40 protein-coding genes are annotated in these 50,367 nt (G+C 34.8%); 8 read left to right on the forward strand and 32 right to left on the reverse strand.

Annotation, left to right across the window (positions count from 1 at the left end; translation table 11 throughout):
- A partial coding sequence (locus tag IJI93_RS07835; protein WP_394355678.1) for a phenylacetate--CoA ligase family protein occupies positions 1-699 on the forward strand: 699 nt, incomplete at its 5' end.
- Between the two features lie 8 nt (positions 700-707).
- Positions 708-1,139, forward strand: coding sequence for an acetolactate synthase (locus tag IJI93_RS07840; protein WP_292821903.1), 432 nt, complete (start codon positions 708-710; stop codon positions 1,137-1,139).
- Between the two features lie 173 nt (positions 1,140-1,312).
- Here the strand turns inward: IJI93_RS07840 and IJI93_RS07845 are convergent, their stop codons facing one another.
- The 3 genes from IJI93_RS07845 to IJI93_RS07855 form a co-directional block, all read right to left on the reverse strand.
- Positions 1,313-2,296 (reverse strand): beta-ribofuranosylaminobenzene 5'-phosphate synthase, encoded by a 984-nt coding sequence (locus IJI93_RS07845; protein ID WP_292821905.1) that lies wholly within the window; start codon positions 2,294-2,296, stop codon positions 1,313-1,315.
- A 292-nt stretch (positions 2,297-2,588) separates the two neighbouring features.
- Positions 2,589-3,239, reverse strand: coding sequence for an adhesin (locus IJI93_RS07850; RefSeq protein WP_292821907.1), 651 nt, complete (start codon positions 3,237-3,239; stop codon positions 2,589-2,591).
- 35 nt (positions 3,240-3,274) lie between these two features.
- Entirely contained in the window at positions 3,275-3,775 is a 501-nt protein-coding gene (locus IJI93_RS07855; protein WP_292821908.1) for a ferritin, read from the reverse strand.
- Positions 3,776-3,869: 94 nt separating this feature from the next.
- Between IJI93_RS07855 and nudC the strand changes: the two genes are divergently transcribed.
- Positions 3,870-4,661 (forward strand): NAD(+) diphosphatase, encoded by a 792-nt coding sequence (gene nudC / locus IJI93_RS07860; protein ID WP_292821910.1) that lies wholly within the window; start codon positions 3,870-3,872, stop codon positions 4,659-4,661.
- Positions 4,662-4,688: 27 nt separating this feature from the next.
- Here nudC and IJI93_RS07865 read toward each other — a convergent pair whose 3' ends face one another.
- From IJI93_RS07865 to IJI93_RS07875, 3 genes are read right to left on the reverse strand one after another with little or no spacing between them, the layout of a single operon-like run.
- Positions 4,689-5,816, reverse strand: a complete 1,128-nt coding sequence (locus IJI93_RS07865; protein WP_292821912.1) for a hypothetical protein — start codon at positions 5,814-5,816, stop codon at positions 4,689-4,691.
- A 14-nt stretch (positions 5,817-5,830) separates the two neighbouring features.
- A complete protein-coding gene (locus tag IJI93_RS07870; protein ID WP_292821914.1) occupies positions 5,831-6,991 on the reverse strand; it encodes a MalY/PatB family protein in 1,161 nt (386 codons plus the stop codon).
- Positions 6,978-7,496, reverse strand: a complete 519-nt coding sequence (locus IJI93_RS07875) for a nitroreductase family protein (RefSeq protein ID WP_292821915.1) — start codon at positions 7,494-7,496, stop codon at positions 6,978-6,980. The genes IJI93_RS07870 and IJI93_RS07875 overlap by 14 nt, the downstream gene beginning before the upstream one ends.
- Before the next feature lie 58 nt (positions 7,497-7,554).
- Between IJI93_RS07875 and IJI93_RS07880 the strand changes: the two genes are divergently transcribed.
- The gene (locus IJI93_RS07880) at positions 7,555-8,037 is read left to right on the forward strand and encodes a DUF308 domain-containing protein (protein ID WP_292821917.1); all 483 of its coding nucleotides are present in this window, start codon (positions 7,555-7,557) and stop codon (positions 8,035-8,037) included.
- A gap of 866 nt (positions 8,038-8,903) precedes the next feature.
- On the opposite strand, the gene IJI93_RS07885 is transcribed toward IJI93_RS07880, so the two are convergent.
- Together IJI93_RS07885 and IJI93_RS07890 are read right to left on the reverse strand one after the other, a co-directional pair.
- On the reverse strand, positions 8,904-9,689 hold the full coding sequence (locus IJI93_RS07885; protein WP_292821919.1) for a hypothetical protein: 786 nt from the start codon (positions 9,687-9,689) through the stop codon (positions 8,904-8,906).
- A 127-nt stretch (positions 9,690-9,816) separates the two neighbouring features.
- Positions 9,817-10,449: a flavodoxin family protein gene (locus IJI93_RS07890; RefSeq protein ID WP_292821921.1), complete on the reverse strand. Its 633-nt coding sequence runs from the start codon at positions 10,447-10,449 to the stop codon at positions 9,817-9,819.
- A gap of 154 nt (positions 10,450-10,603) precedes the next feature.
- On the opposite strand from IJI93_RS07890, the gene IJI93_RS07895 reads away from it, so the two are divergent.
- Positions 10,604-11,899, forward strand: coding sequence for a dicarboxylate/amino acid:cation symporter (locus IJI93_RS07895; RefSeq protein ID WP_292821923.1), 1,296 nt, complete (start codon positions 10,604-10,606; stop codon positions 11,897-11,899).
- A 69-nt stretch (positions 11,900-11,968) separates the two neighbouring features.
- On the opposite strand, the gene serS is transcribed toward IJI93_RS07895, so the two are convergent.
- Entirely contained in the window at positions 11,969-13,246 is a 1,278-nt protein-coding gene (gene serS, locus IJI93_RS07900) for a serine--tRNA ligase (protein ID WP_292821925.1), read from the reverse strand.
- Between the two features lie 162 nt (positions 13,247-13,408).
- On the opposite strand from serS, the gene IJI93_RS07905 reads away from it, so the two are divergent.
- Positions 13,409-13,738, forward strand: coding sequence for a hypothetical protein (locus tag IJI93_RS07905; RefSeq protein ID WP_292821928.1), 330 nt, complete (start codon positions 13,409-13,411; stop codon positions 13,736-13,738).
- 236 nt (positions 13,739-13,974) lie between these two features.
- Here the strand turns inward: IJI93_RS07905 and IJI93_RS07910 are convergent, their stop codons facing one another.
- The 14 genes from IJI93_RS07910 to IJI93_RS07975 form a co-directional block, all read right to left on the reverse strand.
- Positions 13,975-14,325: an arsenate reductase family protein gene (locus IJI93_RS07910; RefSeq protein WP_292821930.1), complete on the reverse strand. Its 351-nt coding sequence runs from the start codon at positions 14,323-14,325 to the stop codon at positions 13,975-13,977.
- Between the two features lie 135 nt (positions 14,326-14,460).
- Positions 14,461-15,105, reverse strand: a complete 645-nt coding sequence (locus IJI93_RS07915) for an HAD family hydrolase (protein ID WP_292821932.1) — start codon at positions 15,103-15,105, stop codon at positions 14,461-14,463.
- Positions 15,106-15,170: 65 nt separating this feature from the next.
- Positions 15,171-16,349: an MFS transporter gene (locus tag IJI93_RS07920; protein ID WP_292821934.1), complete on the reverse strand. Its 1,179-nt coding sequence runs from the start codon at positions 16,347-16,349 to the stop codon at positions 15,171-15,173.
- A 34-nt stretch (positions 16,350-16,383) separates the two neighbouring features.
- Positions 16,384-16,905 carry a YgjV family protein gene (locus IJI93_RS07925; protein ID WP_292821936.1) on the reverse strand — a complete coding sequence of 174 codons (522 nt, stop codon included), beginning with the start codon at positions 16,903-16,905 and terminating at the stop codon, positions 16,384-16,386.
- A gap of 5 nt (positions 16,906-16,910) precedes the next feature.
- The gene (locus IJI93_RS07930; RefSeq protein ID WP_292821938.1) at positions 16,911-17,399 is read right to left on the reverse strand and encodes a methylated-DNA--[protein]-cysteine S-methyltransferase; all 489 of its coding nucleotides are present in this window, start codon (positions 17,397-17,399) and stop codon (positions 16,911-16,913) included.
- A gap of 2 nt (positions 17,400-17,401) precedes the next feature.
- Entirely contained in the window at positions 17,402-18,196 is a 795-nt protein-coding gene (cfbC, locus tag IJI93_RS07935; RefSeq protein WP_292821940.1) for a Ni-sirohydrochlorin a,c-diamide reductive cyclase ATP-dependent reductase subunit, read from the reverse strand.
- The gene (locus IJI93_RS07940) at positions 18,189-19,436 is read right to left on the reverse strand and encodes a peptidase U32 family protein (RefSeq protein ID WP_292821942.1); all 1,248 of its coding nucleotides are present in this window, start codon (positions 19,434-19,436) and stop codon (positions 18,189-18,191) included. The genes cfbC and IJI93_RS07940 overlap by 8 nt, the downstream gene beginning before the upstream one ends.
- A 6-nt stretch (positions 19,437-19,442) precedes the next feature.
- Positions 19,443-20,864 (reverse strand): amidophosphoribosyltransferase, encoded by a 1,422-nt coding sequence (purF, locus tag IJI93_RS07945; protein ID WP_292821944.1) that lies wholly within the window; start codon positions 20,862-20,864, stop codon positions 19,443-19,445.
- Between the two features lie 74 nt (positions 20,865-20,938).
- Positions 20,939-21,832, reverse strand: a complete 894-nt coding sequence (locus tag IJI93_RS07950) for a hypothetical protein (RefSeq protein ID WP_292821946.1) — start codon at positions 21,830-21,832, stop codon at positions 20,939-20,941.
- Between the two features lie 9 nt (positions 21,833-21,841).
- Positions 21,842-22,810 carry a UDP-glucose 4-epimerase GalE gene (gene galE, locus IJI93_RS07955; RefSeq protein ID WP_292821948.1) on the reverse strand — a complete coding sequence of 323 codons (969 nt, stop codon included), beginning with the start codon at positions 22,808-22,810 and terminating at the stop codon, positions 21,842-21,844.
- Between the two features lie 9 nt (positions 22,811-22,819).
- Positions 22,820-23,998: an NAD(P)/FAD-dependent oxidoreductase gene (locus tag IJI93_RS07960; RefSeq protein ID WP_292821950.1), complete on the reverse strand. Its 1,179-nt coding sequence runs from the start codon at positions 23,996-23,998 to the stop codon at positions 22,820-22,822.
- A 4-nt stretch (positions 23,999-24,002) separates the two neighbouring features.
- Positions 24,003-24,170 carry a 4Fe-4S binding protein gene (locus tag IJI93_RS07965; protein WP_178785130.1) on the reverse strand — a complete coding sequence of 56 codons (168 nt, stop codon included), beginning with the start codon at positions 24,168-24,170 and terminating at the stop codon, positions 24,003-24,005.
- A gap of 112 nt (positions 24,171-24,282) precedes the next feature.
- On the reverse strand, positions 24,283-24,708 hold the full coding sequence (locus IJI93_RS07970) for a universal stress protein (protein WP_292821953.1): 426 nt from the start codon (positions 24,706-24,708) through the stop codon (positions 24,283-24,285).
- A complete protein-coding gene (locus IJI93_RS07975; protein WP_292821955.1) occupies positions 24,709-26,415 on the reverse strand; it encodes an ATP-binding cassette domain-containing protein in 1,707 nt (568 codons plus the stop codon).
- 83 nt (positions 26,416-26,498) lie between these two features.
- On the opposite strand from IJI93_RS07975, the gene IJI93_RS07980 reads away from it, so the two are divergent.
- Positions 26,499-26,795 carry a hypothetical protein gene (locus IJI93_RS07980; protein ID WP_292821957.1) on the forward strand — a complete coding sequence of 99 codons (297 nt, stop codon included), beginning with the start codon at positions 26,499-26,501 and terminating at the stop codon, positions 26,793-26,795.
- A gap of 5 nt (positions 26,796-26,800) precedes the next feature.
- Here IJI93_RS07980 and IJI93_RS07985 read toward each other — a convergent pair whose 3' ends face one another.
- From IJI93_RS07985 to IJI93_RS08010, 6 genes are all read right to left on the reverse strand, one after another.
- Entirely contained in the window at positions 26,801-27,337 is a 537-nt protein-coding gene (locus IJI93_RS07985) for a zinc ribbon domain-containing protein (RefSeq protein WP_292821959.1), read from the reverse strand.
- A gap of 98 nt (positions 27,338-27,435) precedes the next feature.
- Positions 27,436-29,187 carry an excinuclease ABC subunit UvrC gene (uvrC, locus tag IJI93_RS07990; protein ID WP_292821961.1) on the reverse strand — a complete coding sequence of 584 codons (1,752 nt, stop codon included), beginning with the start codon at positions 29,185-29,187 and terminating at the stop codon, positions 27,436-27,438.
- Between the two features lie 12 nt (positions 29,188-29,199).
- A complete protein-coding gene (locus tag IJI93_RS07995) occupies positions 29,200-36,390 on the reverse strand; it encodes a DUF3320 domain-containing protein (protein WP_292821963.1) in 7,191 nt (2,396 codons plus the stop codon).
- Positions 36,391-36,609: 219 nt separating this feature from the next.
- Complete coding sequence (locus IJI93_RS08000) at positions 36,610-36,753, reverse strand: hypothetical protein (RefSeq protein WP_292821965.1); 144 nt, start codon at positions 36,751-36,753, stop codon at positions 36,610-36,612.
- Positions 36,754-36,808: 55 nt separating this feature from the next.
- Positions 36,809-37,636, reverse strand: coding sequence for a class I SAM-dependent methyltransferase (locus tag IJI93_RS08005; RefSeq protein ID WP_292821967.1), 828 nt, complete (start codon positions 37,634-37,636; stop codon positions 36,809-36,811).
- Between the two features lie 80 nt (positions 37,637-37,716).
- A complete protein-coding gene (locus tag IJI93_RS08010) occupies positions 37,717-45,552 on the reverse strand; it encodes a condensation domain-containing protein (protein ID WP_292821968.1) in 7,836 nt (2,611 codons plus the stop codon).
- Between the two features lie 243 nt (positions 45,553-45,795).
- Here IJI93_RS08010 and IJI93_RS08015 point away from each other — a divergent pair, with 243 nt between their 5' ends.
- A complete protein-coding gene (locus tag IJI93_RS08015; protein WP_292821970.1) occupies positions 45,796-47,169 on the forward strand; it encodes an MFS transporter in 1,374 nt (457 codons plus the stop codon).
- A gap of 24 nt (positions 47,170-47,193) precedes the next feature.
- On the opposite strand, the gene IJI93_RS08020 is transcribed toward IJI93_RS08015, so the two are convergent.
- The 3 genes from IJI93_RS08020 to IJI93_RS08030 all read right to left on the reverse strand — a co-directional run bounded on the left by IJI93_RS08020 (position 47,194) and on the right by IJI93_RS08030 (position 50,269).
- On the reverse strand, positions 47,194-48,468 hold the full coding sequence (locus tag IJI93_RS08020; protein ID WP_292821972.1) for an ATP-grasp domain-containing protein: 1,275 nt from the start codon (positions 48,466-48,468) through the stop codon (positions 47,194-47,196).
- 103 nt (positions 48,469-48,571) lie between these two features.
- Positions 48,572-49,381: a PfkB family carbohydrate kinase gene (locus IJI93_RS08025; RefSeq protein WP_292821974.1), complete on the reverse strand. Its 810-nt coding sequence runs from the start codon at positions 49,379-49,381 to the stop codon at positions 48,572-48,574.
- Between the two features lie 18 nt (positions 49,382-49,399).
- A complete protein-coding gene (locus tag IJI93_RS08030) occupies positions 49,400-50,269 on the reverse strand; it encodes a cation diffusion facilitator family transporter (RefSeq protein WP_292821976.1) in 870 nt (289 codons plus the stop codon).
- Positions 50,270-50,367: the final 98 nt, after the last annotated feature.

Raw genomic sequence — 50,367 nt, forward strand, 5'->3', positions numbered from 1 at the left:
TTCGGCCTGAAGGCCATTGGCTTTGGAGCAGAAGGCTGGACTGAAGAGATAAGGCAAAGAGTAGAGGAAATCTTCGGTGCAAAGGCATACAACATTTACGGATTAACAGAACTGATGGGACCTGGTGTTGGAGTCGAATGCAGCGAGCAAAATGGACTGCACATTGCAGAAGATATCTACTATCCTGAGATAATTGACCCTAACACAAAACAAGTACTTGGAGAAAACCAGCCGGGAGAATTGGTTTTAACAAACATCCAAAGGGAAGGAATGCCGGTAATCAGATTCAGAACAAAGGATTTGACAAAAATCACTTATGAAAAATGCGGTTGCGGAAGGACCCACGCAAGAATCAGCAGAATTACAGGCAGGTCCGATGATATGATTAAAGTTAAAGGAGTAGCTATTTTCCCATCACAAATCGAAAAAGCATTGCTTAAAGTCGGTGAAGCAGAGCCTCATTATATGATAATAGTTACAAGACCGGGAACTTTAGATGAAATCGAAGTGAAAGTGGAAGCATCACCAAACATTTTCTTTGACGGAATAAAGGAAATGATGGCAATTCAAAATAAAATCGGAAAATCAATTGAAAATGAAACAGGAATCAGAGTGAAAGTAACTCTCGTTGAGCCAAAGACCTTACCAAGATTTGAAGGAAAAGCAAAAAGAGTAATAGATGAAAGGAATTTAAATTAGGTGGGAAAATGAAAATCAAACAGTTATCAATATTTTTACAAAACAGAATGGGAAGCTTATCAAAACCCCTTGAAGTGCTAAGCAGTGCAGATGTAAACATCAGGGCGATGTGTATGGCAGATACTTCAGAATTCGGCATTTTAAGATTGGTCGTCGATAATCCGGAAAAAGGAAAAGAAGCTTTAGAAGAGAATAATTTCCTTGTTAAAATCACAGAAATCATCGGTGTTGAAATGAACGATGCACCTGGTGGTCTTACAAGTGTTTTAAAAGTAATTAAAGACAATGAAATCGATTTGGAGTATCTTTACGCATTTACTCATGATAAAGTGGGAAAAGCTATCTTGCTACTGCATGCAGACGATATTGATGAGCTGATTTCTGCTTTACAAAAGGAAAATATTACTATTGTTCAATCTGAGGAAGTTTATAATTTATAAACTTCTTTATATTTCTTTTAATTTTTCATATATTATATTAAACAAGATTAAAAATAAAACTCCTTTTTAAATTATTACTTCTTTTAAAAAAAATTCATCATCAATCTGTATTACCAAGTAAAAAAAAACATTCTAAACATTAATGGTCAAAAAAAAGAAAAAAAGAGAAAATACTATTTTTCAATAGTATATCCATGATTTTGTGCTTTAGTTACAAAGACAGTTCCCTTTTCTCCAATAATTTCTTTGGTCTTTTCAACAATATCTGCATTTGATTCATCAAATACTGTATAGAGAACCGGTCCAAAGGAACTAATACCAACACCATACGCTCCAGCCTTTTCAATAGCTTGCATGGTTGGCAGGTAACTTGCATCCAAAGAGTGCTCCAATTTATTGAATCCAACTTTTTGAAGCTCGCTTACAGCCCATCCAAAGTTTTTAATATCCTTTTCAAGCATGAACGGCACTAAATTCATTAAAATTAAGTGGGATACTTGCTCCACTTCCTCTTTTGGAATTGGACAGTATGTCTGGAATACATCTACTTCATCATCCCCTTCCATATGCTTTTCGATTTCCGGAATTGCTATCAAAATATTCCATTCTTCCGGAAAATCATATCTTGCAATCAATGTAGCAGGTTTTGCTTTAGATGCTCCTGAAGGTAAAAACAATGGTTTTTCCTCCTTGCTGTGTCCACCATCCAATATAAATCCACCTAAATCGTGAGTGTATGTTCCAATTCCTGAAGTTCCCCCTCTTCCAACAATACTGCTTAATTCACGGCTTTCAACTTTGATTCCCATAGTTTCTGTAATTAAGTGAGCTGTTGAAACCGCAATTTGGGTTCCGCTTCCAAATCCTGAATGCGGAGGATAAGTTTGATGTACAATGAAATGGAATCCTGAATCAATGTCAAAATGTTCCATAGTCTTTTGAGCGGCGTCAGGTATTTTCTCTTTGCATTCCAATATTGCCTCTTCGTCAGTAACAGTATCTGCAAAATCAAGAGTTACGCCACTTTCAGTTTGTTCAACTTCCAATACAAATTGTGGATCAGCTAATGCTAGACCAATTCCACCATCGACTCTTCTATATGACCCATTTAAATCAATAAGGGACATATGAATTCTTGAAGGTGCTTTTATAATCATTTTTTCACTTCCAATTATGTTATATCTTTTAAAAGTATGTATTAAAATATATATAATACTTTTCATGATTTATCAAGTAAAATTTATAAAACAATTAAAATATTCATGACAAATAACTGTCATTACACTGAATATGAGTCTCTCAAAAATAGATGAAATTAATCCTAAAATTGCATCTGGCACATATATCACATTGATTATACCTTTAATCGAGCATTGATATATGGATTATGAAAAAAAATCTCTCCCTTGAAAAATAGCCAATAATTGAGAACTAGCCTTCTCAATTTTTTTAAAATGATAAATTATCAATACTTTCAATTAATTTTAAAGCCAGTTCATAAGTTAAATCCATTGGCTCATAAGAATAACACTCATAAACAATTGTTGGAATGCCTGCCTTGGCAGTTGGTTCTGTAATAAATGGCGGGCTTGTTCTATATTGGGGCGCATAATATTGAAGTTCATCAACACTTTCAAGAATTAAATTCATTAAATTAGTGGATTTTTCATCAAAACCTGGGGCGAAAATAAAATTGGTTATTTGATAGTCTCCAGGACCATTAGATCCCCTATTAGAATGAATATCCACGAATAAATCATATTTTCTATTAATTATATCATCTTTAATAAATTCCTTTGCAAGCAATTGTCCTTCAAGCCTTCCCTCAGTTTCAGTATTCGGATTATCGACATGAATGTTATAAATGCAATAAGAATAGTTCAAATCACTTTTAGAGGATAATTTATCAAACAACGCCCTGTGGGATTTGCTTTCAAGAGGATGCATCCCAATTACATAAGCTATCTTAACATCAGATGCACTATTCCCGAAAGGACCGTGAACGTGTACACTACCTAACTCATTTTCGCCAAGCAATTCACAATCAAATAGTGTAGAATCAACACTTGCTTCATCAGTAGGACCGTCAGGATAGCTCATGAACATCAAAAAAAATAAAAGTGACTAGATAAAATCTAGTCTTCGGATGGTGCACGTGCACCTAATTCTTTGTTTAATTCATAAATCAATCTGTTATCGCCATCAGCCAATTTAGCTTTAGCAACTAATTCCATTGCATTTTCTTCTTCTTCAACTTGTTCTTCAACAAACCATTGCAAGAAGTTGTTGGTTGCATGATCTTTTTCTTCAATAGCTAAGTTAACTAAATCATTGATAAGGCCAGATACCTTTTTTTCATGTTCTAAAACATGTTCAAATGCTTGAAGTGGGCCATCCCATTCGGTTTGTGGTCCTTCAATTGCAGTTAAAGTTACAGAAGCCCCTCTTCTGATAATGTAGTCATAGAATTTCATTCCATGTTCCAATTCTTCTTCTGCCTGAACTCTCATCCAGTTAGCAAATCCTGCTAAGTCTTCATCTTCAAAGTAAGCTGCCATGGATAAATATAAATATCCAGAGTAAACTTCAGCATTTAATTGAGCATTTAAAGCTTTTTCCATATTTTCAGATACCATTAAATATCACCATAATAGAATTTGTATTTGATTTCTTATATATTTAAGCAAAAAATTCAATCAATTTATTAAAAATAAAAATAAATCAATTAACATGATAGAAAAATCCATCTACAAAGATTATGAAATTGATTTTAGCGATGCTTATGAAAGCGATGATGCTTATTACTTTATTTTTAACAATGAAAGGGAACTGTTCCTAACAAGCAATAAAACATTGCCGACTTCCCTTGATAATGTCAATATTGACTTTAAGCTTTATATCGGAAAATATTTGGGCAAAGATACTTTTGTGGCCAATACCGACTCCAGCGAGTCATTTTACCCACTAATAGAAATTTATGATAGTGATAAAGACCTTTATCTGATGTCAACAAGAGCCGTTTTGGTGCGTGACTGGTATATCTCACACCAGTTTTGCGGCAAGTGTGGCCAAAAGACTGTGATAGATGAAAAGGACATGATGTTAAAATGCCCTTCATGCGGTCAGGTGCACTATCCAAGAATCGCTCCCGCAATTATTGTGGCCATCAGAAAAGGCGATGAACTGCTCATGGCAAAGCACAGCTACCATGAAAACATCAAATATGCTTTAATAGCAGGATTTGTCGAACCGGGAGAGTCAATCGAAGATGCAGTTCACAGAGAAGTTTCAGAAGAAATTGGGATTAAAATCAAAAATCTAAACTATCTCAATAGCCAATCATGGCCATTTCCAAACTCATTGATGCTTGGCTTTGAAGCAGAATACGATTCCGGTGAAATAAAAGTAGATGGTGATGAAATTCTAAAAGCCAAATGGTTTAAAAAAGATGAAATAATAAGATTTGACTCAGATATCAGCATATCCGACTGGCTAATCCAAAAGTTCATTGACACACACTAAGCCAATATCAGAAATCTGAAAAATGAATCAGCCATTATCCTCATAAACATCATCAGGCTTATTGTCTTTAAATGTGGAATCATTTGATTCATAATCTTTTATCTTATTTATCCATATAGCTCCGCCACAGATATTTGACTCATTTTCAGCAAGCTCAGATTCCTCAACAGTCAGCACGCTTTTGTTATTATACACTGCACCGCCATTTTCCGCTTTGTTTTGCCTAAGCATAGACCCGACAATAGTCATTTCACTGTCGCAATTATTTATGGCTCCGCCGTTACGCCCGGCAATGTTGGTATTGAATGCAGATTCTTTAATGGTCAAGTCACCCCTATAGTTGAGAATAACCCCTCCATCACGATTTGCGACGTTATCATTAAATGTGGATTTGGATATGATCATCTCTCCTGCATTTCGTATCGCTCCTCCATCATGAGACGCCGAATTGCCCTCAAATGTGGAATCTGCAATATCCATATCACAATTTTCATTAAAGATTGCACCACCGCTTTCTGCTGAATTTTCCTTCAGTATAGATTTGGCAATAGTTAACTCACCAACGTCATTATTGAACAATGCTCCACCATTGTTTGCTGAATTTTGTGAGAACATATTCTCAATAATCTCCAATTCACTACCATCATTGAATATTGCTCCACCGTGATTTGCCTTATTGTCCTTGAATGTGGATTGCCTAACATTTATCTTGCCCCAATTGTTTATTGCACCGCCATGATCTTGTGAATCGTTTTGTGTGAATGTAGAATTTTCAATAATCAATTCACCTTCATCATTGTGTATCGCCCCGCCGTCTTCTCCTGCAGAGTTCCCTATTATTGCGGATTCGATAATGGACAATTCGCCTTCTTCAATGTATATTGCTCCGCCGTTTTCCTCATTATATCCATTTTTTAATGTGATGTTTTTGAGAGTGATATTTGAACCTGTGCAGTTAAATATCCTTGCCTTTTTGCATGCATCAATAAAATGACCATTTCCATCGATAACCAAATCATCAACATCCAAATTGATGCCTTCAGAATACTCAAACTCTTCAAGACCGCTTAAGACAATATCTGAATCTAAAGCAATCTCATCTACGTCATCATGAATCAATTCATCCAAATATTTGAAATTCTGTGAAGAACTCATATTAAACACACCTATTAGTTTTTAATAATGTTGAGTGCAGTTATGCCTGCTTTAAGTCTTGCCAAACCTTCCATTAAAATCTCTTGAGGGCAAGCTATATTCATCCTTAAAAAACTGTCTCCGTTTAATCCAAAATCAATTCCAGCCGATAAGAATAATCCCTGATTGCTTCTTAAAAATCCGCTTAAAACTTTTGAAGGAACATTTAAAGCCGAACAGTCAAGCCATAAGAGATAGGTCGCATCACATTCAACCAGTTTAATGACAGGAAGTTCGCAAGCCAAATAATCCTTTACAATCTGTTTATTTTCATATAATACATCCTTTAGCTCCTCCAGCCATTCTTCAGACTCATCATATGCCGCAATTACAGCAGCTGTTGCAAACACATTGCAAGAATCGGAATTATCAACATGCATCTGGTTTTTAATTTTTTCTAGTAGCTCAGCGTTTTTTGTGTGAACGATTGAACTTTGAAAACCTGCAATGTTAAATGACTTTGAAGGCGACAGGCATGTAATGACATTATCCGATGATTCGAACGGATTGTATTTCACTCCTGGATTGGTCAAATCACAGTGGATTTCATCAGATATCAAAATGACATCATGTTTTTTGCACAGCTCGCCGATTCTGGCCAAATCGCTTTTGGACCATATCTTGCCGATTGGATTGTGGGGATTGCATAAAATCATTAATTTGGATTCGGACAGCTTTTCATCCAGATCATCAAAATCAATTTTATATTCACCGTTATCATAAATCAATGGATTTTCCAAAACATTGCGATTGTTTTCTTCTATGACATAGAAAAATACATGATAAACCGGTGTTTGGATTAATATATTGTCTCCAACATCTGTCAAACATCTTATCATTGAAGATATTGATGGCATCACGCCTATTGAATACAGCATGTCTTCACGGGACATCTTAAAGCCGTATCTTCTATCCCACCATCCAATATATGCCTGAAAAAGCTCATCCGGAACAATCGTATATCCATATACTGGATGATTTGCCCTTTTTAAAATGGCATTTTCAATGGCCGGAGCTACCTTAAAGTCCATGTCCGCCACCCACATAGGAACGTCATCATCAAACAAATCCCATTTTAGGGAATTTGTTCCTTTCCTATCTATTGCGCTTTCAAAATCGTATTTAGTATTTTTCATAGTGAATCCTGCTTTCATCAAATTTGTCCATGAATTTATTTTCCCAACCGTCAGCCGGATAGCCTACAGTTATTATGCAATACGGCTTTAAATCAGAAATGTCGTTGATTCCGACTATTTCTCCAATCTTTACCATTCTCTCCTCATCAGGTGCAACACCGTTCCAAAGACCTCCCAAACCTAAGTTGACTGCCTCAAGCAGCATGTTTTCTGCAGCTGCCCCCATGTCCTGCTGCCAAACAGTTTTGAAAAATGCCCTTTCGATATTTGCAACCAATACAATAGCTACAGGAGCATTAGCAACCCTAGGTTTAATTTCACCTAATCTGGCCAATGTTTGCTTATCTTTAACTACAATAAACTCCCAAGGCTCTGCACCAAGCCTTGATCCCGGAGCCTGCATTCCCGCTTTTAGGATTTTTAAAATATCCTCATCACTAACTTCCCTGTCAACATATTCGCGAATGCTTCTTCTAGTGTTTATAATCTCTTCAAATTCTACCATAATAATTAATAATATATTATAGATATATATAATTAGCTTAATTAACGGAGGTGACAAAATGATTAACAGAAGTGCTGGGATATTATCAATAATTTTAGGGATAATATTTATTCTATTTCCAATGTTCTCTTCAGGGTTAGTTTCAATAATTGTGGGCTTAAGTTTATTGTTCTTCGGTATTTCAACTGCATTTATGGGATTCAACCTAAGAAACCAGAATGGAATGTTTTCAACAGTATCCATAATAATTGGACTTATTGCCATAATTTTAGGATTCATGTTTATATTCTATATTGATGCCCTATCATTCCTTGTTGCATTCCAATTCTATATTGTTGGATTTATAATGATTGCATTTGGAATAATAGGATTGATATCAAAAGTTACTAAAGTATCCACTTTTGCTTCAATACTTGTTTTAATCATGGGTATTGTTGCTATAGCTCTTGCAGCATATGCAATTAACCAACCAGTATATATTGCAATAATTATTGGAATTGTTTTAATTATTGAAGGAGTAAACTTATTCTTGTTTGATTAAGATTACCCCTCTATTTTTCATTTTTTAAAAAAAAAAGACTTGGTTAACTATTTTTAAAAAAAATACCACCATCATAATTCATACACCATTGAAAAGAAATTAACCTAAATAATTAACCAAGCCGGATTCCGAAATCCAATTAATACTTGGTTTTAATATTTGATAAAAATAGTTGAAGTGTGAAAATGTGTCTTTGCACACTTCCTAAAAGTTTAAATCATTCTCAAAAATTAGTGAAAATAATTGATGTTAAAGTTTCTAATTTTGAAAAAAAAGTTTTAAAAATCAATATCTATATTGCAGGAAGTTCCTGCAATACTACCCGTAGATATTGATAACCAAATTAATCTAATAGATTTCATCTGAAATCCAAATTGAGTTTTAAACTCAAGTCAATATATGGTGATTAAACCTATTTAAATTTAATTGAATTTACAAATCATGGGTGTGTACCTTACGAGTAAAACTGAACCCAAAGATAATCGGGTAGATTATCGAAAACAACATCTCATTAATAATTGTTTTTCCCATAATTTGAAGGAGGAAAAAACTATAGTGCTACATTACATCAATTAACACTAATGCGAAAAATATAGCTAAATACCATATAAAAGTGATATTTAAAGCCAGAAAAATTCTAATTTTTATTAGAATTGTCACAATAGTTTCCCCCAAGATTAATTTGGCAGTTAAGAGATGAATAAACAAAAGATAATTTTGAATTAAACAAAATCGCAATATTACCTATCATGATATCACCTCCTTAACTTTAAGGGGTTACAGTTTAATTATTCTATCAAATTTTAACTAGAAAAAAATAGTTGAAGTGTGAAAATGTGTCTTTGCACACTTCCTAAAAGTTTAAATCATCCGTGAAAGCAAGATTCTTCAATCATATTAAACTCGATATCGTGCTCGTTGCAGTATTCCTCGATGTGACTTGAGATTTCTGCAATGTCCTCTCTAGAGTATTCATTTTTAAAGTAGTAAACAATCGGATATGCATTTGTACAAACTTCAATTGTCAAAAATTCCTTATTGAAGATACGTACTACCAAAGTATTGTATATTTGGATATCCCTTAAAATATCGTTTTGAGCCTTTCCGGGTGAAATTTCATTGCCAATTACCTTAATTTCAGAGTTTTTATAAACCCTTTTTAATTGCAATATCTTATCTTCATCAGTTAAAACATCCCTTTCAGGTTCTATTTCACTCAACTTTTCCTTAAATAATCTTGCATTGTGCAATTTCTCCTGAACCTCCTTAAGCTCTTTTTCAAGGTTTTTTTCATCTTCCAGCAGGGAATTGATGAACGCTTCAGAACCATTGTTGAAGTTTTCATATATCTCAAGCACTTCTCTCGGTGAGAGAATTGAATTGTTTTTGAAAAATTCTTTAGTATGAGGCTTTACGCGTATGCTCAACGGTTTGAGTTTCTCTTTTCTGGATTTATTGTCAAAGAATTCATCTGCAAAATCATTGCCCATTTTGTGAAGTGAATTCATTCTTCTTGCAAACATTCTTTCGAATTCTTCACGGGACATATCTTCAGGGAAATTAAATTCAAATTCCCCCGGAGTGTATGATCCTCCAAATCTTTCATTTCCGAATACAAATTTTCTTGGGTCTTTTTTATTTTCGTTTTCCATATTACCACCACAAACCGTATACAAATTTTATTTTTGTATACATTATAATATTGCATAGAGGTAGTATATAAATGTATTCATTTTTAAAAAATGTATACTTTAAAAAAATTTAAAAAAAATAGGCGAATCATTTGCTTAATTCAGCCCCAATTTCAAAAGCCTTTTCAATGTCTTTTGGATACTGGAGAACCAGTTGCTTTTCCTTAAGTTCCTGTGAAAAACCACCCATATTGTATTTGGAGTAGTCATGAACCTGCAAAGTATCGCAAACAGGATATGAAACAACTTCACCATTCAAATAAGAAAATAAGAACTCGACACTGGACAGGCTTTCCTTCATTGACTGCTCGTAAAAATCCCTAGGAGCATTCATGGTATAGAAAATCCCGACATTTACTTTGCCCCTGAAGTAGCTGGATCCGTCATCATATGACATGATGCAGAATATCAGCCTCTCAAGCAATGCCCTGAAATCACTGGTCGGCTCTCCAAAATAAATCGGCGAACCAATCAGGAGCGTATTCGCTTCAAATATCTTTTCAATCACCTCAGACAAGTCATCCCTCAAATAACACTTGCCTTTGGTCTTATCCTTTTGTTTGCATATAAGACAACTTCTGCATCCCTTAAAAACAAGGTCAGATAAATTAAAAAATTCTGTCTCTGCACCAACAGACTCGGCGCCCTTTTGGGCGGCCTGCATAACTTCAGCAGTATTCCATTTTTTCCTTGGACTAGCATTGATTACTATTGTTTTCATATGAACACCTGATTAAAAGATAATCTATTTAACAACATTAGTAAATTTTTTGATTAAACGATTTGGATTATTCCAAATCACATCATTCATTTCAGTTAAAAATTTATTACACATATTAAATATATAATAGTATATAAAAAGAAGGTGTGGGAAAATGATTGAAAGACTGAAAAAAATCAGCCTTGGAAACTGGATGTTAATCGGAATGATTCTGGGTTTCATTGTAGGGCTAATATTAAATTTTTTTGTTACAAATCCATTCATTAAAGACATTATCCTCGTAAATAATGTTTTCTATTTGGGAGGTAACGGATTTATTAAACTAATGAAGATGTTAGTTGTGCCTCTTGTTTTCTTTTCAATAGTTGTTGGAGTAGCATCCATTTCAGATATAAGAAAAATCGGTTCAATTGGTGGGCGAACAATAGGGATATACCTCATAACAACCGCATTGGCAGTTACCATTGCGCTTATAATAGCAAGCGTAATTCAGCCTGGTGACGGATTGAATATGGTCGGAATCGTAAAGGCCAATGTATCATCAAATGTTACAGCGACAGACACCATATTGAACATGATTCCGGACAATCCTTTCAGCTCTCTTGCTAACGGAGACATGCTGCCCGTTATTATATTCGGATTATTGGTGGGCATAATATTAGCAACCTTGAAAGAGGAAACAAACGTTATTAATGAATTCTTCAGCCAGGGAAATACCGTTATGATGGAAATGACCCGCATCGTGATGAAGTTTGCGCCGATTGGAATTTTCTGTTTAATGGCAAAAACTTTCGCATCATTGGGATTTGCCGGCTTAATACCTTTGGCAAAATATATTGGTTGTGTTCTTTTAGGTCTTGCAATACAGGCATTTATTGTATATCCATCACTTCTTGTTGTTTTTACAAGGCTGAATCCAATAAAGTTCTTTAAGAAGTTCATTTCCGTAATGTTTTTTGCATTTTCATCTTCAACATCAAATGCAACAATTCCATTGAACCTGGAAAAACTTTCAGAACTTGGCGTTTCACGTGAAATATCCTCATTCACCATTCCACTAGGTGCTACCATCAACATGGATGGAACAGCAATCATGCAAGGTTGTGCAGTTATGTTTGCGGCCCAGGCATATGGTATGGATTTGGGAATGGTTGGCCTTCTTACAGTAATCTTCACAGCAGTAATGGCTTCAATCGGAACTGCAGGTGTGCCTTCAGTAGGATTGATCACATTGAATATGGTATTCAATTCCGTTGGCCTGCCAGTAGATGCAATCGGCATAATCATGGGAATTGACCATATTTTAGACATGTTTAGAACTGCGGTAAATGTAACAGGTGATGCAATATGTACAATAATTGTTTCATTTAAAAACAAAGCCATAGACCTGGACATATTTAACGGTGCAAAGGCACCTTCAGAAACATGGGATGATATAACAGAATTTTAACATCCCTTTTTATTTTTTAAAATTAAAAATAGTTAAAGTGTGTAAAACACACTTAAAATTTAAAGATATTTATTCTTTAGCTTCAATGACTGTTTTTCCATTCATGTAAGGGACTAACACTTCAGGAACTTTAATGCTGCCATCTTCCTGCTGATAATTCTCCAAAATACAGCAAATGGTTCTCTCAGTAGCAATGGCTGTACTGTTTAGAGTGTGCAAAATTTGAGCATCTCCTGAGCCAGCCCTACCAACACGGGTCTTTGTCTTACGGGCCTGATAATCCTTACAGTTAGTACATGAAACCAATTCTCTGAAAGCTTTAGAGCCAGGGAACCACGCTTCCAAATCGTATTTGATAGCCGCATTATCATTTAAAGCGGATGATACGATAGCTATAATCTGATATGGAAGACCTAATTTCTGATATATTCTCTCGGTAACTTCCATCAAATGGTCATGTTGGTTTCTTGAGTCTTCAGGGGTTGAGTAAATAAACTGTTCGATTTTTTCAAATTGATGGACTCTGAATATTCCAAGAGTATCCTTACCGTGAGAACCCGCTTCCTTTCTAAAACAGGTTGAAAGCGCACAGTATCTTAAAGGCAACTCATCAGGTGAAATGATTTCATCCCTGTGAAGTGCAGCCAGGGTCTGCTCAGCAGTAGCAATCAGATACATGTCTTCATTTTCCACTTTGTATAAGGTTTCATAAAATTCGCCCAATTCAGAAGTTTCAGCCGCAACTTCCCCTTTTACAAAAAATGGGGTTTGCATCGGAATGTATCCTTCGCTTTCAAGTTCCTCTAATGCGAATTGGATTAATGCCAAATTCAAGTGTAGGATATCTCTTTTCAAGTAGTAAAAACGTGCCCCTGCTATGCTTGCTGCAGTTTCAAGGTCTGCTCCATCGATTTTTTTAATCAAATCCACATGATTTAAAAGTTCAAAATCATGTTCTGGAATCTCACCGTAGGTTCTTACCACTACATTGTCATCTTCAGTATCGGATATAGGCACATCCTCATCGATGATATTTCCAACCTTGTATCTGAAATCCTCTCTGAGTTTTAAGTAATAATCATTATTTGCTCTTAATTCTTTAATATCTTCAGCAACTTGTTTGGATTTGGCTATTACCTCTTCCAAATTACCTTCTTCTTTTGCTTTTTTAAATGATTTTGATAATTTGTTTTTTTCAGATCTAAGTGCATTTAATTTTTTTTCACCTTCTCTCCATAAGGTGTCATATTCTATTACTTTTTCAACATTTTCAGTATCTCTGAACCTTTTCTTTTCAGAGTCAATGATTATTTCCGGATTTTCTCTGAATAATTTTATATCTAACAATTTTTGTCCCCTAAAATATTTATACAATTTATAATTATTGATTTCCTGTTTTTTAAAGTTAATGTTTTAAAGTGCATTTTTAAGATAAGAAAATAGGAAAAATAATATGTCATATGAAACAAAAATTAAAATGTAAATCTGATTATTTTAGGAGAGATACATATGGAAATTAAATACAACCAGAGGTCATTTACATACCCAAGTCTTATAAAAGGTTTAATTCACGAAGTTACCAAAAAGGATTTTGACTACTTCCAGATAATATACGATGAAAACAATTATGGCGATTTCCACAAGGAAGAAGATACCTTAATCGAGTTTAGGGAAGACCACATTAAGGAAACTTGCGAAAACGGCGATGTCATCTACTGGAACTATTCTAACATCTGCAAGATTGCAGTATTTAAAAATGAAGAATCCAAAGAAAACAAAGCTACCTTGGATGAATTCGATGACGACGACTTGTGGACCGGCAATAGAATACAGTTCTAAAATGTCCGTTCATCTTATTTAAAAAGAGGAATGAAATCAAACCATTTTCTTAATGGCAACATGATTTCAGCTGAAACTAGATAAACCCACTGAAGATATCAATCCGATTTTTATTACATTGGGTTTAAAAAATGGAATTTAATGAGGTAACATTAAGTTGGCCTCATTCAACCTCAAATTCCAGATACCTCATAAAAAGTAAAAATTTTAAGGACTAATTTTTTAAAAAAGAAAGATTACAGCAATTTTTCTTCCCATTCCTTAACCTTAAAACCAACCAAAACCGTATCTTCATCTACTAAAATCGGCCTTTTTACAAGCATTCCGTCTGTGGCCAAAAGATCCAATTGCTCATCATCAGACATCTCCGGCAATTTATCTTTCAGCTTCAATTCCCTGTATTTCATGCCACTTGTGTTAAAAAACCTTTTAAGCGGAAGGCCAGATATTTCCCACCATTCACGCAATTCTTCAGAAGTAGGGTTATCATCAATGATATGTCTTGATTCATATTCAAAGTCGTGTTCGTCTAACCAGTTTTTAGCTTTTCTGCAAGTTGAGCATTTAGGATAATTTACAAATAACATAATAATAGATTGATTTTCAAATTAAATAATACTTACCAATTCATAAACTGAGTGTTATTTTCATGTCCTCCACGGTGATGCTTGCTAATGCTATTATTCACTGAACTGATGCAAGCAGGCATTTTATAGGGAAAATTAAAAATAGTCAAGTATCTGAGAAAAATCGTCAATGGCATCTAAAATATAATCGTTTTCCCAATCTGTTTTAACTCCATAACCCCATTTGACAATGACACAGTCGATTCCGATATTTTTGGCCGTTTCAATATCAGTTATGGAATCTCCAATATAGATTACATCATCTAAACTGACATTTGCATTTTTTATAATTTTATTTGCACCATAAGGATCCGGTTTTGAAGGAAAACCTAGATTATGGCCTTCAATCTGGAAAAAATCAATGTCGCTGAAAAACTTATCGACGAAATGATTGATGGAATAGGTAAATCTATTTGAATTGATAGCTATCAATACATTTTTTTCCTGCAATTCCCTTAAAAGATTATGGGATTTAGGAAATGGAACAGACAACGGTTTTTCTGATGAATCATAAAAATCCAAATAAGTTTTTTTAATAATTTCCATATTTTCAGGAGTATTTTTGTCCTTTAAAACTAGAGAAACTATATCATCAATGTTTCCACCCAAATAACCAATATATTCATCACGGGTCAATGTGGGAAGATTATAAATAGTAAGTGCCTTGTTAAAGCACACTACAACATCATCAACGGAATCGAATAATGTTCCGTCAAAGTCAAAAATGCAAAGCTTTTTCATGGTTTAATATTTATTTTTAAATATATAATAATATACCATCACAATAGGACGAAATTGTTATAAAATTATTTTTTCAAAGAGATTAGGCAAATCGGCAATGCTAGAAATGTAATAATGGATGAAATATAATAAACGGACGCGTATCCGAATGACATGGAAACAAAGCTTCCAAGCAATGCCGGTCCAAAGCCCATTGTAGCATCACAGAATATGAAAAATGTTGAAACAGCATAAGAACGGCGATGTTCTGGAGTATTTCTTGTAACGATTGTTGTACAGGCTGAATTTAGTGTTCCGAAACCTAATGCCGCACATATTGCACAAATAAAAACTGTCAAATAAGAAGGCATGTAAGCTATCAAGAATAAACCAATGCTTTGTGCAAGTATTCCAACAACGCAAATTATCCTATCCCCATGCTTATCCTGGATTTTTCCCGCAAGGGGCCTTGTTAAAATCAAAACTATCGAATATATCAAAAAGAACCATGAAAATGCCTGAACCAAATTGACTTCAACTGCATAAAGCCTGTAAAATGACAAGATTGAAACATAACCAAGACTTGTTAATGCTGTGAAAAAAGAAACTGGAATCGCACTGATTTCAAATACCTTTTCAATTCCGCTATAGCTTGCTTTCACATCTTTGACTCTTTGAGGATTGTTTGCAGGATCAAATTTACTTACATCAACAAAGTAAATGAATATTAATGCAAGTGCAGAAAAAATACTTGCAGCTGAAAAACAGCCTACAGGGCCGTAATTATCATATAAAAAGCCGCTTATATATGGACCAAGTCCAACGGCTATTGTTGTACCCATCATAAAGTATCCGAATGCTTCTCCAAAACGTTTTTTAGGAAGAACCGCAGAAGCTATTGTTACAATTGCATTGGCAGTTGCCCCAAAGCCTATTCCATGAACAAACCTAACAATCAGAAGCAGATTAACATCACTTACTATAAAATACAAAAGGCAAGCAAGAAAATGAATGCTCATGAATATTAAAGCCGTTTTTCTCCAGCCGATTCTTTCAAGCGCATTTCCCGAATAGATTCTGGAACATAAACCTCCGAAAATATAAATTCCGGAAACAAGCCCTGCAATGGTGGCGGTGGAACCAAGAGATGTAGCATATTCCGTTACTGTTGACATCAATGCATACATCACAAGTGCTGAAAACAGCAATGCTCCAAACACTAAAAAGAATGATTTTGTAAAAATTTTTTCATCCTGGTTATTCATTAAAATTAGATTTATAATTTATGGATTTTAAATTTTAAGATTTTTTCAAATCTGGAAAAACCAACATTGTTAAAGAAATCAATCCTATAATTGCAGTGATACTTTCGATTACTGCAGATGAAATATCAAATATTGCCAAGAAGTATACAACATAAATGGCACTATTAACGATGAAACCTGTTTTGATTGCTTTAATGGATTTCAGATAATAGTTGCATAAAGTAATCTGCACAATAGCAATTATCGGCAAGAGTCCAATGATTCCCATTGTATTTACCAAAACTCCCAGAACTACTGATATAATGATAAAAAATATAGTCCAATTAATGGTTAACTTGTCTTTATAAACCATTGCATTACGACTGGCTGCAATGGCCATAGTAGTAACGCCCGTCCATGAGAGGAAAAATACTGATGAAATCATCAGGATAAAGGCATTTAAAAATTGGTATTTATATGCCTTCTTTTCATCATTGACCCACATGCTTAAAATGATGAAAATGCCAGCAATTAGAGATATAACATTACCAACTACAATATTTAATGGCAAATCCATATCAGTCACCTAAAATCAATTTTTTCCAATTTCAGCAATTCAATTTTTTTATCCAAACCGCCGGCATATCCCGTTAGTCTGCCATCAGATCCAATTACTCTATGGCACGGAATCAAAATTGAAATGGGATTGTGGCCAACTGCCCCTCCGACTGCCTGAGCGGACATCGTAGAGGATAACCTGGAAGCGATTTCACCATAAGTAATCGTTTCACCATAGGGAATCTCAAACAATATTTTCCATACTCTGCATCTGAATTCGGAACCTTCAGGTTTAAGTTTAAAGTCAATATCCGGATTTGAACCCTCAAAGTAATCGTCAAACCATTTTTTAACTTTAACAAAAATGGCCAAATCGTCTTTTTGAACAAGTTCATCATCAATTGTTGATAGAAAATATTTCTGGCCGTAAAACCAAACACCGCAAATGGCCTCACCATCGCTAACTATCAAAATTCTTCCAATCGGTGAAATATAATCAGTTGAGAAAAACATTTTTACACATAAGATTTAAAAAATTCTTCAAATTCCTCATCATCCATAGGTTCAGGAGTTGATACGTTTTCATTATTCATAATACTTGAAGCTAGCCTTCTGTATTCTTGTGCTTCATCACTTTCAGGGTATTTTTCTACAACGGTTTTTGCATCTAATTCAGCATCCTGAATTAAATTACTCCTATGAATAACTCCAACTACATGAGTACCAATTTTTTCAGCAAAGTTTGCAACAATTTCTTCTTCCCTATCGACATTTCGGCAGTTGCAAACTATTCCGCTGAGGTTTCCATTAAGTTTTTTAACACCGCGAACAATATTGTTAGCAGCATAAAGTGACATGTACTCACCTGAAGTAACAATGACTACTTCATCAGCATATTTTTCACGCAAAGGCACGGAAAATCCTCCGCATACGACATCACCCAATACATCATATACGACAACGTCCAAATCCTCATCGAAAATGCCTAGATTTTCAAGGCGTTTCATAGCAACAATCACACCACGGCCGGCGCAACCGACACCAGGTTCAGGACCGCCACTTTCAACACATAAAATATCATTAAAACCCTTAAAAACCAAATCTTCCTTTTGGGGTTTCCTATTATCCTTTAAAGTATTGACGACAGTGGGAATTCTTTTTCCATATAATGTACGTGTGGTATCTGCTTTTGGGTCACAGCCTATTACCAAACAATTCAAATCATCACTTGCCCAAACAGCAGATAAATTAGCTACTGTAGTACTTTTTCCTATTCCGCCTTTTCCATAAATAGCTATTTTCTTAATCATCAGAATTCCTCTCAACGAGCTTATAGACAAAGTCATTTTGCCTTACTTTTTTGGGAATTGCAACTGCAACATTGCATCCTTTTTTAACTTCACTAACACTTTCGCCATCAATCTGCATGGAATCGATTGTATGGGTAATGGATCCTGTAGTTTGGCCCTGGATTAAAAGCCTGTCACCAATCTTTAAATCATCCCATATTCTCAACTCTGCAGCATTTACTTTATTGTAATAGTTGACGACCTGACCAATGTCTTTTTTGACATATTTTGATTGGTTATCCTCACTGGTTTCAAATGGGGTTGAAAAATAAAAGTTAGTATCAAAACCGCGATTGAATACGCTTTTAAGGTCATTCATCCATTCACCGCGAACACTATACTCCAACGGATTTTCACAATAAGAGTCTATGGCCTGCCTGTAAACGCCTGTGACAATTGCCCCATAATCCGGACTGCGGGCTCTTCCTTCAATCTTAAAAGATGCAACGCCACTTTTCATAAGTTCCGGAATGTATTCAATCATGCACATGTCCTTCGGTGAAAAGAAGTTAGTCCTATAACTTCCATCATTACTTCCGCTTACAATGAATGATTCATCTTCAACATCCGAAAAGTTAACGACATTATCATCGCCTTCCTCGTATGTTAAAGTCCAGTTTTTGCGGCAAGGCTGCAAGCAATCCCCGCAATTAGCACTTCTTCCATATAATCCGTAGCTTAAAAAACATCTGCCTGAAATTGCCATGCATATTGCTCCATGGATAAAAATTTCAGTTTCGATTGGAGATTTTTTTGTAATCTCAGTTATTTCACCTAATGACAATTCACGGGAAAGAATGGCCCTTTTGGCACCCAGCTTTTTAAGCGTCTTAAGGGTATAGGAATTGCAAACATTTTCCTGAACGCTGATATGAGCTTCAAGACCGTGAGATACAGTATTTTCAATTAAACCAATGTCTGATAAAATAAGCCCATCAATTTCAGATTCAGAAATCCTTTCCAACTTGGCATCCAGCTCACAGGCCAGCTTTTCATTTAAAATGATATTGGTACATAAATAAGTCTTAGCCCCATATTCTTTAGCTATTTTAGAAACATTACTCAAATCATCTAAAGAAAAATTTTTAGCGTTGGCCCTCATGTTATAATCATCAAGGCCGAAATAAACCGCATCAGCACCGTTTTCCAAAACAGCGCGCAAAGAAATAAAATTTCCAGCAGGAGCCAATAATTCAACCATATTAATCTAAGGTTTATAGTAAGTTTCAGCTTCAATGCCCTCAGGAAGTTCAGTAGGATACTCTCCATTTACACATCCTAAACATAAGTTCTCCTTAGGCATTCCAATCGCTTCAACCAGAGCATCTAAAGTAATATAACCTAATGAATCAATATCCAATTGCTCTTGAATTTCTTCAACACTGTAATTTGCAGCTATCAATTCTTTTTTGGTTGCCATTGCAACACCATAATAACACGGTGAAATTACAGGAGGACAACCCACTAAAAAGTGAATTTCAGCAGGTTCCGCTTCTTTGACAAGGTTAAGCAATTGTTTTGAGGTTGTTCCTCTAACAATACTGTCATCAATTAAAACAATCTTTTTACCCTTAATGGCTTCTTTAATAGGATTTAATTTAAGCCTTACTGCCAATTCCCTTTCTTCTTGAGTAGGCATGATAAATGTTCTTCCAACATATCTGTTTTTAATCAAACCTTCACCATAAGGAATTCCGGAAGCTCTTGAATATCCGATAGCTGCAGGAATTGATGAATCAGGAACAGGAACTACCAAATCTGCATCAATAGGGTATAATTTATGCAATTCTCGACCAATATTCATCCTTGTTTGATAAACATTAACTCCATCAATTGTACTGTCAGGTCTTGCAAAATAAACATATTCAAACATGCAATGGGACAATTTGCATTTGCCTGCACTTTCTAACATATAGGAGTTGATTTCATCATTTTCAAAATAAACAACTTCGCCTGGTTTGATGTCTCTGATGAATTCCGCACCGATTACATCAAAAGCGACAGTTTCAGAAGCAAGGATATAATCATCATCTCTTTTAGCAATAGCAAGAGGCTTGATTCCCATAGGGTCTCTTACAGCATATAATTCACCATCAATCAAAATGGTCAATGCATATGATCCTACAAGTTTCCTGCATACTGCTTCAATAGCCTCCAATGCATTTTTATCATTATCATAATGCTGTTTTTTAAGCAAATAACAAATTACTTCAGAATCACAGTCTGATTTGAAGTAAAATCCTTCATCCATAAGCTCTTTTTTTAGCTCTTCGGAGTTTACAATATCACCGTTATGGGCCATTGCAATAAAGCCATCACCAAAATCAACAACAAAAGGCTGTGAATTTTCCAATTTTGATTGACCGGTGGTTGAATATCTAACGTGACCGATAGCTTTGTTTCCTGTCAGATTATGGATTTCATAATCTCTAAACACATCAGTTATCAAACCCATTCCACAGTAATGATTCAACCCTTTTTCGGGATTAAAAGTAGCTATTCCGGCTGATTCCTGACCTCTATGTTGTAAAGCATATAGACTATAATAAACTAATGATGCAACATCTTTGGATTCGTCTTTTGAATGAAATCCTACAATGCCGCACTTATCTTCAATTTCTCCTTGCATTTGCTAACTCCTATAAAATAGTATAATTATAAGTATCTTTCAACTAGTATAAAATTATATTTGTTTTAATCTAATTAATCCCAAAAATTTTCAAAAGTATTTGGAATTTCATAGTCATCCCTCACTTCAGGAGGCTTTGATGGACGGATTTCTTCCAAATCCTGCTTTAATTCTTCCTCATTTTCTGCAATAAATATTAAAGCGGTTCTGATAATCTTCAACCAGTCAATTGCATCCTGTTTTGATTGGGCTGCAATAAAGCCTTGACCAACAATAATATTATCCGGCTTAAACTTATTTGTTGCAATTACAATCTGTTCTTCATCAGTTAACTCTTGGCTAAAAGTATCTCTCCACAAATCATCCAAATTAAAAATTTCTAGAATATCGCGAGAATAGATATCCTCATATCTTAACTTGAATGCTGAAAATTCAGATTTAATGTTGTCGATATCTTCAAGCAACTCCTTGTTTTCTCGTGAAAACACTTCATTTTCTTTTATAACCTGATTATAATCATCCAACAAATTGTTATAATTATGAGTTACTTTCATCAGTTTATTTTCTAGGGTATGGATATTGATTAGATTTAAAGAATAAGACAATGTTGATTTGATTATTGAATTTAAAATTTCCTTTTGAGCAAGATTAAAGTCAATAGATTCATCTTCGATGATTATATTATTATAATCAAACAAACCAATATTGTTAAAATCAGTCTTCAATGCATCATACAAGACATTATAAGTCTCATCCCGGCCATAACTTCCGATAAGTATTATGTCGGCGCCTTTTGATACTTTCTTCACAATGCTTAATTCATTGGTTGGAATTATGGAAGAAACAATAATATTATAATCCCTTTCAAGTTGAATATTGCTGACCGCTTTTGAAACCATTTGAGCAATATCCAAACCCTGTACAACTATACGAACATCAATTTTTGAGTCATTATTTTCATTTTCCATGGAAATTACCTAAAATCCATTTACTTTTTCATGCCATTTCCATGCTGAAGATACTATTTCCTCAAGGCCATATTTAGGATTCCAACCTAAATCTTTTTTGATTTTAGTAGAATCAGCAATTAAAACAGCAGGATCGCCTTCACGGCGTTCATCAATTTTAACTTCGAAATCTTTTTTAGTGACCTTTTTGCACATTTCAATAACTTCACGAACGGAATAACCTTTACCATTTCCCAAGTTAAAGACATCTGATTGTTTTTTATCACATAAATATTCATATGCCATAACATGTGCCTCGGCCAAGTCATTTACATGAATATAATCACGAATACAGGTTCCATCAGGAGTATCATAATCATCCCCAAATATGGAAATGCTATCCCTTTTGCCGATAGCTGCATCCAATACCAATGGAATCAAGTGAGTTTCAGGATCATGAAATTCCCCAATCTCACAATCAAAGTCACAACCTGCAGCATTGAAATATCTTAAAGATACATAGTTGAAATCACCTTTTTCAGCTTCCCTTTCAAGAGCTTTTTCAGTGATGAATTTGGAGTGTCCATAAGGATTGATCGGTTTTAAGTCTGTTTCTTCTGTAATCGGAATGTTTTCCGGACTTCCATATACTGCAGCTGTTGATGAAAATATAAATTTATCAACACCGAATTCCCTCATAGTCTGCAAGAGATTTAAGGTGTTTTTATAATTGTTCTTAAAGTACATTTGAGGCATTTCAACAGATTCTGCCACTGATGAAAAAGCAGCGAAGTGGATTACACCATCAATGTCATATTTTTCAAAAACCTCTCTTAAATCATGACTGCCAACATCACAATTTTCAAAGCTGCCCCACTTGACAAAGTTCTCATAACCTTTAGAAAGGTTATCCACAACAACAGTATCATAACCTGCCTGATTCAGAATTTTGTTAGTGTGGGCTCCAATATAACCTGCTCCACCAGTGATTAGAATCAAATTAAACACCTATACAAATTTACCTAACTTTAATAAAGCTTTAGGAGATATTTTTATTAGTTTCTTAACAATTTCAGTGGTTGAAATTTTATCAAAGCTTTCTCCTTGGAATGCATGACCTATACTGTCCAATTCATCGTCATCTAAGGTGAGCAAGTATTCCTGTACTTTTTTATACCTTTTGATTTCGTGGTCCAATTCTTCATGAGCCATCTCATCATATAGTTTCAGGTATTTTTTAGAGCAATCCTCTTTAAGGGCTTGTGCAGCCACCTTACCTGCACACATTCCACCGGTCATACCGGAGATGATTCCTCCACCGGTCAACGGATTAACTTGACCTGCAGCATCTCCAACAACCATAATATTATCATCATAAAGTTTTTTAGTCATTCCTCCGACAGGGTCTCCACCTACATTCATTTCAACAGCTTGCGCATTTTTTAAGTATGGTGAATTTGCAACAAAATCGTCAAGGTATTCTTTTGCGGTCTTTTCTGCCTTATGAGGCAAAATCGCCAAACCAACATTTGCAATGTCATCCCCTTTAGGGAAAATCCATACATATCCTCCAGGAGCGCATGAACCTAAATAGAATTCAATGACACCTGGCTTTTCAAATTCAACATTGCACATTTCATATTGAACACCAGATTCCATTTCTTTTGCTTTTGCAGCAGGTCTTAAACCTGCCCATCTTGCGACGTGACCTTCAGGACCGTCAGCAGCTATTAGGATTCTGCATTTATAGTCTATTTTTTCGCCCATGCATTCAGTATAAACAATATAACCGTCATCGATTTTGTCAATTCCTGTTACTAATGTTTTAATTCTAATTTCAGCACCAGCCCTTGCGGCATCCATTGCCATATGCTTATCAAATACTTTCCTTTCCAAAATGTAGCCTGCTTCAGGAATTTTTACTTGATCTTCTGTGAGCCATACATCAGTGCCGTCTGGAGTCTGTATTCTGACTCCTTCAATTTTTTGAGTCACCCAACGTGGGGACGGTTCGATTCCTAATTTTTCCAATCCTTGAATTGAAACACCTTCTGCACATCTTTTTGGTGCACCAATTTCAGATTTTTTATCCATTAAAATAACTTTTGCTCCACCTAATGCAGCGTGTTTTGCTGCAGATGAACCTGCAGGTCCAGAACCTACTACTATAACATCAGTTTCTATCATATAATCAATCCTCTTTTTCTAATGCATCAATTGGACATGCTTTAATGCATGTGTCACAATCCTTACAGTCATCATCGTTGAATACTAAAGAATATTCTCTAACTTGAATTAAATTTCTCGGACAAACTCCAGCACATTCTCCGCAGAATGAGCACCAATCTTTAACAATCATAAAATATCTCCTTAAACCTAAACAGTTTATATTAATATTAATTAGCTTATTATTATATTTAAAATTATAGTAAAAAATAAGGTTTTAATTTAAAAAAAAAGAAAAAAAGAAATTATTTAACCAATAATACCGGAACATCTGAAGTTCTTAAAAGCCTTTCGGAAACTGAACCTATTTGTGTATCTGAAACTTGATTTTCTTCAAATGAAACGAACCTGTTATTATTGGCTCCATGAGCATGAATAACAACTAAATCGGCACGTGTCTGGTTAACAATGAACTTCATATCCCTTAATGCATCAGCAGTAAGCAGGTGCTCAACTACTTCCACTCCCGCATCATTGGCCTTTTTCGTAACCTTTGCCAAAAGCGCATCGCCGGAGTCCTCTTCGGAATCATAGCTTTTAAACGAAAATTCTTCCAAAACATGGACTGCAGCAATTTTTGATGAAAATCTCTTAGCGATTTCAATTGCAATGTCTGCAGCTTCAAAGCTGTAATCGGATCCGTCGATAGGAACCATAATTACATCAAACATTTAATTGTCTCCTTTAAGATAATCTGCATGGCAGAAATCAATGAAATTACCTACAATCTTGTCAATATCCTCACTGTCATCAATGATTTTTCCATCATCCATAAATATTGCCCTATTACTTAACTCTTTAATAAAGTCAGTATTGTGGGAAATCATTACAACTGTAATTCCATAAGTTTTAGAAATCTTTTTAAGGGAATTGGTTACGGTTCTTAATGTGACCGGATCCAAATCTCCAAATGGTTCATCTAAAAGCAGGAATTTTGGTCTTGAAACTAAAATCAATGCAAGCATTACACGTACTTTTTGACCACCAGACAATTCATAAGACTTCCTAGGTAATATGTCTAAATCTAAATCAAGACTTTCAAAGATATCGGCCACCGCTTCACGTGTTGCAGTTTCAGGGAATTTAGGGAATAAATCATTCAAAATTTCAGCATCCAATCCAACTTGCCTTAAACGTTCTTTTGCTTCAACTTCAGGCAAATCTGTCAATAAGTAAAATGAATCCAATAATTCCTCACTAAGACCAATTTTTTTAGCCCTTTCTTGTGCATCATTAATTATATCCTGATTCTTATAACCTAAACGTACGGCCAATTGGTCCAATACAGTCGCATAATGACTTAAAGCAAATTCCTGATGCATAAATCCTAATTTGGACCTTATCTTCATACGCCCCATACCGGGAATATCAATATCGTTCCACTCATCATCAACTTTATACAGGACCTCTCCCTCGTCAGGATCATCAAGTCCGCCAAGCATTCTTAAAAGCACCGTTTTTCCAGCGCCGCTAGGGCCGATGATGCTTAAGATATTTTCCCTTTGGACTTTGAAGTTAATGTCTTCAATTTGCAATACTTCCCCACCGGTCAGCAAATAGAATCTTTTGAATACATCATTTACTTCGATAACGTCTTCGTCTGTTGAAATATTTTTAATATCAACTATAGGCTCCATATCTTCCATGAATTTATCGCAGATTTCATCAGGAAAACCTTCATCAACGATTTCACCGTCTTCAAGCAGAATTACCCTATCCGCCAAATATTTCTGAACATCAGGCAAGTGAGAGACAAGAATAACCGTAATATTTAACTCCTTATTGATTTTTTTAACTGCATCCAATATTTCTTGTTTTGTTTTAGGGCATGCCATTGTAGCAGGTTCATCAAGAAGTAAAGCTTTAGGCTGTTTTGCAAGTTGACGAGCCATGATGAGCCTTTGCTTTTCACCGCCGCTCAATACAGAAGCGTAATGGTCCTTTTTATGAGTCAATGAAACAAGCTCCAGAATTTCATCGGCTTCATGGCCAAATTCACTTTCAGCAACTTCAAAATTGGTATCTCCTTCATCAAAGTATTCTCGTGCATATAACTTTCTTAAAACATTTTCACGAACAGTATCCGGCCATAATCCAAAAGACCTTTGAAGGTGAATTGCAGTCACTTTTTTAAGATTGTTATAATAATATTGGGAAGAATTGGCATCTACGCTATCGCTTCCAACAGTAATGCTTCCTTCATCAATATGTTCAACACCCCTTAAGGCTCTCAAAAGTGTAGTTTTGCCGGAACCACTTTTACCCATGATTCCAAGTATTTCCCCTTCCTTAACTTCGAAGCTTACATCTTTTAAAGCTTTAACCTTTGTTCCGTCATCAAGTTCATAATCTTTACTTACATTTTCAACTTTTATCATTCTTAATGCCCCTATAATATACAAATTTTTATTCGTGAAACTATTTATATTTTAATTATTATACATTAAAATTAGTGATTTAAATGGCTAGTGAAAATAAAATTCAAGAATATATTGACAGCTTAGAACAAGAAAAAATTATGATTGAAACACATTTTGCTAATATTGAAAGAATCTTAAAGGACAATCCCAAATTGGACCAGCAAAAAGCATTCGGACTGCTGTCTAACTTCAACACATTGAATATTCAATATGACCAATTATGTAATGACCTTATCAAATTTATCAAAATATTCAAAGATAAGGAAGACCAAGAGATTCGTCTCTACAAAACTGATGAATTAGTCGAATTATTAGAAGAAAAAATCAATCAATTATAATCTTTTTAATAATTATAAGTAACTACAATTTTTCCGGAAGCGTTTGTGGTTGAATTTTCAGCTACAACCTTACCATTTCTCAAAAGTTGTACAGAAAGCTCACCTTCACCATAATCATCTTTTTGAGCTTGGATATACACTTTATCCCATGATGCGCAATCAAGGGTTATCTTATCGTCACCATCGCCAATTCTTTCGACAAGGTACTTCGGATCTCCCATTTTTGCATACCATCTGCCGTTGTATTTTACAACAGCCTCAAAAGGATAAGAAGATGTATGCTCCAAACTTCCATTATCTGTAATGACATTTAAAGAAGATTCGCTGTCTGGTTGAGTGCCATTATTGATAAAAGAAAACAACAACAAAGCAATAATAATAATTCCCAAAACTATAAATATTTTTTTAGCAATGCCCATAGTCCAACTATTTGGCTTTTTATCAAATCTGTTACCCTTGGGGTCAGTTAGAATATAGGCACAATTACCACAATACATAGATGTGGGTGAATTTTCATAACCACACCTTGGACATCTGACCATATTATATAACCTTTTATATTCTTATAAAAACATTATTAAAAAACTTATATTTAAACTTAATGTAAAATAGGTTATTTTTTCTAATACTAGATTAAAATTTAGTGATAATAATTATAGACATTTTCAGCCGTTTTTTGATTCATGCCTTTAATTTTAGCTAAATCGCTCACTGATGCTTTTTTTACATTATCTATTGTACCAAATTCTTTTAAAAGATTAATTTTACGTTTTTTTCCAATTCCAGGAATATTGTCAAGAGATGAGGCTTGAATATCCTTACTGCGGAGTTTTCTATGATACGTAATAGCAAATCTATGAGATTCATCACGCACTTGCTGAAGCAAATGCAATGCTTTATTGTTTTTAGGAATTATAATAGGGCGTTTAGAGTTTGGGAGATATATCTCTTCAAATTCCTTAGCAAGCCCAATAATAGGAATATGAGTAAGATTCAATTCTTCTAAAACCCCACAAGCCATACCTAACTGTCCTTTGCCCCCATCAATCACTATCAAGTCCGGTTCGGGATCTGAATCAATCATTTTCAATCTGCGAGTCAGCAATTCCTCCATCATTGCAAAATCGTTCGGTCCGGGAGTTTCCATTCTGAAATGTTTATACCTTTTTTTATAGGGTTTTCCTTCCTTAAAAGATACTTTTGAACCGACTGCAAACTTGCCTGAAATATTACTAATATCGTATCCCTCTATTACATGAGGTATCTTTTCCAATTTAAGGTATTTTTTAAGTTCAATCAGTGCATTTTCCATTGATTTTTTCTGATGTTTAATGATTTCGGCATTTTTTCTGGCCATTTTAACAAGACGTAATTTCACACCCTTTTGAGGCACCTTAATGTGGACCTTGTTTCCCCTCAAATCGCTTAGCCATTCCTCAAGCAATTCCTTATCATCAATATCCTCATCCAAAAGAATCTGCTTTGGAATATGCCTGTTATATCCATAATATTGCTGAATAAATGCAAACAGTATCTCTGAAGAGGAATCATACTGAGAACCGCTCATTAAAAAATCATCACGCCCAACAATCTTACCATTTCTAATAGGCATTATAATTACAACGACTTCATTTTCCCCTTGGGCAATAGCTATTACGTCCTGATCAAGGTCATCATCGACCAAATCCACGAATTGCTTTTCCATAATCTCCTCAATTGATGTAATCTGGTCTCTAATAACGGCCGCCTTTTCAAATTCCTCATTGTTTGCCGCTTCTGCCATTTCGCGCTTAAGGTCCTTGACGATTGCAGAATATTTGCCCTGGAAAAATAAATCAATCTTATTGATAATCTCAAGATATTCCTCTTTGGAAATATTGCCTGAACATGGGGCATAACACAAGTCGATTTGTGAATTAAGGCAAGGCCCGTCCATATTGCGGCAGGTTCTTATCTTAAACAATGACTTTAAAAATTTTACAGTTTGCTTAACAGATCCAACATCGGTAAACGGTCCATAAAAAACGCCATTTTTAGTAATGTTTCTTGTAATCACAAGCCGTGGGAATTCCTCATTGGTAATTTTTACATAAGGATATCTTTTGTCATCCTTCAATTGAACATTATACCTTGGGCGATGCTTCTTTATCAGGGTAGCTTCCAGAATTAAGGCTTCCTTTTCAGAATTGGTGACAATATACTCCAAGCTGTCAAAATGACTCATCAGGATTTGAGTCTTCGGCCTGTCCAGTTTTTCACGAAAATAAGATTTAACCCTTTTTATGAGGTTTTTTGCTTTGCCTATGTAGATAATGGTGTCTGTGCTGTCGCGCATTATATAAACGCCTGGTTTGCTTGGCAGATTATCGGGAGATTTAACTTTTGTTGACACTTGAAAACCCCCTTAATTAAGCTCTACGGTATCATCAGTTATTTTAACTTTGTTGTTTGCAATCATTAAATCCAAGACACTATTAATCCTATCGGAAGTCTTTTTAGATGTTGATTTGAAACCGAAATTACGTGAAGTTTCCTTTGCAACCTGCTTTGGAGTTAAGTTCGGTTTGTGAAGCAGGACTAATTCGATGTTTTTGGAGATTTCCTCATCGGAAATCAAATCAATGTTAGGTTTATCCCTTTTTCTGATAAGGATGTTGTTATTTGTTGCATCATATAAAAATTCTCCTATCCTAATGATGTCTCCTGAATTTTCCGCTTCATCAATAGCCGAATTAACAGCTTTCTTCAAATTGGAACCTGCCCTTTTGATGTTGCAGCTATCCTTGACTCTTTTGATTACTTCCTTTACATGAATCGGGCCTTCCACATCAACAATGCTTACAATGGATTTGGCCACTTCACTTGCCGGTTTTTTATACAAATCGTCTTGGGAATAAATACCTATGTCAGCTGCCTCAACATAATCCGTTATATTATCTTCAATCTTTCCTTTGCCTGGAAGCTTTTTATCGTCAAATGACTTTAGGGTATTGTTGCTTTGATATCTTTCTTTTTCAATTTCCCTGTAATCGTCATTTGCTGTTTTAATAATGTCCTCTAAAGCTTGGTCTTTTAACTCTTCCCTTCTGTGCTGTTCATGAACTGTAAGGATTACTCCTTCATCATCATCTATTTCTTTTTGAAGCGCGTCCATCATCAATTCTTTTTCTATTCTTTTCTCTTCCCTTTCGGCAAATGTCAATTCATTTTCTTTTTCAAGAATAATGTGGGAGTCATCATCGCTTGGCCTATTCAAATAATCATCAGGATTATATTCTTCTGTCCTATCAACTACAGAAACATAATCTATATGGGTTGGGTTTTCAATCTCTTTTAATGACTTGTTTATGTATTTCATGTCTTTTTTGATTCCCTTAATAGACTCTCTAACAGACCTTGGCTTTTCATCATCATAGTAGAAATTGTTCTTTCTTAATTTGCTTGTAACATCATTGGAACCTTTATAATATGTAACTCCATCGGCAGAAACTTCTTCAGGAGCTTCCTGCTCAGGAATATCATCAGTTTCCTCTTCCTTGATTTCAATGTCTTCTTTTATAACTTCATCTTCCAAATCATTATTTTTAAATACATCATCCATGAATTCACTAACGGCATCATCAACCACTCTTGTTGCCTCTTTTCTAATGTCCTCATCGAATTTGAGTGATTCATCAGTGAAAATGTTAAGCTCCTCATCATCATAGTCGAATTTTGGAGTTGGCCTTTCAAGATTTTCAAAATCATCCCCATATTCATCTTGAGACTCATCAAAGGAGACATCATTGTTTAAATCAGGCAATTCATCGTTGAATATATTGAGTTCCTCTTCACCGTTAACAATTTCGGCTTCAACCACAAATTCGTCCTTTGGAGCCGGTTTATGCAATTGCTCATCATCTTCCTCAATAACTTCACCGCGGAATGTTTCAATTTCTTCAGGTTCCAGTTGGGATTCTCCTGAAATGACATCGGAAATAAATGAATTGATTTTATCTTTCATTTTTGATTTTTGGGATGCATTGGTTTTTTCAGCAATTTCTTGTGACTCTTCATTTTGCTCAAATTCAACTTTTCTGTTTACATCCTCATCAAAGTCTTCTTTGGTTTCATCCTGTAAGTGGTCAACATAAATGTAATCATCATCAGAACCCAAATCAACCTCAGGCTCATCATCAACATTCAAATGAGTTTTATTTTTGCCAGCAGGTTTTTCAGCCTTGTCCTCTACATCAAAAATAATTGGCTCTTCCTCATCTTCCAGTACACGCTCATCATCATTGCTGTGATCAACATAAATGTAATCATCATCAGAACCCAAATCAACCTCAGGCTCACCAACAACATCCTCAGAACCCAAATCAACCTCAGGCTCATCAACAACTTCTTCATGAATGGTATTTTTTGAAGTAAATCTGATTTTATCGGAAAAACTTACTTTAGGCTTATCATCTGCATTTAAATCAGCTTTTTCTTTCTTAACAGATTTTTTAACTTCCTCATTATCATCAAAAATAATTGGCTCTTCCTCATCTTTTAAAACGCGTTCATCATCATTGCTGTGATCAACATAAATATAATCATCATCAGAACCCAAATCAACCTCAGGCTCATCAACAACATCTTTTTTAGATGACTTTTTAGAAGTTTTATCATCCGTATAATCTAAATCATCTTCCAAATCAGAATTTTCACCTAGATCATTATTAAATTTAAGGCCTGCAAATAGTGGATTTTTTTCCATCTTTTCTTCTGATTCCTCAGAACTGAAGAATGATTTTATCCTATCCCTTATTGGATTGGAAGATTTTTCATCGAAAGCCTCATCGGAGTAGTCCTTTTCATTCTTCCATACTTCAGCATTATCCTCTGGAGAGACACCTTCATCAGATTCCCATACTTCAGCATCATCATTTTGTGAAGTATTCTCATCACCAGTTTCCCATACTTCACCATAATCCGAATTTTCACTATCTTCACTAATATCAGAATCATTATCCTCAGATTGAGATTTTGCAGTTTTTGTAGCAGAATCATCAACTACAAATTCAGAATCATTTTCAACATAAACATCACTATAATCATTATTTTCTTCCTCAACGACCACAAACTCAGATTCATCTTTAGCATAATCTTTAGAATCCTCTTCAGTTTCCTCAACTACAACAAATTCTGATTCATCTTTTGAATAATCTTTAGAATCCTTTTTAGTTTCCTCAACTACAACAAACTCAGATTCACCGGCAGCAACATTATCTTCATTAGCAGTTTCCTTTGGAGTTTTTTCATCATCAAAGAATTCTGACGGGTCAATTTCACCAACATCAATAGGTTTTTCCAAAACGTCACCATCATCAACCTTTTCAACTTCAACAAAATCGCTTGGACCAATATCTTCTTGATTTATTTCCTGTGATTCCTCTTGAGCTTTCCTTTCGGCTTCTTCCCTTTCACGAGCTAGACGCAATTCCTCCGCTTTCTTTTCAGCTTCCAATCTGCGTTTTTCTGCTAATTTTTTAGCCTCTTCAGATTTGCGTTTCTCCTCTTCACGAGCCCTTCTGATTGATTTTTCAACATTTTCAAGCAATTTTTTACGGCCCAAATCCCTATTTCTATACCAATCTGTAGACCATAAGTGATAGAGTCTCCAGCCTAATCCTGTCAATACCTGTTCGCGAAGACGGTCCCTGTCACGGGCCACCTTACTTGATGAATACATCTTACCATCAGTAGTGATTCCCAAAATGTATTTTCCAGGGTTTTCATCATCAACAATAGCCAAATCCACTCTAAAACCGGCACAACCAATTTGCCTGTCAACAGTATAACCATTTTCCTCCAAAAAGCTAGCTATCGCATCTTCAAACGGTTCTTTTGTATAAGAGTTTGCACTTTGGGTTCCTAATGTCAAGTGCTCAGCATACTCCAAGAATTCTTTTAGGGATTTTACACCATAAGGAGGATTTGCTGTCAGATTCATGTCATAAGCCTTAAAGTTTGAAAATACTACACATTTTTCTCTTGCACGAGTAATCAATACATTTAGACGTCTTTCACCACCATCCTGATTTAAAGGACCAAAGTTAAGTGACATCTTTCCGTCGTTGTCAAAACCATAACCTACACTTATTAAAATGACATCCCTTTCATCCCCCTGAATTGTTTCAAGGTTTTTAACAAAGAACCTTTCTTCCTTGTTGTCTGAGAATAACGGTTCATATTGAGGGTACTGTTTACGCTTTACTTCCAAAGCTTCCAAGATTGCATTTTTCTGTGCAACTGAAAATGTTCCAACACCCAAACTCTTTGTATCACCATACTTTTCAAAGTGATTGAATATCTCTTCAACCACATCCTGTGCCTCGAGAGGGTTTGCAGATGACGAACCCCTATCGTATGCAGTATTCGGATTGTAATGGAATTTCAAACCGAGTTCAGGGTCTGAATGTGAAGGTGAAGGATAAACCAGCAGGTCATCGTCATAGAATTCCCTGTTGGAAACTGTAATCAATGATTCATGGCGTGATCTGTAGTGCCATTTAAGCATTTTAACCGGGAATGACAATTTACATAAATGCAAAATACTTTCCATATCCAGAGAAGTCGCTTCCTCCTCATCGCTGTCAGCATCTGACATCTGGTCGAAAAATGATGTTGGAGGCAATTGTTGGGTATCCCCCATAACAACAGCTGTTTTTCCTCTCATGAATGCACCAAGCGCATCTTCCGGTTTTACCTGACTTGCCTCGTCGAAAATAACAACGTCAAATTGCAGCTCCTCATTTGTTGGATCCAGGTATTGTGCAATTGACAATGGACTCATCATAAAACAAGGTTTAATCTGTTTTATCATTCCGCCAGCTTTTTCCAATAGTTTTCTAACTGGCATATGACCACTTTTTCTTGTAAATTCCCCTGCAAGGATTTTAGCTTGAGGATTTTCAGTTCCACCAAATATTTTAGGAATGTTGCTGTTTAATTTTTGGAAAATTCTTTTACGGTTCAAGACGAGGATTTTCTTATCCAAATCCTTAAATTCGCGAATCCTATTTTCATGCAATTCTCCTATGAATGTGGCCAATTCATGATTTTCAACAAATAATATATTTAAAAGTGAATCTGCAAAGTTTCCATCCACCAATGCTTCAATATCATCTTTTTTGATGTTTCTTTTTTCAATAGCTTCTACGAATTTTTTGGCATCACTGCTCTGGAGTGCATTTTTAGTATTCAAATATTGGGACCATAAATGGAGACTGGATAATTGTCCTCTCCAGCTGTATAGCTGTTCCTGCCAGGCTTCAAAGCTTACATCACCGGTTTCCCTTTTAAAGATCAATTTGCTTCTTGGATTCAATTTATCCTTAAGTCTGGAGAGTACGCGAACAAACTCCTCTCCGGAATCAATGTACTCTGCAAGGTCACGCTCAGGCTTGATGTCAAATAGGTCCTTACTCATCAAATCAATTGTATTTTGTGAAAATGTTCCTTCACGGACAAGTGCAGAAAATTCATGCATCCATTTAGCTATTGCTTTTAAATCATTAGGGTTTGCATTTAAATGCCAATATCCGCCATAGTATTTTTGGCCTAATGCCTCATTTGCCTCTAAATTCTTTCTAATCTTAATTACGACTTTTGCTTCCTGCAGATCTCTTATGATTTCATCAACACTTCCTGGTACAGGTACTGCATAATACCTTTCAACAAGTTCAATGTGTTGCTTGTTGTTGAAGAAACGGAACTTTTTATTTGAAATGTTTCTTAACTCATATATCAATCTGTCAATATCTGCCTGGAAAATGCTTTGATTGAATTTGGTTAAAATTCCAGCATATTTCTGATACCTTTCAAGCTCTTGAATTAATCTGAATGCATCGTCATTGTTGTTGTTCCATGCCCCTGATTTGATGATGTTTCCATCTATCAGCTCGGCATTTTGAGACTTGATTATCTCAAAGGCGGAAAGTGAATTTTGAAACTCGTTTAATGTATCAGGCTTTTTAATTCCATAAATGTCATAGACTCTTCCACGTTCCACCAGGAAATTATCCAAAGCATGTAAAGAATCGTTGATCAGCATTTCAATTTCTCTTAAATCAGCCGGAAGCAAACTTTTTGGAGCGCATTTGCTCCAAGGATTTTCCTTTGAAATGGTCTGGTATAATTCAGCCAGGTTTTCAAGGGACACTTTCATGTCATCCAAATCCTTTAATGTAATATCTTCTGGATTTTGGAATCTTACCAATGGCATCAAAGCATTTTTCCTTGAAAAGTAATCATCCGCTGATTCCTTCATTCCATACAATTGGAATGGAGATAGCTTAACGGCAAATGCAGGTCTGTGAATGATTTGAGAATAATCATCAAGCTGGCGACGTAATGTCTCCAATTTACGAATGGTATGATCAATGTTTAATGGCTCCTGAGCACGTACATTGGTTGCCTTCTGCAGGTCTTTCAGGAATTTTTTACGTCTTGTTTTATGTGAGTGCAACTCCAAGACAAACTTGCCCAAACCTACCGCAGTCAATCTGTCCTTTACAACATCAAGTGCAGCCATCTTTTCTGATACGAATAAAACTGACTTTCCTTCAGCCAAAAGCTCAGCTATCAAATTAACGATAGTCTGTGACTTACCTGTTCCAGGAGGACCTTCCACAACCAAATTGCGTCCTGCCTTTACATCCTGAATAGCTGCAATTTGAGATGAATCTGCATCAAGAACCTGATACATGCTTCTGTACTCAAGCTGTGAGTCTATATCCTCTTCCCTGAATGCTTCCTGATCGTTTTTGGCAGGATTGAAAATCGCCTGTATCAGTTCATTTTTGGTCAAGTCGACATTTTCCGCCCATGCATCAGGATTCAAATCATTATACATTACAAATTTTGTAAAGCTAAAGAAACCTAAAGCCACATCGCTGTTGACTTTCCACCCATCCATCCTGCTGACGGCACGCCTTACACTAGCAATGTAATGGTCAATTACTTCACCATACCTTTTGAATTCAAAGCTAGGAAGTTCTATTCCTGCTTCCAACAACTTGGCCTTAAGTGAAATGTTAGTCTGAATATCCTCTCCGGTCCATTCAAGGTTGAATGATTCTCCAACCTTTTTCCTCTCCATTGAAACTGGAATCAACACCAGAGGAGCCTTGTTGACTTGTCTTGGTTTGGTTTTGTCTTTCCATTCCAAAAATCCGATTGCCAAATAAAGGATATTGTAACCCTGCTCCTGAAGCATTGTCTTTGCCTGATTATTGATATAATATAATCTCTTTTGAAGCTCTTTTGGGGTCAAATCTGTGGCTAATTTCTTGTCTCCTTCTGAAAACTTGGAAAAATCAAATGGGATGTGATCCCAGACCGATGATTTGTCCTCCTTTTTATCCTTTTTATTGGCTACAAAATACATTTTGTTTTCCTGCAGAACCAATGTTTGGAAAAGATTTGTAGGAGACTGATTTACTATTGTGATGGTTTTAGCCCTTGTTTTAAAATTAAGAAGTTGATTTCTTAAAGTTAAATCCAATAGCTCCTTACGTAAGTTTTTAAATTCCTTTTCGATTATATTTGATGATTTATTCAACATGATGACCCTTGTAGTGTTTAAAAATTTAAAAATACAATATATAAGTATATTAATATTAATTAATAAAGTTTTCTAAAAGTCAATTAAAGCTATGATTTAAGGTTATATTTAGATTATTGGAAAATTAATAAGCCAATATCAAAAAAATTATTAAATCCTTTTCAAATCTTTAAAAATAGAAACTTAAATATATCTATTTTAATTCTAAAAATGGAAATACTATCTTCCAATAATTCTCGCACCATTAAGATAAATGACTGTGGATAAAAATCCGTTATTTAACAATACCTTTTTAGCACTATCCCTACCATTATGCATTGCAGTTATAATCTCATTTATCGTTTTGAGATATGAAAACACCATTTAAATATTTTAAAAAAAAAGTTGATTAGGGAGTTCATCAAATCCCCAAAACCGTTTAACTGGAAATTTCATCCAATTTTTGTTTGAGATTACTGATTTCAGCATCCTTTTGTTGATTTTCCTTTTTTAACTCGTCGATAAAATCTTCACAATCAAGAATTCTTCTGATGTAAAACTCATCGACATATGCCATGATGTCGTTGTCTCGAATAATATTTTCAATATATTCAAACAAATCATCGTCTTTTGCGTGAAGTATTGCGATACCATAAAATATTGGCAGATAATGAAGCTGCAAATCAAGTTCACAGTCATCTATGAAATCTTCAATAGCAGTCAATACACCATTTTTAGGAGTGTTTTCTTCTTTTGCTTTATATAGTGGAGTTTTTAAGCTATTGACCTCCAGCTGTTCGCATTCCTCATCAGATATTACTTTAATATATTCGTTCTGGTATTCTTCAGGAATGTCATCAGGATTGTAATATGCATCTCTCCTGCCGTAAGGCCAGGAAGCATCATGCAAGAACACCACCGGGAAATTATCCTGATTGAATTTGGAGTTAATGCACTGAAGCTCATTGTATACCGTATACCAATTATGGTCACCATCAACTAAAATACAGTCATAACCCTCAAGAAGAGGCAAAGATTCTAAACTTAATGTTTTATAAATCTTAAAATGACCTTCATACTCCTTTTCAAGAGCAGATGCATCAAACATAGGTTCAGGGTCAATTGAAGTAAGTTCGCCACCATTTTCCATGCAATATTCCAAAATGTTTTTTGTATTTATTCCCTTCTCGGAACCTATCTCGACAATTGACTTGATATTTTGATGCTTGAAAATCGGAAGTATTATATTTTCCCACACTCTTTTCATTGTTTCACCAGTTAAAATTTTTCTTATATTATAAAATAAAATCATCAAATGATAAAAAGTTTACTTCCCCATCGGTAAAATCAATCCCCAGTGAATTTCTTAATTTCAGGAACTATGATTTTCAGTGCTTCTGTAGAAAACATATTGTTATGTTCTGCAGGAACCCCAACAACAGAAAATTTATCTTCATCGAAGTAATCTTCAAATCCGCCTGCCTTTTTAGAAAATACATAATCAAACAATTTAGCTGCAGTTTCACTGAGTTCGCCTTCAGGTCTTCTGTTTCCCCTGAAGTAAATTGTTTCACCATCATAAAACTTGAGTTTATAGCTTAACCATATCTTTACGGAGAGATTTGCATGGAATACCATATATTCCATATCCTCATCCTTAGGAGTCAATGCTCCTTCCTTTTGATATTTACGTGCATATAATATTTGATCTTGAATGACCAATTCCTGCAATTGTTCATCTTCAATATAATGCGCATCAAATATTATCAGCTTTTCAACCTTTTCGTTTTGTTGCTTAAGCTGCTGGGCTATCTCAAGTGCAATTGCACCTCCAAAGCAAAGACCACCTATATAATACGGACCTTCGGGCTGAATGCTCTTTATGATTTTTATGTATTTTGATGCGAACTCATCAATGCTTGTAAGTGGATTTTCCTTGTGGTTTATGTTATACGGTTCGATTACTGAAAATGAATAATCATCCTTTAACTGCTCAGCAATATAATAAAAGAACTCGCTTCCATAGTTTGCAGAGTGAATGAAGAACAGATTTTTCTTATCAGGATGATTTGAAAATATCTTAATATCATCCTTATAATCATTTTCATCACATGATGTGGCAATTTCATCCAGAGTCTTTAAAAATTCATTTGCAAAATCCCTCATATCCTCTCTTGTAAATCTTTCGCAATCATATTCCAAATTAAAATGGGTTTCACGACTAAGTGAATATCCATTCATTGCTATATCAGTACCGTAATTATTTTCAACTGCAATAATCTCTTCCATATGTGGATTATATTTAGCAACAAACATTTCACCTGTTTTGAGCTTATTCATTTCACCCAGATAATTGAAGGTAAATAATGGAAGTTCCTTGGTTTCAATACCCATCAGAGGAGGGTAACCGAATCCATCCTGTGGAATCCTGTCCAAAATCTCGGAAACATCATCAATTATCTGTGTAATTTCACTGCACCCTGATTCAAGAACTACCGGATAACAATTGGTAAACCAGCCAACTGTCCTGTCAATTAAAATATCCTCATCAAAATCATGACGTCCATGACCCTCCATTCTAACGGAAAGTTTATCATCACCCATGACACTATTCCATGCCTTTAAAACAGCAGATAAAAATATTCCGTTAATGGAAGAATTATAGTTTTTAGGAGCATTGTTCAGCAGCAGGGAACTTTTATCCTTTGAAAATCTTAACAGCAATTTCTCACGCTTTCTTATATCTGAATTAATTTCTGTATGCTTTATTTTCATCATGGAATCTAACGTATCTGTCCAATAAGGTTTTTCCTTTAATAGCTCTTCATCACTGCGATATCTATTAATGGCCAGTGCATAATCCTGATACGAACTGGTTTTGTTAGGTAATTTTATCTCCTTATTGTTAAGCAGTTGTGCATAGGCAAGATTCAAGTCTTCAACGATTATTCTCCATGAAACGCCATCAACAAGCAGGTGATGAATGACAATCAATAAATAGTCCACACCATTTTCACAAAATATTGCCAATTTAATCAGAGGCCCATCGAAAATATTTATTTCACTATTAATCCTTATTGATTCACTTCTGTAATCCGTGGAGTCACATTTTTCTATTGTAAAATATTCTTCATCATTTATCGGCCTGACGAATAGCTTTTCATCCTTAACTTTTGCCCTCAGCAAATCATGATGGTTTAAAACAGTCAACATTGCTTTTTTAAGAATATTCTCATCAATCTTTTGTGATGATTCAAAAAACAAAGCCTGATTGAAATAAGAAGGATTTTTGAAGTTTGAATCAAAGAAATGCTGAACTATAGGAGTTGTATCGACAAAACCTTCAAAGGCATCCTGAGATACCTTATTGATTGACAGTTTAAACTGTGCATTTTCAGCTATCCTTTTAACAGATTGATTGTCTAAAACATCCTTAACGTTTATATTGATGTTGGACTCTCTTAATTTAACTATCAGCATCATTACGCTGATTGAGTCCCCGCCCAATGAGGAAAACTCTTCATTACGGCCAATCGGTCTGGAAATACCTAAAACTTCTGAAAATCCATTGGCTATTGCATGTTCAAAATAGGATTGTGGAGCTTCATAATCCCTGTCGCTTTCAATGTTTATTTGAGGAAGCCTTTTTCGGTCTACCTTGCCGTTAATGTTTAATGGAATTTTATCAAGACTAATCACATGTGACGGTACCATATACTGCGGTTTTTTAGATGAAACGTAATCCTGAACAGACTCTTTTAGATTGATGACCGGGCGGGATGGAACAACATATACGACAAGTTCATTGTTAAACCCGTTTTTGACCGTTTGGACTGTAACATCATCTACATAATCAATTTCACGAATGATAACTTCAAGTTCTGAGAGTTCCACACGGTTTCCTCTGATTTTTACCTGATTGTCACGGCGCCCCATAATTGCAAATGATCCATCGCGCAGTACCTTTGCCATATCTCCAGTACGATACATCACATTATAATCATCACTGCCATCAAATGGATTGTCAACAAATGATTCAATATTCTTTTCAACATTGTTGATATAACCCCTAGATATCTGATGGCCTGCAAGATACAACTCGCCAATAGCCCCAACGGGTATGCGCCTTAACTCCTCATCCAAAATATATGCCTTTGTGTTATAGACCAGATTACCTACTGAGGAATAATCCATCTTATCGGAATTATTGCATGATGCAACAAAAACAAAGGCCTCAGTCGGACCATAAATATCAATTAAATCATAATTTTCGGGACTTTCAAATTCGCCCAATTTTTCACCGCCGACAACCAGAACGTTTAAGGAAGTCTTTTCAATACTTTGCATAAAGAGCTTACCGACCTGAGTTGTGATGAATGTTTGGGTAACACCCTGATTCATGTAATATTCATTCAATTTAAACACGTTTAAACGGATGTCACTTGGAACTACAGACAGTGCCGCGCCAGCATAGATTGTGGATAAAATCGCATGGGACCCTGCATCAAAACCTATGGATGCATACATTCCAAAAACATCATGGTTAGAGAGATTATATGTATCAGCATAATACGCCGAAATATTCAGAGATGATTTTCTTGTCACTTCAACACCTTTAGGAAGGCCAGTACTTCCGCTTGTGTATAAAATACATGCCAACTCTCCGCCGACAACATCAAGATGATTTAATATTCCCCTTTCTGATGAAATGTCAGATATGTTTACAATGCGATTATTCGGATATAAATTTAAAGCGCGCTCATAAGTCTCATCACTTGCTAGTATCACATCAGAACCTGTGTCCTTTACCATGAATTTCAAACGTTCATCAGGCAGATTATCATCCAGAGGAACGTAAACTCCCCCCATAGACATTATAGCCAGAATACAGAACATATATAATTGTGAACGTTCAACCAAAAATCCTACATTATCCTGCGGACAAACACCCAGTTCAACCAACCGTTTAGCTATTTTATCTGCAATATATGCTCCTTCCGCATAACTATAGCTAACATCGTTATATGATACCAGTTTGCTGTTCGGATATTTTGAGAGATTGTCATTGAAAGCATCAAGAATATCCTCATATCCGATTGCATGTTCCGTATGATTGATATCATCCAGAATTTCCAAATCAGATTCTTTGATATAACTGATTTCGGATAAATTTCTAACACTAAACATTTCCTTTAAAATTAATTTAAAGGAATCGGCAAACTGTTTTACGAATTCATCTGAGAACCTGCTTGAATGGAAAATCTTAATTCCCATCTTATTGATGTCAATGTTGAATATGTAGAATACAATATCCCCAAAGGCATCGTGTGTTAATCCCTCAATTTTATAGTCAAATTTATCGCAGAATTCATTGTAAAAAAGATCAGGAGCATATTGGAATACTATATTTGAATTTAAATCGAAATCATTAACAAGATGGTGGAAAGGATAACCATCATATTTCATGAGTGAATTGATTAAACTTGAAGAATACTCAAGAAAAGAACTTACATCCTGATTTGCACAGTCCATCAGTACCGGGAGATTTTTAGCATACATCCCTACCGAATCTGATAAATCAATATGGCCTCTGCCGTCTTCAACAATGTTAAATAGAACTTTTGTAGAACATGCAAACTTTGATAAGGCATATCCGAAAACAGATGCGAAGAACTGATTGTGAGTTATGAGATGGCTTTTTAAAAATGATGTCAGATGCTCATCATCGATATCAAATGTATCTGTGTAAATTGATTCTTCACCATCTAAAGAGGGCAATAGATCATGAACCTCATCTCTACTGGCCAACATGCCATGCAGGAAATCTTCAGCATCATTTATATAATCCTGACTGATGGTCTCTTCAAATGAAACCTGTCTTAAAATTCCATTATCGACAAATTCGGTTTCATTACCATTCAGAATAGAATTCAGCTGCTCCAAGAAGATATTCAATGATGTACCATCAAAAATCAAATGATGGAAATCACAGCATAAATAATTAGACGAATCATCTTCCACTATCAAAAACCTGGACAGGCATTTATCCAGTTCAAAAGGCCTGACAAAAGAATCAATATCACTTAGAAATCCTTCAGTGATTTCTATTTCAGCATCGAAAACGCATTTAGGCAAATCCCCTTCATCAACTACAACACGGGATTTGAAGATAGGATATACTTCAATCAACTTACTAATAGCCTTTTTAAACTCATCTGAGGAATATTCTTTCTTGAATTTAATCATGAATGAATTGTTATATGCAGTGCCAACATCCTTAACCATTTCATCAAGAAATATATTTAACTGGGAACCAGATAAAGGGCATCCTCCATCGAAAGCGTAATTTATTTCTTCACCGGCAATATGATGATTCAAGTTGAATTTGATGAAATTTCCAATATTTGAAGGTGTGGAAAGCTCAATAATCTGATTTGAAGATAAACTTACATCCAATTTTTCTTTCATTTCTAGCTGGAGTTTCATTGCAACCAATGAATTGCCCCCAAGAGATACAAAATCATCATCCAGGAAAACGGAAGGTGTATTTAAAACCTTTTTAAATGAATCCAAAACAGATTTAAGGATTTCATCATCAATATGTGAACTGGAAGTTTCTCTAGAAATACTTTTCAATGCAAATTTGTCTATTTTTCCATTGACATTTAATGGTATCGAATCCAATTCAACGAAAAGTGAAGGAATCATATATCCTGGCAATTCACTTTTCAGTGCTTCCCTTACATTCTCAATATCCACATCATCATTTGTTGTATAGTATGCTGTGAGATTCTCATTGTCGACGTCCAGACAAACCTGTGAGATTGCATCATAACCGTTCATTATTCTAAGTATTTCATCAGATTCTATCCTAAAACCCCTGACAGATAACTGATCATCATTACGCCCTATAATTTCAATGTTACCGTCGAAATTATAATAACCGACATCTCCTGTGTGATATAATATCTTATTATCCTCACAGTCTGCATATGGATTGTCGACATACCTTTGCCTTGTCATTTCAGGATTGTTGATATAACCAAGACTCAGATTGTCTGTTGAAATGCAGATTTCACCGGCAACACCAACAGGCACCTCCATAGAGTTTTCATCCAGAATATAAATCCATGTATTGTCAAGAGGCTTTCCAATTGAAAAGTCGCCCTCTTTTAAATTACAAACATGAGCAGTTGCTTTTATTTCTGTTGAACCGTATGCGTTGCATAATGTCTTATTGGTTTTTATGCTAGCCAGCTGATTCATTTTTGAACCTGCAGAAATAAGATAGTCTATCTGTATATTTTCATTCTCCAAAATAGGTTTTATTAAAACCGCCGGAAGAATTATGAAATGAAGAGGACAGTCCTCAAGAGCCTTTATGAACAGTAAAAAGTCCTCCCTTTCCTGTTCATTGAAAATTCTGGTAGAATTACCAAAATACAATGCCCAGAATATCCAATATACTCCTACAAAACTAAAGCTTGAATAACACCCAATTGTGTCACAATCCCCCTGAGAGAAAATAATATGAGTATGAACATTGGCCATTCCACACAGCTGCTTGTTTGGAACCATTACACCTTTAGGAAGTCCTGTTGTACCTGAGGTAAACATGATAGCAAATAAATCATCAGCACCCCCATTTATTTCCACTTCAACATCCAAATCATATTTCAAATCTTCAATGCATATCTTATTTATATCCAAGTCCAAATCCTGTGCCATCTCTTTTGTGGTTATTATATGCCTTGCCTGAGAGACATTTATCATCTGCTCAATACGTTTAGCGGGGTATTGTGTATCGATTGGAATTACTGTAGCTCCAATTTTATTTAAAGCCAAAACCATCTCCGGAAAATGATAATTCCTTTTAAGCATCAGGCCTACAGGAAAACCGAAATCAATACCATAATTATCATGCAAATCATGTGCAATTGAATTGGTGGACTTTTCCAATTCACCATATGTTATCTTGTTTATACCGTCATCAATTGCAAGTTTTTCAGGATTATTTTTTGCATTTTCACGAAACATGTAGGCAAGAGTCTTATCCTTGTCATATTCCTTCCTTTTTCCTTTGCAAAACTTTGATATTAACTGCTTTTCATCATCTGAGAGAATATCTATCTCTCTGCAAAGTTTATTAGGTGATGAGATAATATTATCAATTAATGATTGGATATTAGCAGCCATATGCTCAATATACACATCCAAAAATAAATCGGTATTGTAAATAAGTTCAATATAGTCATCAAATAGGTTTAAAGTCAATGCAGAATTTTTTCCGTTTAAAACATGGATATCCTCAAATCCAGTAAAGTCATGAATGTAATAGCCTGTTAAATTTTCATTAATATAATAATCGATGTCGACTTTAGTATGTTCCTCTAAACTGTCAAAAACACATCCAACATCATTTAAATAATCAGTGAATGATTTTTCCCCATCATATTTGATGTTTAATAATATATTTTTATCAAATGGTCCAATCTGATTTTCATTGCTTGGTTTGATTGTTTTTAAAAGACATCCTCCAGTTCTGTCAATTCTGGACAAATATAATGAAAACAATGCCAATATGAACCTGAATTTAGAAACATCATAATCATTTAAGAAGTTGGAAACCGATTCGTTTTCAAGAGGAATTTTTATTTTTCCATAGCTATCTGATTCAATATTGTAATATCTGACATAATTTCCAATATCTGACAGGCAATTATTCCAATAAGCCAAATCCTTTTCAAAATCAGAGGAGTTCAAATAGTTATCAACATAATCATAATACGGAAGGACAGCATTTTTTAAGGGGTTTTCATCAAATCCATTGAATAAATCATGAAATGCATTTATGGAGGAATAATCGAATATTGATGAGTGAATATTTGCCAAAACTGTTAATTTATCGTTATTTTTTAAAACAAGAAATCTATATAACGAAACATCAACAATATTTTCAAAAGTAAAATCAAAAAAGGAATCCTTTATTAATCTAATGTTTTCACCAGATTCACCGCTAACATCTTCCATGATGTAAATCTTATCATCATCCGTTGAATACGGCCTTAAATTTTCATCAAACCGGATATTTAATCTATTTCCGATTTTATCGAAGATTGCATCCAATTGATATTTATCCAAATAACTGCTATCAAATTCAAATTTAATTTCGTAACCTTCCATAAAAATGCCCCATCAAGCAATAAACAAAAATTTATTCAATATTTGATATATTAAAATTAAGATATAAACATTTCCAACTCAACAACATACTTACAATCAAATGCCCATTTTTCAATCCCCTGAATCATACAATAACTTACCCAAACAATCTAAACATTACATGATTGCCCTGGATTGAAACTATAATTATTTAAAAGACAATGACAATAGATAATATTAAATTATTTAAAAGAATGTGTTTTTATGGAAAAGCTAGAAAAATATATCTTATTGGTCTCTTTTATCACATCATTTTCCACATTATTCCTGCTAAATGCTACTGCACTTGCAATGCCCAGCATAGGTAATGAATATATGATGAACAACGTAACCCAGAATTGGGCTTTGACAATGGTATCTATCTTTATTTCTGCATCTACTATTCCAGCAGGTCAGATTTGCAGTAAATACGGATGTAAAAAGGTATTCGTTATTGGATGTTTAATATTCCTTGTTGGTTTAATCATTTCCTGCATTTCCATTTCTCCGGAGATGTTTGTATTATCCAGAGCAATACAGGGTATTGGTTATGCTTTATATCTTGTTGCTGAAACAGCCATTATTGTCTTGGCAATCGATAAGAAAAATCGTGGAAAATCATTGGGTATGGTTATTGTAGGTTCCTACCTCGGATGCATCACATCACCATTGCTTGGAGGCTATTTGATTAATAACTTCGGATGGAGATCAGTATTTTATATGATAATCCCATTAGTGATATTCTGTGGTGCAGTAACACTTTTAAAAGTTAAAAAAGAGTGGATTACCAATAAAGATGACAAAATGGATATTGTTGGCGGTTCACTATATGTAATTGGAATAATCTTATTTGTATATGGATTTTCCGATTTGCTTTCAATAACTGGAGGAATATCCGCCATATTAGGTATTGTAATCCTCATAATTTTCGGAATATATGAATACAGAATAAAGCTTCCAGTATTCAAAATCAAGTTATTTAAAAATAAGATATTTGCCGCATACAATCTAACCGGATTCTTCTGCTTTTTTGCAATTGCAGTGTTTGACGTGATATTCAACTATTATTTCCAGTATGCAAAAGGATGGGATCCTCAACTTACAGGACTTATACTTATTGTTCCACCAATCATATTGGCAATAATTTCACCTAACTCCGGAAGGCTTTCAGATAAGATCCATCCACAGAAACTTTCCACAATAGGATTGGGAGTAATATTGGTTCCGCTTATTGGCTTGATTTTTTTAGACGTGACTACTTCAGTATATGCAGTCATAATCGCAATGGCTCTGATTGCTGTGGGAACAGGATTGTTCTCCGTTCCAAATACAAATGCTGTTATGAGTTCTGTTCCTGAAGAACATGCACCTTACGCATCCGCAACACAAATTACATTAAGGTCTTGCGGACAGACAATGAGTTTGAGTCTTTTGACTCTCATATGTGCATTTGTCATGGGCACTTTACCTCTATCCAGAGAATATGCCGGACTATTTGTTGATTCCTTAAATATTATTGCCATTATTTGTACTGTTTTATGTATTATAGCAATCGCATTTTCAATATGGGGAATTAAGTTATCAACACACAACAGTTAAATAGGGTTTTAAAAACCCTTTAAACTATTTTTTTATTTCCAATATTTTATCGAATTCCTCTTTTTCAATTCTTTTTATTGTATTCAAATCATCCAACAGTTTGTTTCTGTCCTTATTTACCAAATGAATTATGCCCCCAATTGTGGACAAATCTACAGTTTTTGGATAAATTCTATTCTCACCAAGAGGTATGGTGGATATGACAGATTCCAAATCATTAAAAACAGTATCTAAATTTGATTTGATTACAAAACATTCCTCAGGTACAATCAAATCCTTTCCCATATACATCTGGTCAATAATTACGGGCTTATCTATTTTTTCAAAGAATGCATCACAACCCAAATATGCTTCAAGAGCCGCACCTGCATGATGTTCGCCCCAAATTTTATCTTCAACGAAATATAACTGTACACGGCCGTTTACCCTGCAGTTTACTTCCATAAGGACAGGGCCTTTATCATCAACCTTATATTCTATATGAACTGCTCCATATTCAATTCCTATGGCTGATATTACCTTTTTGTGATACTCTATGATTTTTTTAAAATCAGAATCATTCTCATCAACCGCCAATGCATGGTCATATATAGGAGCTCCTCCTTCAGATTTAATTTTATCGTATCGATATCCTGCAACAATCCTGTTTACACCGTTGCATGAAACCGAATCAAGAGCATACTCCCTGCCGCCGATGTATTCCTGAATAATAATTTCATCATCATCTGAAGACATTTCCTCATTAAGCTTTATCGCATCCCTTATCTCATCATCATTTCTGCAAATACAAACGCCGACTGAAGCCCTTCCGATGCTGGGCTTTATAACAACTTGAGAAGAACCAATTTCAGACATGAATTCCTTAGCTTCTTCAAAAGATTTAATTGGTCTGCTTCTGATATATCTTAAGTTTGCATTTTTAAGAGACTCCTGCATACACCTTTTACTCATCATCTTGTCTAGAAGATTCGGATTATTGCCCGGCAATCCCAACTCATAAGACATTTTGTTTGCCCAGGGAATACCCAAATCAGATGCAGGAATTATCAATAGAGGATTAAGTTCCCTTATCATTTCTAATGTTTTTTCATAGCTTTCATCAGCCATAAGTATATCTGGGAACTCATCACAAACCAAAGAGTAGTTGAAATCATGCAAAAATCTTTGATGGTCCCTTTCTTCCTCATCTTCATGATACAGCTCTACACATACCGGATTATATCCCATCTCCATTATATCATGAATGTAATTGACACCTGAAGAAATCGCTTCTATTACTACTATATTTTCCTTTTTCATTTTATTACATCCAGAAACTTACTTTAAAAGTTATTATCATGATAAATTGATTAACTTGTGTTAATATATAAAATAAAAATAAATAAATTTAACTGCCTTTAGCTCAATAATGCCCAAGGCATTTCAATTTTTCGGCCGCTACTTTTGAAGCAAACCGCCCCGATTTTTCAATAGAGGTATCTATTATCCTTTTAGAGATATAAGCTGCCATGTAGGTGTCTCCGCAACCTGTTGTGTCAACTACATCATCACACTTTACAGCATCAATTTTGACTTCACCATCTGAAACAATCCTAGACCCATGACTTCCATTGGTTATGACCATCTCATCTACATCAAAGCCATCGCCAATGATGCTTTTTTCAAACTCATCCAAAAATATTGAATTAACGCCTTCCAATATTTGACTTAACTTATCAAAGTATGTTAATTTTAACTCATGCATTCCATTTACTTCAACATCAGGAACTCTAAGAAATCCCTGTATAGAAATGAAGATCGGAACATCAAAACTTTTCAAATAATCAATTGTCTCAAAGGGAAAATCATATCTGTTGAGCGGATTTAAAACAAAGCCGTCAATTTCATCAGGCAAAATATTTTCCAAGTCGCTTTTTAAAATTGGAATGTCTGCAAAATTACTTGATTGCTTGCGTATGTCTCGATTGTCTTCAAACGGATATCTGTTTTCAAAATAATGAGTATCATCCTTTAAAACTACTTTCACCTTATCCGAATTTGGAAAATCATTAACCAATTCAGAATCAGAACAGTTTACTATAGCCAAATAATCTTTATAAAACTTTTCAAAAACAAATGATTGATAATAGGTTGCCCCACCTACTTTTTGATACTTTTGCTCGCCAATGATTACCAAATCCTTTGTAACCGGTCCGATAACAACCAATGTCATAATTTCCCCATTTAAATTTCAGTCAAACTCGATTGTAATGTCAACAACATGATATTTGTTTGAAATGCTATAAATCTCTTTTTTAATTTCGTCAACATTTTTTCCAAAATCAACATTTACCTTCAATGTCATTACAGAGTCAATTCCATCGAGTGACCATATGTGAAAATCATCGATAGCATTTACACCCTCAATTGCCAAAATTTGTGTTTTGAAATCATCAACATCAAAATAATTTGGTGTCTTTTGAAGCAAAACTTCAATAGACTTATATAAATTCCTTCCCAAGTTGAATATCAGCCATAATGCAATACCAATTGATACGAAAGGATCCAAGTATTGCGCACCATCCCAAAACATCAAAACCAAGCTTAATACCAATATTGCTATCCATTCAAAGACATCACCTAGTTGATGAATTAAAATTGCCTTTTCGTTGAAAGTTTCACCACCATGAAGACGATGAACAGAAATTGACTTGAAAATAATCCCAACAATTGCAACAATCAACATTCCACCTGCATCAACACCTTCGGGGGCAAATAATCTCGGAATGGCTTCTTTAATAATTATTAATGCAATAATGATTACAAAAATGGAAATGATAACTGCTCCGAGGATGGAAAATCTCTGATACCCATAGGAATATTTATCACTGGAGTCTTTTTGAGCTACCTTTTCCAATGCCCAGGCCAGAGCTATTGAAATGGTATCCGACAGGTCATGGATACAATCGGCAAGTATTGCCATACTGTTTGTTGCAAGACCTCCAATTATGACCAATATGTTAAAAGTTAAATTCATGAAAAAAACAAATGCTAAGTTTTCCCCTGCTTTCTTGTGATGATGATGAGTATCTTTATGGAATGATGCGACTCTTTTACCCATAGTAATATATTATTAATGTTTTTTGTTAAAAATAGTTTTTTATCCAGATAAATTTTGTTCGTAAATATTGAAACGAACAAATTTTTTATTAAAAAAAA

Origin of the sequence: Methanobrevibacter sp., assembly GCF_017431965.1 — an archaeon.
In the GTDB taxonomy this organism is placed as follows: domain Archaea; phylum Methanobacteriota; class Methanobacteria; order Methanobacteriales; family Methanobacteriaceae; genus Methanocatella.

Bases quoted from the DNA above. Each gene is read 5' to 3' on its own strand.
- IJI93_RS07840 (WP_292821903.1), top strand. From the start codon at position 708: ATGAAAATCAAACAGTTATCAATATTTTTACAAAACAGAATGGGAAGC.
- IJI93_RS07845 (WP_292821905.1), bottom strand. From the start codon at position 2,296: ATGATTATAAAAGCACCTTCAAGAATTCATATGTCCCTTATTGATTTA.
- IJI93_RS07850 (WP_292821907.1), bottom strand. From the start codon at position 3,239: ATGAGCTATCCTGACGGTCCTACTGATGAAGCAAGTGTTGATTCTACA.
- IJI93_RS07855 (WP_292821908.1), bottom strand. From the start codon at position 3,775: ATGGTATCTGAAAATATGGAAAAAGCTTTAAATGCTCAATTAAATGCT.
- nudC (WP_292821910.1), top strand. From the start codon at position 3,870: ATGATAGAAAAATCCATCTACAAAGATTATGAAATTGATTTTAGCGAT.
- IJI93_RS07865 (WP_292821912.1), bottom strand. From the start codon at position 5,816: ATGAGTTCTTCACAGAATTTCAAATATTTGGATGAATTGATTCATGAT.
- IJI93_RS07870 (WP_292821914.1), bottom strand. From the start codon at position 6,991: ATGAAAAATACTAAATACGATTTTGAAAGCGCAATAGATAGGAAAGGA.
- IJI93_RS07875 (WP_292821915.1), bottom strand. From the start codon at position 7,496: ATGGTAGAATTTGAAGAGATTATAAACACTAGAAGAAGCATTCGCGAA.
- IJI93_RS07880 (WP_292821917.1), top strand. From the start codon at position 7,555: ATGATTAACAGAAGTGCTGGGATATTATCAATAATTTTAGGGATAATA.
- IJI93_RS07885 (WP_292821919.1), bottom strand. From the start codon at position 9,689: ATGGAAAACGAAAATAAAAAAGACCCAAGAAAATTTGTATTCGGAAAT.
- IJI93_RS07890 (WP_292821921.1), bottom strand. From the start codon at position 10,449: ATGAAAACAATAGTAATCAATGCTAGTCCAAGGAAAAAATGGAATACT.
- IJI93_RS07895 (WP_292821923.1), top strand. From the start codon at position 10,604: ATGATTGAAAGACTGAAAAAAATCAGCCTTGGAAACTGGATGTTAATC.
- IJI93_RS07905 (WP_292821928.1), top strand. From the start codon at position 13,409: ATGGAAATTAAATACAACCAGAGGTCATTTACATACCCAAGTCTTATA.
- IJI93_RS07910 (WP_292821930.1), bottom strand. From the start codon at position 14,325: ATGTTATTTGTAAATTATCCTAAATGCTCAACTTGCAGAAAAGCTAAA.
- IJI93_RS07915 (WP_292821932.1), bottom strand. From the start codon at position 15,105: ATGAAAAAGCTTTGCATTTTTGACTTTGACGGAACATTATTCGATTCC.
- IJI93_RS07920 (WP_292821934.1), bottom strand. From the start codon at position 16,349: ATGAATAACCAGGATGAAAAAATTTTTACAAAATCATTCTTTTTAGTG.
- IJI93_RS07925 (WP_292821936.1), bottom strand. From the start codon at position 16,905: ATGGATTTGCCATTAAATATTGTAGTTGGTAATGTTATATCTCTAATT.
- IJI93_RS07930 (WP_292821938.1), bottom strand. From the start codon at position 17,399: ATGTTTTTCTCAACTGATTATATTTCACCGATTGGAAGAATTTTGATA.
- cfbC (WP_292821940.1), bottom strand. From the start codon at position 18,196: ATGATTAAGAAAATAGCTATTTATGGAAAAGGCGGAATAGGAAAAAGT.
- IJI93_RS07940 (WP_292821942.1), bottom strand. From the start codon at position 19,436: ATGGTTGAATTATTGGCTCCTGCTGGAAATTTTATTTCTTTGCGCGCT.
- purF (WP_292821944.1), bottom strand. From the start codon at position 20,864: ATGCAAGGAGAAATTGAAGATAAGTGCGGCATTGTAGGATTTCATTCA.
- IJI93_RS07950 (WP_292821946.1), bottom strand. From the start codon at position 21,832: ATGGAAAATGAAAATAATGACTCAAAAATTGATGTTCGTATAGTTGTA.
- IJI93_RS07960 (WP_292821950.1), bottom strand. From the start codon at position 23,998: ATGATAGAAACTGATGTTATAGTAGTAGGTTCTGGACCTGCAGGTTCA.
- IJI93_RS07965 (WP_178785130.1), bottom strand. From the start codon at position 24,170: ATGATTGTTAAAGATTGGTGCTCATTCTGCGGAGAATGTGCTGGAGTT.
- IJI93_RS07970 (WP_292821953.1), bottom strand. From the start codon at position 24,708: ATGTTTGATGTAATTATGGTTCCTATCGACGGATCCGATTACAGCTTT.
- IJI93_RS07975 (WP_292821955.1), bottom strand. From the start codon at position 26,415: ATGATAAAAGTTGAAAATGTAAGTAAAGATTATGAACTTGATGACGGA.
- IJI93_RS07980 (WP_292821957.1), top strand. From the start codon at position 26,499: ATGGCTAGTGAAAATAAAATTCAAGAATATATTGACAGCTTAGAACAA.
- IJI93_RS07985 (WP_292821959.1), bottom strand. From the start codon at position 27,337: ATGGTCAGATGTCCAAGGTGTGGTTATGAAAATTCACCCACATCTATG.
- IJI93_RS07995 (WP_292821963.1), bottom strand. From the start codon at position 36,390: ATGTTGAATAAATCATCAAATATAATCGAAAAGGAATTTAAAAACTTA.
- IJI93_RS08000 (WP_292821965.1), bottom strand. From the start codon at position 36,753: ATGGTGTTTTCATATCTCAAAACGATAAATGAGATTATAACTGCAATG.
- IJI93_RS08005 (WP_292821967.1), bottom strand. From the start codon at position 37,636: ATGAAAAGAGTGTGGGAAAATATAATACTTCCGATTTTCAAGCATCAA.
- IJI93_RS08010 (WP_292821968.1), bottom strand. From the start codon at position 45,552: ATGGAAGGTTACGAAATTAAATTTGAATTTGATAGCAGTTATTTGGAT.
- IJI93_RS08015 (WP_292821970.1), top strand. From the start codon at position 45,796: ATGGAAAAGCTAGAAAAATATATCTTATTGGTCTCTTTTATCACATCA.
- IJI93_RS08020 (WP_292821972.1), bottom strand. From the start codon at position 48,468: ATGAAAAAGGAAAATATAGTAGTAATAGAAGCGATTTCTTCAGGTGTC.
- IJI93_RS08025 (WP_292821974.1), bottom strand. From the start codon at position 49,381: ATGACATTGGTTGTTATCGGACCGGTTACAAAGGATTTGGTAATCATT.
- IJI93_RS08030 (WP_292821976.1), bottom strand. From the start codon at position 50,269: ATGGGTAAAAGAGTCGCATCATTCCATAAAGATACTCATCATCATCAC.